The organism is Lysinibacillus sp. BNK-21 (assembly GCF_048684915.1).
Taxonomy (GTDB): Bacteria; Bacillota; Bacilli; order Bacillales_A; family Planococcaceae; genus Lysinibacillus; species Lysinibacillus capsici.
This window is the reverse complement of the sequence record NZ_JBLQTS010000001.1, coordinates 921,659-979,329: the sequence shown is the minus strand read 5'-3', so window position 1 is coordinate 979,329 and position 57,671 is coordinate 921,659. Positions and strand designations below refer to the sequence as shown.

Sequence of the window (57,671 nt, the reverse complement as noted above, 5' to 3'; positions counted from 1 at the left end):
GTCCCACCACCAGTTGATAATAAAGGTGTTTCTGTATCTCCCGTTTGACGTCTATAGATAGCTGCTAATGTCTGGATGAATGGATCATCTTCGCTGACATAATGTGGCTTGGAGTCGTCTTGTATGTCTAGAGAAAACCCTTTTTCTACCGTTAAGCGTTGTGCTGCTGTTATTTTTTCATCGAATGGATAGGAAACTGAATAGCGCATACTAATTACTAAACTGCCGCCTTTATGGACATCATAGCTTACGATCCCTGGATTTAATGTTGTTTGTCCTGACATTGTATCCTCAAACTGCAGATCGAGCTGACTACCATAATGATCCTGATAAAAAACATCTGCAATAAAGTCGACAAATTGTTTACTTGCTTCTGTCGTCAACTCTTGTTGTAAAAATGCTGCAAGATAAACAGCTGCATTGATACCTTTATCTGGTTCCATTGCATGGGCTGCTTTACCTTTGATAGTTATTATATAGCGAGACTCCTCCATTAATAAAGAGCCTTCTAGCTGATTTTTACTTAAAAATGTTTGAAAATTCTGTTCGAATGATGCTGTTACGTGCTGAATTATTGCTTTTGCAAAATCAGGTACCATATTTGGGCGCTTTCCTGCATTAAATAGTAGTAGTTGTTCTTTCGTTGCATCACCCACTTTATTTTGAGAGAACACAAGCTCTGCAATGCCTTTTTCTGCATTGATGAGCGGGAAATCCGCATCTGGTGCAAAACCAATTGTCGGCATTTCCTCCTGTTTAAAATAGTGGTCGACACAGCGGAATCCTGTTTCTTCGTCTGTACCAATAATCATTCGTACTCTTTTTTCTAACGGAATACCTGCATCTTTCACAAGTTTCATGGCCATCCATGCCGCAATCGTAGGCCCTTTATCGTCAATCGCACCACGTGCAAATAATTTACCATCAGCTACTGTGCCGCTGAAAGGAGGGTAAGTCCAATCTGCTTCTTCTCCAATTGGGACAACATCAACATGACATAAAATACCAAGTAAATCTTCACCAGTTCCCATTTCAATATGTCCAGCATAATTATTAACATTTTTCGTGAGCAGGCCTTCACTTTGACCTTTTGCTAGTAACCATTCAAGCGCTTGAAGTGGACCATCTCCAAAAGGTACTTCAGTAGTTATTGTATCCTCATCGAGCACACTATTTATTTGCACAAGCTCCTGTAACTCTTGTATTAATTCGTCTTGCCTTTCTTTTGCAGCTTGTAACCAATCCATACCATGTACCTCCTTCAAAGTATTAACATTATTCTACACCTTACAACATATATGACAATCAGCTTTCTGACAACTATTTTCAGTAACTTCTACTGTCACTACCATATATAGCACGTTTTTCACGTATTCCCACAAAATACAGTATAAATTTTATATATTAATTGTAAATTTCTCTTGCATTCACTAGAAAATTAAGTAGTTTTTCTATATAATAAAGTTATCAGAATAATTGTTCTGACTATAAAATTAGAAAAGGGGATGTCTAAGGCAGCTACTTATTAGCCTAAGTGCACTCCGCACATATTGTCGTCCGCTAGTCTTTGCCAAGAGAATTAAGATGAAGGAGTGGTTCATTTAATGAAACCAACTACTGATCGAATGCTTAATCGTATTAAAGACGTGTACATGTTTATTTTAGACAAAGGAACCGTGTCTACACAGGATTTAGTCGAAGAGTTTAGTATCACTCCTCGCACCGTTCAAAGAGATTTGAACGTGTTAGCCTTTAACGATTTGGTGACGAGTCCAAGTCGAGGCAGATGGACAACGACGAAGAAAAAAGTAAAATTAACGTCTTAGTTTTACGTTTTGTACGTAAAGCATTGTGTATGGAAAAAGAATGACCTTTCGTCGGGGTCATTCTTTTTTGTCGTTAGAAGATTTTTAGATTTTTTCCCACTTTGCTTACTGACTTCTCCAGCTTGCTTTCTGTGTAAAGTAATTATTTTCATCACTTTTTCAGTCATCTATCTATGCAAAGCAATGATTTTTATCTTACTTCCATTCATCTATATAAAACGATTATTTACATTGCTCCTTTACCCTTCAATCTGAGCCTCACATCTTAGCATAGCAACATAAATTTGCGCGCCATTATCTGCTCTGTGCTCTTTCAAGATTATTTTAACTATTTACAGTTGCTTAACAATCCGTTAAACTCGAAACATTCTAAATGTTGAGAGGAGGATTTTATATGACTTTGTCAAAGTTGTTTCATCCATTAGTTTGGATTATTTTAGGTGGAACAATTTTTACACGTATTGCAAGCTTTATGGCAATGCCTTTTTTAGCAATTTATTTACATAATGAAATTCAAGCCTCTCCCTTACAAATTGGATTGACAATTGGCATCGCGCCGCTCATTTCCACAGTAGGTGGATTTTTCGGGGGTTATTTAACAGATCGCTTTGGTAGAAAAAGCGTTATTCTATTAACAATTATCGTTTGGAGTCTTGTGTTCTTTGGCTTTGCAACGGTTCATGCTGTTTGGCTTTTTATCCTATTCAATGCTTTGAATGGACTTTGTCGATCATTTTTTGAACCTTCCACACAGGCATTGATGATTGATTTTACACCTGCCGATAAACGAAAAAGACTATTTTCCTTACGTTATACAGCCATTAATATTGCAGCGGTTATTGGTCCAATTATTGGCGTGTATATCTCACAGCTCTCCAGTCCAAGTATCCCTTTTATGCTGACAGGGATGATGTATATTATTTACGCAGTCTTTTTATTTTTTGTGTTAAATCGCTATCAAATGCAGCAACCCAAAGCGGTTACACAAACAAAAATACTCAGTACATTCACAATTCTTTTGACAAATCGTGTGCTGCTTAGCTTTATATTGGGTGCCATTTTAATCAATATTGGTTACTCGCAATTTGACTCAACGCTACCACAAATTATCGAATTAAAAATTGATGAAGGTGCGAAACTTTATTCGTTATTAATCTCTCTCAATGCAGCAGTTGTGTTATTACTACAATTACCTATTAGTATAGTATCAGAGCGCTTTTCATCTACAGCAACATTATTAGTAGGTGTACTGTTCTTTGCTATTGGATTATGTATGTTTGGATTCTCCAATAATTATACGCTCTATATCATTGCCATGATTATTTTTACCATAGGTGAAATCTTTGCCTTCCCTACAATGAATGTTATGATTGATGAAATTGCGCCAGATACTCAAAAGGCAACCTATTTAGGTGCTGCACAATTTAAAAATTTAGGTGGCTTTATTGGCCCAATAATAGGCGGTTGGCTCTTGACTCATTATATGAACGCTATGTTTCCAGTCATCGCTGTTCTTGTATTATGTAGTTGTATCTTTTATAGAACAAAAATAGCTGCTCATTAATAAACGCCCCATTGCTATCAAAATAGCTAATTATGCTATCGATAGAATGGGGCGTTTTTTAACTAATATAATCCTCGTCAGCAGCGACCTCTGCAAAACTAGAATATTGATCCTTACCAGCATTTTTGGATTGATAAAGCGCTTTATCGGCCCGTTCAAATAAGCTCATTTCTGTATCCTCAGCATGATTATAAATGGCTCCGCCCATGCTCACAGACAACACAGACCATTTCTCGCTAGCTTGGCCATCATATCTAACTGACCTTATTTGAGTCAAAATGTCCTCTGCTATGTGCTGCATCTGTTCCTCTGTTGTATCGTATAAAACAATGGCAAATTCATCCCCACCGAAGCGTACAACAAAGCCACTTTGTTTCACAACATGCTTTAAAATTTTCGCTGTTTCAATGAGGATATGATCTCCTTCTACATGACCAAATTGATCGTTTACTTGTTTAAAGTTATCTAAATCAATTAACAATAAACCTGGCACATTCAATTTTCTTTTTCTTAATAAATTATCAATTTTCCTAATATATGTAGCACGGTTAAAGACACCAGTTAACGGATCGAAGGTAGCTAGGTGTATTGTTTTAGATAAAATTTTATTAATAACTAACAGCATAATAAAGGATGTTAGTAGGGCAATAGACAGTAGAATCCAAAATTGTTTCGTATTTTTTTGGAGAGCTTCCATTTTAGTGAAATTGATAAATTTCACATAGACAATTCTTTTGGATGACTCCCCTCTCACTGTCTCTGCTTCATAGGGCAGAAAACGATGTGTTTCTATATACCCATTGTCTAAAGCCTTTTCATACTCAACTGGCTCCATTGTTTTCTTTGCTAGCTCGAAGTATTCTTGAAATTTCTTAGATTGCTCCTGTACAGTGATTCTCTTTGATCTTGAATCATTAAAGAAAACGCCACCTGCATTAATAGCTTGCACATCCACTAAATCAATATACTTACCTATTAAGTACTGTGCAGTTTTCTCAAAATTAAAGGTTTGGAAGACAGGATCATTTAGTAGGTCTATACCTAACTCGAGCAAATATTTCTTATCATGTGTTGCCAGATAGCCAAATTTCCGATATTCACCTGTTGATGTTGAAATATCGAGTCCATCTGTAAAAAATTCGCCACTAGCGCGCCGTTCATCTAATAAAGCAGAAAAACGTTGACAGCAAAGCGAGAAATTCAAGCCAATATCTTTGGCAAAAGTTGTGTAAACTACTGTATTTGATTGATCCACTATGTAAATATCCATACCATGTTTCTTTTTCATTTGCTGCAAATCCCAAGTAGCTACATTAGGGTTTTCATGGTAATAGTTTTTTAGCTGTCTAAGCTCCTGTTCCATTTTGTCTGAAATATTATTATCAAAATAAAAATGGGCATCATCGACAGTTTGCATATCTGTCAAAATATGATTTTCAATTAATATTTTATTCATGCTCACTTGCTTTTCTATCTCTGTTACCAGTATTTGTCGGTTCACATATGAAATAACAGCAACAAGTATGACTGCAAATGCTATTAGAGATAGTAATAATTTAATACGCAGGTTCTTCATTTAATTGTCCTCTACTTATTTTATACCATCGTCTTTTGGGGAATATTTCAAAATATGATACATTCTATGACTATATCACAATAACTCATTTCATATTATACAGTTACAGTCATATTACTGTATATAAAAATCCCCGATGCTATGTGAGGCATCGAGGAATAATATGTTTAATGATTGTTTTGTAGACCGTTTAGCTCTTCAGCAGTGAGCTCACGATATTCACCTAACGCTAGATTTTCATCTAATTTCAGGCTTCCCATGGAAATACGCTTTAAATATGTTACACGTTTTCCTACAGCCTCAAACATTCGCTTTACCTGATGAAACTTGCCTTCTTGAATCGTTAGCTCTATTTCAGATTGCTGTGCAGACTTTAAGATCACAAGCTTTCCAGGTTTTGTAACATAGCCATCATCTAGCTCAACACCATTTGCAAATTTCTCGGCATCTTCTTCTGTCACAACGCCTTCAATCTGTGCGTAATAAACTTTTGGCACATGCTTTTTGGGAGACAATAAATTATGAGCTAATTGACCATCGTTTGTTAATAAGAGCAACCCTTCTGTGTCTTTATCTAATCGACCAACAGGAAACGGTTGAAAATGCTGGTGTAATGGCTCTAATAAATCAATGACTGTTTCATCTCTTAAATCTTCAGTGGCAGAAATAACACCAGGCGGTTTATTCATTATAAAATAAACAAATTCTGTATAAACAACGCGCTCTCCAAACACTGATACAATTTGCTTTTCTGGGTCTACGTGTAAAGCTGCATCCTTGACATAATCACCGTCTACTGTGACAGCTTTTTGCTTTAATAGCTGCTTCACTTCCTTACGAGAGCCGTACCCCATATTTGCTAGTAATTTATCTAAACGCATCGTTCCACTCCTATTTCAATCCCAGTTTACTCATAATACGGGTTAATCGTTCACCTAATAGCTTTTGGGCTAAACCTAGGCGTAATGATAAAAAGCCATAAACAGCCGCACCAACACCCGCACAAATAATTGAGAATAGTAATGCTGAGAATTTACTATCAACTGGTCCCATTAGTAATTCCAATAATTTATGCACAATCAGCACGCTAATGGCCATCGCCATTGTCAATAAAGCAATTAGCATGACACGACGCACAACCATTTCTGATCGATAATTCAACGTTTTTCGTAAAACAAGCATATTAATGATAATCGAAACACTGTAGCCAATAGCTGTAGCTACTATAGCACCATCAGCCTCTAACCAGCGAATTAAAGGAATATTTAATGCTAGCTTTACGAAAATTCCAGATAATAAGCTGAAAACAATCCACTTTTGAAAATCAATTCCTTGAAGTAAGGCTGCTGTGACTTGAAATAACGCGAATAAAATCGCGACAGGTGCATAATGCGCTAAAATGGTTGCCCCCATTTCGCTTTCTGAATAAAGCATAAAATAAATTTCATTGGCTAATAAAGAAATACCAACCACAGCTGGCAATGTAATAAAGATTAAAATTTGATAGGTCTTATCCATTGCATGGCGGAGCGCTAAATACTCCCCCTGTGTAAAATACTTTGTAATTGTTGGTACAAGCGCCATCGAAAATCCAGTCGCTAGCATAACAGGGATGATAACAACTTTATGTGTCATAAAGTTAATCATTGATAAATAAGTATCTGTTACTTCTGCTAAACCAATGGACGTCATTGCTCCATTAAACGTAAGCATGTCGACTAATTGGAACAATGGATTCGCCACCCCTACAAACACCATTGGGATGGAATAGGTAATCACTTCTTTATAAATATTGGACATTGGTAGCTGTGTGGAAGTCACACTTTGGCTACGTAGTAGATTAAATTCAGGCTGATATTTTTTCCAGTAGTAATAAAGAACACCTAATCCACCGATTGCTCCGATAAATGCAGCAAACACAGCAAAGGAGATGGCTGTCTCTGGTTTTCCTTTAAACACAATCACCACTAGGAAAGATCCACCAAGTAACACAACAATTCGCACAATTTGTTCCACCAATTGTGAAACGGCAGTAGGCTCCATTTTGTCGTAGCCTTGGAAGAAGCCCCGCCATAGACTCATAAATGGCACTACGATTAAGGCAAAACTAACCCATCGTATTACTGAAGCAATTTGTTCAACTGTAAAGACCTGTTCCTCACTCTTAATAACTAGCCCTGCAATTGGCGTAGCAAGTAGAAAGAGGGCAATAAATGCTGCAAAGCCAGTCATCATCATAATAAGAATGCCAGATTTCATCAGCTTGCGACCCGATTGATAATCTCCCATTGCGTTATATTTGGATACAAATTTAGAGACGGCTATTGGCGCACCTGAAATGGCGATTGCCAGCATAATTGAATAGGGAATATATGCATATTGGTAAAGCGCAATGTTCTTCTCGCCAACAATTGCATAAAACGGAAAAATATAAATTAATCCGAGTACCTTCGATAAAAACATCCCCATTGTTAATATCGCAGTACCTTTCATTAAATTGGACATCATACCCATCCATTCATTGTAAAATCAATATTATTATCGTAACACTTCAAAGCATACTTATAAAACTTTTTCGTTTTAAAACAAACGATATGCAAGCGCTGTCACTCTAAAAGCAATAAAGTAAACCAACTGTAATCTTAACATATTTATAGGAAATGAGACGCATAAAAACACCAAAAAGTTCATTCATAAAGAAACTTGATGAAAAAAGGCCTTAAAATAATCGGTGAGGAATTGAACATCCCCACCGATTAGGTATTTCTTATACCATGTCCACAAAGAACTTTTTGTACCATACTAGGAATACATAAACTGTCCAAATATAACGACCGCGATTTGCTTTCCCTTCGTAGTGCTCATCTAGATAGCCAACTAATTGTTTTGTATCAAAAAATTCATTTGCAAAGTCAGTTGTAAACATTTCTTTTACCATACTGTAATACTTTTCTTCACGTAACCAGTGACGAATTGGCACTGGGAATCCAAGCTTCGGACGCTTTGCCCATTCTTCTGGCAATTCCTGATGCGCAGCTTGACGTAGAACATATTTTGTATCGATATCATTCACACGGTATCTTGAAGGAATATTTTTCGCTAACTCCATTACTTCTTTATCTAAAAATGGTACACGTAATTCAATTGAGTGTGCCATACTCATTTTATCTGCCTTTAATAAAATATCACCAGGCATCCAAAGATTTAGATCTAGATACTGCATTTTTGTCACATCATCATCGCCAGGTACTTCATCATAAATACGTTTTGTAATCGATTTTACAGATGGCGCATTTTTATAAGCTGGCTTTAAAACATTAATAGCATCCACTTCATCCCAAACTACCGCTTCCCCAATAAAACGCTCTTCTACTGTTTGAGCACCTTTAATAAGGAAATTCGTGTATTGATTTTTCGGTAGGGCTTCTGCCATTCCACGTAATGTTTTACGAAGACCTAATGGTAATTTTTCGTATTTTTGCATTCTTCCTGAGTTTTGATACCAAGCATACCCACCAAAAATTTCATCAGCACCTTCACCTGATAAGACAACCGTTACATCTTTTGAAGCAAGCTCCGAAAGGAAGTAAAGTGGCACTGAAGATGGATTGGATTGTGGTTCATCCATATGCCATTGAATTTTAGGTAGCGCTTCAAAGCACTCATCTGCGGTAATGTATCTACGTTCATTTTGAATATTCAACGTATCTGATAAATCTTTTGCAAGATTTGTCTCATTGAACATATCTTCATAGTCCGCAAAACCGACTGAGAAGGATTTATCTGGGCGTAATAAAGACGTAATATAACTAGAGTCAATACCACCCGATAAGAATGAACCAACTTTTACATCACTGATTTGATGAGCCTCTACAGATTCTTTAACAGTTGAACGAATTTCTTCAATATATTTTTCGATTGGTGCTTCTTTTGCATGGAATTTTTTATCCCAATATTGCACGATTTGCTTTTGTCCATTTTGAATCAGCATATAGTGAGCTGGTGGTAATTTAAAGACACCTTTAAAGAATGTTTCATCCATAGATGAATACTGGAATGTTAAATAGGGGCGAAGTGCCTGTTTATTTAACTCTTTAATAAATGATGGGTGTGGTAAAAATGATTTAATCTCAGAGCCAAAAATAAACGTACCGTCTGTTGTATGCTCAGAGTAATACAATGGTTTGATTCCAAAGCCATCGCGCGCAATGAACTGTAAATCATTCTTTTTATCCCAAATACAGAAGGCAAACATCCCACGCAGTTTCTTCACAAAATCTACGCCATATTCTACATAGCCATAAATAATAACTTCACTATCTGATTGCGTTTTAAACGTATGACCTTTTTCAATTAAATCTGCACGCAGCTCTTGGAAGTTAAAAATCTCTCCATTAAATACAAGCACGATATTGCCGTCTTCACTATATAATGGTTGATTCGCTACGTCTGATAAGTCAATAATACTTAATCGACGGAAACCTAACGTTACTTTATCGTCACTATGAATACCGCCGCTATCCGGTCCGCGGTGAATAATTGTATTCATCATATTTTCTATCGTCTGATGATGATCAATCACATTTGTTCCATTAATATAACCTATAAATCCGCACATTCTATTTTTCACCTCATAATTTAGTGCATAACCTTTACCATAATAGCACGAAAAGACATTCATTTCATGCTGACAATGCTAATAAAGGAAAACTTTCATTCATCCAATTGTATAACAAAGAATATTGTGTTTCATTCTACTGTATAAGCTCTTCATCCCAAAAGAAGAGATAAAGAATTATAAAACACTTTTCTATTATTTTCAATGTCAAAGAAAGTCCCTCTCTATATAGACTTCATGTATAATAGGAAAGATTCCTAATTTGAACAGAAAGTGAGTTTCTAACTATGTATGATGTAATCGTGATTGGTGGTGGCCCATCTGGTTTAATGGCGGCGATTGCTGCTGGAGAGCGCAAAAAGAAGGTGTTATTGTTAGAAAAAGGCACAAAACTAGGCAAGAAATTGGCCATTTCTGGCGGAGGACGCTGTAATGTTACAAATCGTTTGCCTGTTGAAGAAATTGTGAAACATATACCCGGTAATGGCCGTTTTCTCTATAGTCCATTTACCGTTTATAATAATGAAGATATAATTGCATTTTTTGAAGGGCTTGGTGTCGCCCTAAAGGAAGAGGACCACGGTAGAATGTTCCCTGTATCCAATCGCGCACAAGATGTCGTTGATGCGCTGATTAGACAGCTACAGCGTCTTCATATTGAAGTTCGTTTACACACAGCTGTCAGTAAGCTTCTAATGGATGAAGATAAAATTTTGGGTGTACGTCTTGCTGATGGCACCGAAGTCCGTAGTCAAGCAGTCGTTGTAGCCGTTGGGGGCAAGGCGGTTCCACAAACAGGCTCAACAGGTGATGGCTATCCTTGGGCTGAACGTGCGGGTCATACAATCACTACCTTATTCCCAACAGAAGTCCCTGTTATTTCAAAAGAAGATTTTATTCAAGCACGTGAACTACAAGGACTAGCATTGCGTGATGTTGCTGTCTCCGTGCTAAATAAAAAAGGCAAGACACTCGTCACCCATCAAATGGATATGCTCTTTACCCATTTTGGTTTAAGTGGTCCTGCTATTTTGCGTTGTAGTCAATTCGTTGTGAAAGAATTAATGAAAACAGGCTATGAGCCCGTGACAATGCGTATTCAAACACTGGTACATTATAATGAAGAAACATGTCTACAATATTTAAATAAATTAATAAAAGAAGATCCGAAAAAGGCTGTGAAAAATGTTTGGAAAGGCATAGCACCTGAACGATGGCTCTTGTTCTTATGTGAGCGAGCACATATTGATGTTCAATTGACGGGCGCTGAATTATCCCAAGAGAAAATTCGTCAACTAGCACGTTTACTAGTAAACTTCACGTTAACAGTGAGTGGCACACAGTCACTTGATAAGGCGTTTGTAACAGGTGGCGGTGTATCTGTAAAAGAAATCGAGCCAAAAACAATGGCCTCAAAGAAAAAAGAAGGACTGTTCTTTTGTGGAGAAATTCTTGATATTCATGGCTATACAGGCGGCTATAACATCACTTCAGCCCTCGTAACGGGACGTATTGCAGGAATGCATGCGGCATTATAATAGGAGAAAAAGCGTGTCCGTGGAACAACGGACACGCTTTTTTAGCTTTCACTAGACATATAAACTTCTTCAAATGGTTGGATAATGACAAAGCCCTCACCAGAAAACGCCATCTGGATGGATTCTCCACTGCCTCGGCCGATAAATGTACGGAAGCTAATATCTGTTTTAAATTCAGGTGTTAAGTTGCCTGACCATGCGACAGTAGCATGCGGGTCAGTATATACTGTTTCACCTGGTTTCACTAATAATGTCAGTGGTTCAAAATGAGTTGTAATCGCAACCTTCCCTGTTCCTTGAAGGGTTACATTAAATAAACCACCTGACATGATGCCAGCCATTTTACGCATCAAACGTATATCCCATTCGATGCTAGGCTCAAAGGCAAGTAAATCATTGCCATTGACACAAATACTGTCGTTTTTCAAATCAAAAACAGTTACTTTCTTTCCTTGATCCGCTAAGTAGAGTCTGCCCTTTCCGCTAGCTTTCATCAATTGCGTACCTTCACCCGTTAAAGCCTTTTTAAACATTTTTCCAAAACCATGCTCCAAGACGCGCTCACGTTCAAATTTAATATCACCTGTATAAGAAATCATAGCGCCCATTTTTGACCACACTTCACCGTTTAGATTAACCTCTAATACACGTTCAGTTTCCAATTCAAAATAATCATTCTCATTATCGTCCTGCTGTGTTTTATGAACAAATTCATCTAAAGAAAATTTCCCCATGATTGATCCCTCCCTAATTACTTTATATACGTTGTTCTTTGAGAAAAGATTCAATTTTTAATAGTTTGTTCCTCATCGTGCATTTCGTTACAAAATTTCTCTTTTAATTACGAAATCACTTTATTTCCAGTAATGTTATTGACTTCAGACATGCGCTGTTATACATTAAACAAAGAAATTACAATTGTTATATAACAAGCACTTCAAAAAAATAACTATATAAGTGCCATCCACGAAATGACACCTATATAGTAATTGAAAGTTCATATTATTGTGTAGCAGATACATCTCCAACATTTTGCGCTGCTTTTAAAGCTGTTTGCTTACGTACATCTGCACGTAACGTTAAGGAAATAATCAACGAAGCTGCGATTAAACCTGCGAATACATAGAATACAGGAATGTAGCTTCCATACGCATTTTTGATTGCACTTACTAACAATGGTCCAAAAACTCCACCCAATGACCACGTTGTTAATAAATAACCATGAATCACACCAAGTTGCTTTGTGCCAAATAAATCACTTGCAAATGCAGGTAGATTTGAGAACCCACCACCATAGCAACTAACAACTAAGAAGATAAGTGCTTGGAAAATAATTACGTTAGTTGTATGTGGTAAAACGATAAATGTGATTAGCTGTGCAGTAAAGAAAATAACGAAAACGTTAGAACGACCGATATAATCAGACACAGCGGCCCAGATTAAACGACCACCACCATTAAATAACCCCATAATTCCTACCATTGCGGCAGCACCTGCTACTGATAGACCGACAATTTCCTGTGCCATTGGTGAAGCAACAGAAATCATCATAATCCCTGCTGTTACATTAACTAAATGCATGGACCAAAGCATCCAGAAGTGCTTTGTTTTAACAGCTTCTCGTGCTGACATAACAGCTAAATCTTTCTTAACTACGTCCTTACCATTATTGGCAGCTGCTTTCATATTAGCAGGCATATAACCTGGCTTAGGTGGTGCTATATATGAAGCCCCTAAAATCATTAACGTGAAGTAACTTGCCCCTAGAATAAAGTATGTTGTAGAAATGCCAACTGCCTCCATTAAGTTGGCTGCGACTGGTGCTGTAATAAGTGCACCCGATCCAAAACCAAGTACGGCCATACCTGTTGCTAGACCACGACGGTCTGGGAACCATTTTACAAGTGTTGATACAGGTGCAATATAGCCAATCCCCATTCCTAATCCACTAAGAACACCATATGTTAACCAATACATAACAACAGAATCCATTGAAATGGCTACACCAGCACCAGCTTGTCCTGCTCCAAATAAGACAGCTGCTACCATCGCCGATTTACGTGGTCCCATTTTTTCTACTAAACTACCAAATAATGCAGCTGAGAAACCAGCTAATCCCATCATAATGGTAAAGGCAATCGTTACCTTTGTTTCACTCCATCCCATTTCTGTGACAATCGGTAGCTTGTATACACTGTATGCATAGGCTCCACCGATTGAAAGGTGAATAGCGATTGCAGATAATGCAATTAACCATCTATTTTTATTCATAAATTCTCATTTCTCCCCTCTTTTGCTACCTGTGAAAATTCTATGAACGTCCATGTAAAACAATTTACCACTTAGAATTATTCAAATGCAAGATGTTTTTCTAAAAAATATTATTTCTCCAAAAAGTTTTTCTCTTTTCCATTAATATATTCTGTCTCAAAAACCTTACAGTCTCTAAGTATAACTACGTATTTCTTACAAAAAACATAACACCATTTAGCTAATATTACTTTTCTACTCTATTCTTTAAACACCAATTAATTATATTAATATAATTAAAATTGTGCATATTTTCACATTCGCTAAATGTATACGTCTTATTTTACCAGCAGAATCATTATGAGTATCTCTCATAAAAAGAAGCACACCAAATCAATAGTATGTAGAAATTTATAGAACAAAAGAGCATTTTATAAATGTAATAGACAAAATTTTTATATTTATAAATACCTAGCATTTTTTATAAACTGATTTATGTTTACTTAAATTAATAAAAAAATAATTTTTTCACAATACAGTGAATGCATATTTTATAAAATGCTTTCAATACCTAAAGATTTTTATTATCCAAATATATATTTTCTCTACAAAGAATAAGAGATAAAATTCTATTAACTCAGTATCAATTGCTTCTACATGATGGAAATATTCTAAAAGGAGATTTTTTTGAAGTAATATTATTTTTGCACAAAAACAATACATACAATCTACAAAAAAACAGCATGCCAGAAATCATTTCTAACATACTGTACAGAAAAGTGCTTTTTTTAATTTATTTTTCTTTTTAGCAAGAGCAAAATTTTAATTTCTTTATAATAAATACACAACAAAATTCCTACTAAAATTAATAAAGAGCCATATATTTGAACACTTGTAGGGAATTGTTTTAAAAATACAGCACTCAATAGCATGGCTATAGCTGGCTCAAAGTTTAACAACAACGACGCATTTGTTGAGCCGACCTCCTTCATTTTTTGATTCCACATTAAATTGCTTACCCCATGAATAATAATCGCTGATAAGATGAGCAAAAACCAGTAGGGTACTGCAACTTGCCAATTCGTCTGCGGCAAAATAGTAAATGAAAACGGCACAAGCACCAGTAAACCTATTAAATTTGTATAGAACGTAATCGACTGGGCTGACATTTTTAGACTAAGATGATTGACAATAATGAGGAACAAAGCAAAGCTTAGCATTGTAATTAAGCTCAGCCCCTCACCCTTACCGATTGAAATGGTGATAAGTGCCCCTTTTGTAATGATGAGGCCAACACCAACAAATGATAGTATTGCACCTAGCCAAAATATGCTGTTACGTGATTCATGATAGATCATTTTATTCAGCAGAGATGTGACAATCGGTGCACAGGCTAATATTAAAGCAGCAGTGATAGGAGAAGTGTGCTGGAGACTAGCATAAAAGCTATAGTGATTAATGGAAACGCCCAGTATTCCTGCAAGGATCAATAACAATAAATCATTTCTTGTAAATGTTGTTCGGTAGATTGCTTTCCAACTAATCCCTCCTAAAAAGAGAACAATGACAATCAATCTAAAAATGGCAACCGTTAAAGGATCCCAATGTTCAATTAAAATAGAGCCAATAATGAAGTTACTGGCCCAAAAAAATACACAGCTAAATAAAATCATATAGATTGTTAGTTGTTTCATATTTTATCGCACCCGCAAATAAAGAGATTTCTACATAAGTAATGGCAAATCTACTTCCCTTTCCTTTATTCATCTTTTCTATTAAAACATAAGTATAGCAAACTAGAAAATTTCTAGTTTGCTATGTTATCTAAATAAGGGGGATTTAGATTTATGCTTAATTGATAAACTTTCCTTTAGACATAACCACTCGGTTGGATGGTTTACGTGCAATAACTTCCGCGCTTGATACTGCGTCAAAGAATACAAAACTTGCTTCGTCCTTCACATTCGGCCAAACCTTCTGACCATTTGCATCTAATGGCGTGACACCACTTGTAATATATTTTAATGTTTGTCGAATAGAGCGTTCATCAAGTTTACGAGAAATATCTGCAAAAGTAGTCGCTTTTTCTAAAATATCTCCTGAGCCATTAGGACTCCAAGAATCATAAAAGCCGTCACAACCAAAATGGACATCCACGCCGTGCTCTGTTAGTAATTCAATCGGTGGAATTAATCGTCGCAAATCAAATGGCACCGTTGACATTATTTTTACTTGTTGTTGTGCTAAACGATCTGCAATTTTATGTTGCTCCATGATAGATACATCACCAAGTGAAAAGGCATGACTTATTGCCGTTCTCCCCTGATATTTGGCATCCTCCACGATGTCTATCCATTTATCGATTGTATAATACCCAACATGCCCACCATCATGTAAATGAATATCGACATCAACATTAAATTCCTGTGCAATATCCATCACTTCATAAAGAGAAGGCTCGATCGAGTTATCGATGCCAGCTGGATCTAGGCCGCCAATCATCGTCGCTCCATTGCGTAAAGCTTCACGCAATAATTTAGGGACATCATCTCTTAGTAGACCATGCTGTGGAAAGGCAATGACTTCGGATGTCACGACATCTTTATAATCGTCCAATGCCGCTAGTACACCTTCTAAATTTTTTAATCCAATGTATGGATCGATATTGACATGTGTACGAATATGATTCGCACCATTCTTAAGGATTTTTTCAATCATTGCAGCCGCACGTTGTTTACCTGTTGTAGCAAGAACGGATAACTCTTGTGCTTCACGATCAAGTCGTTCCTTTAAATTCTTTACGGGCACACAAGCCTTCCACGGTAAAGATAAGTATGTTTTATCTAAATGATTATGCATTTCCTTAAAGGCAGGTAATAGCAGCTTCCTTTTCATATCTGTGACTTCGTTTTGAGAATCGATTGCGTCTGTTGCGGGTACAATTTGCGAAATGAAGCCATCTGTAATTTCAAGGTGAAAAAGCTCCACTTTCGTTCCAACTGTATCATTTTCCTTTAGATATTCTCCTGTTTCAAGTAGAACATTTGTAAGCCAGTGCTTCATCTGAATTCTCCTTTCAACTCTCCTACATCCTGTTGGTGAATCATTTTGCCTTGTGAAATGACCGTAGTAATTGGGCATCTTCTTGCTATCGCATGTGCAGTGCTCACGCCATCCACTAACAGCATATTCGCTTTATCACCAGCTTGTGGCCAAACACGTTCTCCTGCATCATTCAATGGTGTGATACCGCCAGAGGCGTATTTCCAAGCTCGACTTAATGAATATTCATCAATAAAACGGAATCTCTCCGCCATGACATTTAATTTCATAATCGTATTACCAGTACCATATGGTGACCAATGATCTGTTAAGCTATCATGTCCCACAGATACCTTTACACCATTGTTATAAAGATAAGGAATTGGTATTGTCGAACGGTTCAAATCGATTGGTACAGTTGTTGTTACATCCATTTGTACCTCAGCCATGGCTTGAACTAAATTTTCTAAACGTGACTGTTCTAAATCAGCAAGTGCCATCGCATGGCTAATTGTGACTTGACCTTCTTTTTTTGCCTGTTTCGTTAACTCAATCAGTTTATAAAATTCAAATTCGCCTAGTGTGTTTGCTGTGTGAATATGAATATCGATCCCTGCATTATAGTCTTGTGCAATACCCATCGTTGTTTGCAATGACTTTTCGATATTGCGATCTACAATTGATGGGTCAACGCCTCCAACAAGCGTTGCTCCCATCGCCATTGCCTCACGGATTAGTCCCTCTACATTGGAGCGTAATAAGCCATGCTGTGGAAAGGCTACAATATCATAGGTGATTTGATCTTGATAGTTTGCTAAAACTTGTTTTGTAATTTCAATATGCTTTGTCCCAATTTGTGGGTCAACATTACAATGTGAACGAATATGTGTGTGTCCTTGGGAAATGAGCCACTTCACCATTTCCTCAGCTCGATAAGCAGCTGTCGGCAATTGTTTAGGTAGTAGTGTTCTTTCTTCTTCAATGCGTGTTAAAATCCCTTTAGTAATGGGTCTTGGTGCCTGCCATTCTCCGCCGAAATACGTTTTATCAATATGAATATGCATTTCTCGGAATGAAGGGACTAATAATTGCTGTTGTGCATCTATTACTTCTACATCTTCATCAGCCACTATATCCTTATCTACTTGTTGAACATGCCCATCTTCGATTAGAACATCATAAATACCTGTACGAGTAGCAACAATGTGTTCATTTTCGCGCTCATATGCTTCTTCTAATCTCACATTTTTCAGCAATAGTTTACTCATAGTTTCCTCCCAATTGGTATTTTTTCGTCTTTCACCAAATTTGATTACTCTACAATTTCAACGCCACTGATCATCGTGTAGTTAGATGCATCTAACCAGAAACCTTTTACAGCATTGCTGTAAACTGCTAAATGCTCATAGTTACGCACTGGAATATACACAGCTTCGTCTAACTCGATTTGCATTGCTTTTTTGTAGATTTCATTACGTGCCTCTTGGTTTGCTTCAGAACGCCCTTGCTCAATTAGCTTGTCTACTTCTGGATTTGAATAGTAGAAATGGTTTCCTGGAGGCCCCATAGATGCAGTGTGGAATAGATTGTATTGGTTATAATCAGCATCACCCGTTGCATTACCCCAACCACTAATAAAGATTTGATGCTGTTCTTTCGTAATTTCAGAAATAAATGCACCATACTCCATTACTTGAATATCAACATCTAATCCGATTCCTTTTAATTGAGATTGAATAACCTCCGCCATGTTGATACGCTCTTTACGGTCACTTGTCAGTAATTTAACTTTTGTTCCCTCTTGAACGCCAGCTTCTTTTAACAATTCTTTAGCCTTCACTACATCATAGTCATACGGTTTCGTTTCACTAGAATATCCAATAATTTTTGGACTCATTGCAGAATTTGCAAGTGTTCCTACATTATCATAAATACCGCTAATAATTGCTTCACGGTCAACAGCATAGCTAATAGCTTGACGTACTTTTACATCAGATAATAACGTATCTTTCACGTTGAATCCGATAAATTCTACTGCTAGTCCTTCTGCACGGAATAAATTCATCGTTGAAGAATTTTCAATACGATCAATCTCTGTTACAGGTACTTGTTCAGCAATATGTGCTTCTCCACTTTCAATCATTGCTAGACGAGTAGAATCCTCTGGTACAACTTTAAATGTTACTTTATCTACTTTCGGTACAGTTCCCCAATAGTCTTTATTCGAAGTTAAAGTAATTTCTTGACCAGATTTCCAAGTTTCAAATACAAATGGGCCTGTCCCTACTGGATGAGTTGCTAATTCGTCCGCTGCTTCAGCAATCGCTTTCGGGCTTATCATGCTACCCTCTTGGCTGGCTAAAATAGATAGAAGCGGAGCATATGGTTCTTTTAATTTCAACGTTACAACATATTCATCATCTACCACTACTTCACTAATCATAGATAATTTATCACGCTGTGGTGATCCAGTTGCAGGATCTAGAATTCTGTCAAATGTCGCTTTTACAGCCTCTGCATTAAAATCTGCTCCATCATGGAATTTAATGCCTTCATTTAATGTAAATGTCCAAGTGACTTCATCTTTTTGCTCCCACTCTTTTGCAAGTAATGGAACAATTTTACGATCTCTATCAAAAGCGACAAGTGTTTCATATACCTTGCCATGAATAATATTTGCTGATGGAATATCTGTAATAAAGTGAGGATCAAGACTTGTTGCATCTGCTGCTCTTAGAACAACTAATTCTCCTCCTACGCTTTTTGATCCCTCTTTGGAACCTTCTGTACTATTATTGCTAGCAGTAGAGCAGGCTTGCAGAATAAGTACAGTTATTAGTGCCATGAATAAAAACAACTTCATTTTCTTCATCAACATTTCCTCCTTGTGTGATTTGTTCCTTACATTTCGAATTATAAAGAAATAAAATTCACTTGTTTTTTAAAATTTTTACGTGTTTTTTAAATTTTCTGACTAATAAGCCATAAAATATTTACATTCTTTACGCTTTTCACTAAATTGAAATCAAATCAAATAGAAAAGGAGTATTCGATATGAATAAAGTAACAACTACAATTGATCATTCTGTTTTAGTGAATGCACGCAAGGCATCTAGAAAAAAGAATCTTGTTTCTTTCCTAAACAAAATCAAAAAGAATAAAGCAGCTGTCGTAGGAGGCATCATCATTCTTCTATATATATTGATGTTTCTTATCGGGCCCATTTTAGCCCCTTACGATCCCTACGACGTACAATTAGATCAAAAATTACAAGGACCAAGCGTTGAACATCTAATGGGAACGGATGACAAAGGGCGAGATATTTTAAGTCGAATTTTATATGGATCACGTTTATCAATTGGTGTTGGTATTTCAGCTGTTTTATTCGGTGGTACAATCGGCACTTTCTTAGGTCTTATTGCTGGCTATTATGGCAGATGGGTTGATTCTATTATTAGTAGAATTTTAGATATCATGCTTGCGTTCCCAGGTATTTTGCTAGCTTTAGCGATTGTTAGTGCATTGGGGCCGAGCCTTATCAATGTCACAATTGCTGTTGGTTTTTTCTCTATTCCTATGTTTGCTCGTATTGTACGTGGCTCAACAATGGAGGTTAAAAAATTAGAATATATCGATGCTGTCAAAACACTTGGAGCAAATGATATGACGATTTTAATTAAGCATATTTTTCCAAATATTTTATCACCTATTATTGTACAAGCATCTATGCGCTTAGCAACCGCTATTCTATCTGCAGCAGGACTATCATTCTTAGGTTTAGGTGCTCAGCCACCATCTCCTGAATGGGGTGCCATGCTTTCTAACGGACGAGATTTCCTATTTACTGCTCCTTATATGGCGCTATTCCCAGGTATTATGATTTCTATACTTGTATTAGGCTTTAACTTATTTGGTGACGGTTTACGCGATGCGCTAGACCCAAGAATGAAAAATTAAAGGAGAGAAGACACATGACATTATTTATCTTAAAACGACTAGCTCAAATTATTCCTGTAACACTTGGTGTAACGCTTGTTGTTTTTCTAATTATGCAGATGATTCCAGGAGACCCAGCGATTATTTTAGCAGGAGAAGGAGCTTCTCAAGAAACGGTTGCAGAATTACGTGAAAATTTAGGGCTCAATAAACCATTAGCAGTTCAATATACAGACTATATTAAAAATCTTCTACAAGGAGATATGGGTAACTCTTTAAAAAATAATCAACCAGTATTCGAGGAAATTACCTCCCGATTACCGATTACCATAGAGCTAGCCTTTTATAGTATTTTAATCACCATTGTTCTGGGGCTTATTGCGGGTATTATCTCCGCTATCCGTCCTTATTCTTTGATGGATGTAGGATTAATGGTTGTCGCTTTATTAGGGATTTCCCTTCCAAGCTTCTGGTTAGGAATTTTATTAATGTATGTATTCTCTGTACAGTTACACTGGCTTCCTGTAGCAGGCTGGGATAGTGCCAAACATATTATTCTACCAGCTGTCACACTTGGTGCTGGTGGAGCTGCCATCGTCGCTCGTATGACTCGCTCTAGTATGTTAGAGGTTGTAAACCAAGACTATATACGAACAGCGAAAGCAAAAGGCTTAAAAGGATACATCATCATTTTAAAGCACGCATTACGCAATGCCTTGATTCCAGTTATTACAGTAGTAGGCTTACAGTTTGGTAGTTTACTTGGCGGAACAGTTTTAGTTGAATCGGTTTTCGCTGTAAACGGATTAGGACGAATGATTGTAGATGCCATTCGAACACGTGATATACCAGTCGTACAAGGTGGCGTTCTTGTTGCCTCATTAATATTTGTTTTCATTAATCTTTTTGTAGACATATTGTACCGATTCTTTAATAAACGAATGGATTTAAACTAGGGAGGGGAAAAACGGATGAAACAAGAAACCGTGTTGGAAGTAAAAAATTTACAAACCTATTTTTATTCGAGTGAAGGGGTTGCCAAAGCTGTCGATGGGGTATCCTTTACTCTTCAAAAAGGAGAAACACTGGGCATTGTTGGTGAATCTGGTTGTGGAAAATCCATGACTTCCCTGTCATTACTTCGTTTAGTACCATCGCCTCCTGGTAAAATCATCAATGGCGAAATTTTATTAAATAATACAGACATTTTGAAGCTCTCAGATGAAGAGCTACGTAAAATACGGGGCAATAAAATCTCGATGATTTTCCAAGAGCCTATGACAAGCTTAAATCCTGTATTATCCGTTGGAGAGCAAATTGCTGAATCCATTCGATTGCACCAAGGCTTATCACGTAAAGAAGCATGGCAAAAGGCTGTCGATATGATTCGCCTAGTTGGGATTCCTGCACCCGAAAAAAGAGCGAAGCAGGAGCCTTATCAGTTAAGTGGTGGGATGCGACAGCGCATTATGATTGCCATGGCACTAGCGTGTACACCAGATGTGTTAATTGCTGACGAACCGACAACTGCCCTTGATGTAACTATTCAAGCTCAAATTATTGATATTATTCAAAACCTGCAAAAACAACTAGGCATGAGCATTATCTTCATTACCCATGACCTTGGTGTTGTAGCAGAAATCTGCGATAAGATTGCTGTTATGTATGCGGGACAGGTTGTAGAAGAAGGCACAACAGAAAGTCTTTTTGAAAAACCGCTACACCCTTATACAAATGGATTAATTCAATCATTACCAAAGCTATATGAAGACCAAGAAGAATTATCTACTATTCACGGAACTGTCCCAAGTCCCTATAATTATCCAATTGGCTGCCGTTATGCAGAACGTTGCCCATTTGCTACAGATTTATGTCGTGAACAACAGCCTGAGCTTTTGACTGTTGAGCAAGGAAAAAAGGTAAGATGCTGGATGTACAGCAATGAATGGCAAGGAGAAACACTTATGAAGGAGCTGACAGTATGACAACAGCGCAACATACACAACCACTATTACAAGTAAATGATTTAAAGCAGCATTTTTTCTTAAAAAAAGAAAAGCTCTTCGGTCCACAGCAGGTTGTAAAAGCTGTGGATGGGGTGTCTTTCGACATCATGCCTGGTGAGACGCTCAGTATTGTAGGAGAATCTGGCTGCGGAAAATCAACAACTGGTCGTTCTATTTTAAGATTAGATGAGCCTACTGCTGGAGAGGTATTATTATTCGGTAAAAATTTAGTGAATATGAACAAAAAAGAGCTTCGTGCTGCACGCAAGGACATTCAAATTATTTTCCAAGATCCCTATGCGTCCCTTAACCCACGAAGAACCATTCGTAAAATGTTAACAGAGGCCATGTCTATTCAAAAAATTGTACCACCTGAGCATCAAGAAGCACGCATGATTGAATTAATGTCTCTTGTCGGGTTACGTCCTGAATACTTAGAGCGTTATCCACATGAATTTTCGGGTGGTCAGCGTCAGCGGATTGGTATTGCCAGAGCCCTTGCTGTTAATCCTAAAATTATTATATGTGATGAGTCTGTTTCTGCCCTAGATGTTTCCATTCAAGCTCAAATACTAAATTTACTAAAACAACTACAAAGAGATTTAGATTTAACCTTTTTATTTATCTCACACGATTTAAGTGTTGTTCGACATATTTCAGACCGTATTATGGTGATGTATCTTGGAAAGGTCGTAGAAATTGCTGATAAGCATTCCCTTTTTACTCAGCCACATCATCCTTATACAAAAGCACTATTTTCTTCTATACCAGTCATTGATAAGCAGCATCGTAAGGAGCGCATTATTTTAAAAGGTGACTTACCATCGCCTCTTTGTCCCCCTACTGGCTGTAGCTTTCACACACGTTGCCCATTCGCAACGGATAAATGTAAAGTAGAAGTGCCAGCACTACGAGCGATCACTGCAACACATAAGGTAGCTTGCCATTTCGCAGAAAATTTAGTTTAATGTATCTTACACTTACAAAATAAACGGAGAGGTCATTATGTTACAACCAGAAACCTTCAACATATATATTCTCCTATGTGTAATTGCTCCAATTATTGGAGCTTTTCTGCTTACTTTTATATTTATTTTCGAAAAGCAAATCGATAGCCTTGAGGAGGAAAAAAGAAATTTAGAGCTTGAGCAGGATTTACAAAGAGCAAATATTCTCCAGTTGAATCAGCAAATACAGCCACATTTCTTTTTTAATGCATTAAATTCATTATTAAGCCTAGCTCGCATCAATCGGAAGGAAGATTTGGTTGCGGGCATTGAGGCTTTGGCAACATTTTTTAAATTTAAATACAATAATCATGAGGTGTTAATTGCGTTAAAGAACGAGATACAATTTGTCGATAGTTATTTAAATATTCAACAATTGCGATTTGGCCATCGTTTGACTGTAAATAAATATGTTGATGATGAAGCACTATCCGTCCAAATACCACCTTTTATTCTGCAGACTATTATTGAAAATGCCTATAAACATAGCTTTGAAAAACATATAGGACCTGCTGAGCTATCCATTACAATCAAAAAAATGGATAATAGCTTATTAATTGAAATTAAAAATACACAGCCTTTAGAAAAAATAGAAATGACTACTGAACAGGTAGTAGACGAAATGCAGCAAGGTTATGGGCTCGAAAATATTAGAAAACGGCTTGAGCTCATTTATGGGCTCGAAAATATTTTATTCTCGATTCAAAACAATGAACAGCATTACACTGTTACCATCCATGTTCCCGCTTAGGCATTCTATCAACTGGAAGGAGAAAGGAGTATCTCGCCATGAATATTTTAATCGCAGATGATGAGCCATTAGAGCTTGAGCAAATGATTTATTTATTAAAGCCACATTTTCCGAATTGGACCTTCCATACTGCCCAAGATGCCTCACAAGCTCTGCAATTAGCTAAGAAGCACCGTATGACTATCGCCTTTTTGGATATTCAAATGCCTGGGAAAGATGGAATCACGTTGAGCAAGGAATTAAAAGCGCTTTATGAGGTAGACATCATCATGGTAACAGCTTATCAAACCTTTGAATATGCACAACAAGCATTGCGTATCGGGGTAAAGGATTATCTTACAAAACCAGTCATTGCAAGTGAATTAGATGCTATTGTGGAGAAATATAAGGTGTGGAGTTCTAACCATGATGCGATTCAAAGCGCACTTTCCTATATTCATGAAAACTATTATGAAAAACTGAGTCTCAATATTATTGCTGAAAAAATTCATTTGAATCCAAGCTATTTAAGTCGTAAATTTTTGGAGGAGCAGTCTATTGGCATTAATGAATATATTAATAATTATCGCCTAGAAATGGCTGTAAAAAAAATCAATGAAAATCTAGACACAAGTATGTCTGCAATTGCTGAGAGCTGTGGTTTTAATAGTCAGCACTATTTTAGTGTTGCGTTTAAGAAAAAATATAATCAATCACCACGTCAATATAAATCCTCTAAAATGAGTAAAGGTCTTTAATAGTATGCTAAGGAAGTTTTCATTGCTCGTTCCATTTGCAAGTTTAAGCACAGCAGCAGGAGTCATTATTCTTTTAGCGAGATGGATTAATGGTAATTTATTATTGTCCTCTCCTTCAGCCCTTATTTCTTTTGGTTTTATGGCGGGCATTTGTTATACATTAGCAACAGCTATTTCATTTATCATACTTGGTTCATTGCTGAATAAGAGCGATTACACACAAAATCAGCATACACAAAGCTTTTTGCTCTTTACCATACAGCGTAAATTGTCTGGAATGAATTTAAAGGTTATACGTCTATTTTACTTGTTAACAGGTATTGAACTTTGGCTTATTCAATTAATAAGCATTAGTGTATTGTCTGAAATTATGTTAAATATTCCAGTCCCTATTACACTTTTTTTCTTTTTAATCGGCATCTTACTTCTTGACCGCATCATGTCAGTGAAAAGTATACTATGGTTGGAAATTTTATTTATTATTGCTCTTTTTTCATTACTTATTTTTATCCCTATTTATTACTTTGTACTAAATGGGGCAAGCACCGTATATGAGGGTATTCGCTTATATCACCCTTATTTATTTTATTTTAAAAATAGCGAAATTCTGCTGTTCTATGTCATTATTCAACTTGCTGTTTTAGGACAAGTATTTTTTGATAAATCAACATGGTATTTAATTGCCTTTATAAAACCTAAAAAAGTACGTAGCAGTCTGTTTTCCTCAGGTGTAATTTTAGCGTTATTAACGCTATCATTTACGGCAATTTTAATGATTGCCCTATACAGCGGATCATTTGGCCAATTCCAAGTACTGATTTTTACATTTTTATATGAAGTACAACCAGGCTTTCTGACATTTGCTTTTCTCGTCATTGTCCTATTAGCCATTGTCACAACCTTGCTTGTAGACATGCGGGCAACGAAACGTTTTTTTGTGACGAAAAGACCCTATTATTTCTATTTGATTGGCCTGATGATTATTTTATTCACCTGTTTCTTATCTATCGATTTAACGATTTTAGGTGTTATTTATTCTTTTGCCTTTCTGCACATTACCATGCTACCGTTTTTGTTAATCCTTTTATTTACGAATCGCCAAATTCATAAGCACAGCTGGCTTGTCATCCTGCTATCCATCATCATTGGAATTGGTGTTGGTTTAAGCTTTAATACGCTTTACGGATTAGCTACCAGCTTTATGATCTCGAGTATTTATCAATTAATGCTTCAGACTGAAACAATGGAAAAAAATACCTGAACTCGAGATTATTCGGGTTCAGGTTTATAAGTTATTTAACTGATATAAAATAAAAATAGGATTAGTGATAGCAAGCCAACAATGGCCGAACTAATGGAAAGATAATGTCTTTTTTCCTCTCGACCATAGTAATAGTCAATAAAAATAGAGCTGAAAAGGCTGACAACTAAATATCCTCCAATGATAACAGTAAATAAAATCCACCCTTTAATTATGATCACCATGAGCATCATGGTATTCAAAATTTTAATAGCCCAAACAGCACGTCTATGATGACTATTGACATACTCCTTTGGTATATTAAACATTTTCCTCATTAGTTTATCGCCAAGCATTTGGATAGCTAGAAAAATAACTAGCATAACGATTAAACCTGACATTCCAAATTTAGCATCATCATTGAGAATAAGATCTAAATAAGCCTTGGCCAAATCTTTATTTTCTACTTTATAAAATGAATTGTTGTCATAATCAACAATTCCGATATCCTCGTCGTTTATGAACATTTTCAGCTTCATAACCTGACCTTTTTCAAATTCTACCCAGACATCACGTTGTAATCTAAAAAAAGTACGCTCATTCATTTGAGTCACTGTAGCTTGCTGTAATAGTTGTTGTAATAACACTTTTTCTGAACTTTGCTCCATTACTCGTTGTCCAATGACCCACCCAGGTCTTCCAGCCTTAAAGATCTCCTCATCCGAATTGTAAATTATTGTATATTTCTTTATTGATTGCTGCTGTGCTAATTGAACAATTGAAGCATGTTGCGTTTGCTCTATCTGCCCTAATGGACCGATTTCTATTATCAATAGAAACATAACTATCGCGCCTATGATAATCAAAGGATATGACCAGCGTCTTGTCTTTTTTGTTTGCCGCACTTGCCGTAAAATATTCTCCTGTAAGGATTTCGTAAATCGTGGTGCTTCGCCAAGTTCTTGATCCAATTTCTCTTTAAAAGTTGTCATTCATTAACACCTCCAACTTATTATTCGCTAATTTTTCCTGTAACATTTTTCTTGCTCGATGCAATCTGGTTTTAACTGTATTTTCTGCACATGTAAGAATATCTGCAATTTCTCTAACCTTTAATTCCTGATAATAATAAAGGATGACGACTTCTCTATAAGTAATAGGTAACTCAAATAAAGCATTTGTTAATGTTGTCCGTTCATCCTGTGCTAATAGCATCGTTTCTGGTGTTCGTTTACTTGCACCAATATGCAATTTTTCCAACAGTTGATGGCGTTTATTTTTCCAGCTTCGCAAATAATCATGACTTTTATGTACAGTTATTTTAACTAAATAGGTCTTTAGAGATGCTCTTTGTTCAAAGCGATCCTGCTGCAGATAATAAGAAAAAAAGACATCCTGGACTATTTCTTCTGCCATCGCCCAATCCTTTACATAAAGATAAGCCACTCGTAAGCAATATTCTCCGTGTTCTTCCATAATGGCCACTAAATGCTCACTCATCCAAACACCTCCTACAAACATTCACCCTATAGTCGTAATCCGAACTTGGTTGGTTTCAAAAAAAATCGAAAAGTTTCGTTAACATGAAGGTCATAAAAAGAAAAAATCCTCACACAATAAGAGGGTATTTTTTATGAATAGTAACTCCTAAAGAAATAACCTACATTTTTAAGAGTGAATTTATTTGTATGCCATGTTGCATACTTTTTTTCTTTTATCTATTGAATAACTAGCAAAAAAACTGTTATAGTGAGATTGTTTGTCTGACGTCTGACTAATTAAGATCTTTAGCTGTTCTTCTGAAATTGGAACATCAGGACAAAATATCACAGATACTTATGGAGGAACTTATGAGATACTTAATATCCTTTTGTGGATTGTTACTAGTTTTTGCCTTAGCTTTATTAATGAGTAAAAACAAAAAAGAAATAAAATATAAATATATAGTGATTATGTTGATCATCCAATTTTTATTGGCAGCTTTACTACTTAATACAACGGTCGGCTATGTGCTAATCAAAGGAATCACCAAAGTGTTTGATCACTTATTGTCCTATGCAAATGCAGGTATATCCTTTGTTTTTGGTGGCTTAGCAAATGAAGGCGAATCACCCTTCTTTTTAACAGTTTTATTACCGATCGTCTTTATATCTGTTCTGATTGGGATCTTGCAGCATTTTAAAATTCTTCCTTTTCTGATGAAATGGGTAGGTTTATTTTTAAGTAAAGTAAGTGGCATGGGGAAATTGGAATCCTATAATGCTGTTGCTTCCGCTATGGTAGGTCAATCCGAAGTGTTCATAACTGTTAAAAAGCAATTAGATAAGATTGCACCACAACGTATGTATACATTATGCGCTTCTGCTATGTCGACTGTTTCGATGTCAGTAGTTGGAGCTTATATGACGATGATTGAGCCAAAGTATGTTGTTACGGCCATTGTATTAAACCTGTTTGGTGGATTTATTATTGTTTCCATCATTAATCCATATACTGTGGATGAAAAAGAAGATATCTTAACAATTGAAGATGAACAGAAGCAAGCGTTCTTTCAAATGATTGGCGAATATATTATGGATGGCTTTAAAGTAGCCATCATTGTTGGGGCAATGCTTATTGGTTTCGTAGCATTAATGGATTTAATCAATTCATTATTCGATATGATTATCGGTATATCTTTCCAAGAAATATTAGGCTATATCTTTGCGCCAATCGCTTTCCTAATGGGTATCCCATGGGCAGATGCTGTGGCTGCTGGCGGTATTATGGCAACCAAATTAGTAACAAACGAATTTGTTGCTATGATTAACCTTGGCGATGTTGCCGAGTCCATGAGTGAACGTACATTAGGTATTATTTCTGTATTCCTCGTATCTTTTGCCAACTTTTCATCAATCGGGATCATTTCGGGAGCTGTAAAAGGTTTGAATGAAAGGCAAGGGAATGTCGTTGCTCGATTTGGACTAAAGTTGTTGTACGGTGCTACACTCGTAAGTATCCTAACAGCTATTATTGTGGGATTGATTATTTAATTGTATCAGGAGCTATTTATTGAACTGCACTCAGTTAGATGGGTGCAGTCCTTATTTTATTGCTTAAGCTCTAAATTAAAAAATGTACATTACTAAAATTGAATTTAGTAATGTACATTTTTACTTTATATCTCTTTATTTTACGACAATATTGACAAGTTTGCCTGGAATAACGATGATTTTCACTAAGCTCTTTCCTGCCATGTATTCTTGAACCTTTTCATCAGCAAGTGCTACTTTTTCAATATCCTCTTTTGAAGCATCTTTTGCTACGACGATCTTAGCACGAACTTTACCAGCAACTTGTACAGCAATTTCTACTTCATCATCCACAAGCTTTGCTTCATCATATGTTGGCCATTGCTCATATGAAAGAGTTGAATCGTGTCCTAATAGTTGCCATAGTTCTTCTGCAATATGTGGAGCGATTGGAGCTAGCATTTTCACAAAGCCTTCAGCATAAGTCGTTGGAATCACATCAGCTTTATAGCAATCATTAATAAAGACCATCATTTGTGAAATAGCTGTGTTAAAGCGGATGCCTTCATAATCCTCTGTCACTTTTTTCACTGTTTGGTGGTATGATTTTTCAAGTGATTGATCGTTAGACACTTGAATTTTTGCTGAAATTGCGCCATCTTCTTCACTGACAAATAGACGCCAGATACGGTCTAAGAAGCGACGTGCTCCATCTAAACCATTTGTAGACCATGCAACAGAAGCCTCTAGTGGGCCCATGAACATTTCATATAAACGTAATGTATCGGCACCATGTGACGTAATGATTTCATCTGGGTTGACAACATTGCCCTTAGATTTAGACATTTTCTCGTTACCTTCACCTAGAATCATTCCCTGGTTAAATAATTTTTGGAATGGCTCTTTTGTATGGACAACGCCTAAATCATAGAGAACTTTATGCCAGAAGCGAGCGTATAGTAAATGTAATACAGCATGCTCCGCACCACCAATATAAATATCAACAGGTAACCAACGTTTTAGTAACTCTGGGTCTGCAATCGCCTCTGTATTTGTAGGGTCGATATAGCGTAGGAAGTACCAGCTCGAACCTGCCCACTGCGGCATTGTATTTGTTTCACGACGTCCTTTTTTACCTGTCTCTGGATCGACAACATTTACCCATTCTTCAATATTTGCTAATGGTGATTCACCAGTACCTGATGGACGGATATTATCTGTTTTTGGTAGCATTAAAGGTAATTCTGATTCTGGAACTGGCGTAATCGTGCCATCTTCCCAATGAATCATTGGAATTGGTTCACCCCAATAACGCTGACGGGAGAATAACCAGTCACGTAGACGATAAGAAATTTTCTTCTCCCCTACACCTTTTTCCGCTAACCATTCAATGGCTTTTGCAATGCCATCTGCTTTATTTAAGCCATTCAGGAATTCAGAGTTAATATGTTGACCATCACCTGTAAATGCTTCTTTGCTAATGTCTCCACCTTCAAGTACAGGAACGATGTCTAAGCCAAATTCAGTTGCGAATTCATAGTCACGTTCATCATGTGCTGGCACCGCCATAATAGCACCTGTACCATAAGACACTAACACATAGTCAGCAATCCAAATCGGCACTTTTTTACCGTTAATCGGATTCACTGCATAAGCACCTGTAAATACACCTGTTTTTTCTTTCGCTAAATCTGTACGCTCTAAGTCAGATTTCATTTTAACTTTCTCTAAATAAGCCTCAACAGCTTGGCGTTGGTCAGCTGTTGTAATTTGTTCCACTAATTTATGCTCTGGTGCAAGCACACAGTATGTAGCACCAAACAATGTATCAGGACGTGTTGTGAAAACTGTGAAGTTTTGATCTGAACCGTCAATGGCAAATGTCACTTCTGCCCCTTCTGAACGGCCAATCCAATTGCGTTGCATATCTTTAATAGATTCAGGCCAATCAACTTCTTCTAAGTCATCGATTAAACGATCAGCATAGGCTGTAATTTTAAGCATCCACTGCTTCATTGGTCTGCGTTCTACTGGATGACCACCACGCTCTGATTTCCCATCAATTACTTCTTCGTTAGCTAATACCGTGCCAAGTGCTGGACACCAGTTAACAGCTACTTCATCTACATAAGCTAAACCTTTCTTATAAAGCTGGATAAAAATCCATTGTGTCCATTTATAATACTCTGGATCAGTTGTGTTAATTTCGCGATCCCAATCATAGCTGAAGCCTAGCTCTTGAATTTGACGTTTAAATGTCGCAATATTTTTAGCTGTAAATTCAGCTGGATCATTCCCTGTATCAAGTGCATATTGCTCAGCTGGTAAACCAAAAGCATCCCAGCCCATTGGATGAAGTACATTATAGCCTTGCATACGTTTAAAGCGTGATAGAATATCAGTTGCCGTATATCCCTCTGGATGGCCTACATGTAGTCCTGCGCCAGATGGATAAGGGAACATATCTAAAGCAAAGAATTTAGGCTTCGCTGTTTCATTTTCAGTTTTAAATGTTTTGTTATCAGCCCAATATTGCTGCCACTTTTTTTCAATTTGTTCATGATTAAAACTCATTTTTTTTCCTCCTTCGATTGATCGTGCTGCTCTCCATCATAATTGACAAAATATTTAAAAAATAAAAAAACTCGCCCCTTTCTTATAGAAGGGACGAGAGAATTTGTACTCCCGCGGTACCACCCAAATTAGTGATTACACTCGGCTCAAGCTTCCTTAACGCGGAAGAAACGACACACGCTGTTTCACGCGGGCAGACTCAGAAGGCGAGTTCAACTTGCATTCTTACTAGCTCCCACCAACCGCTAGCTCTCTAAAAAGAACCACAAATCTACTATTCCTCATCACAGTCTTTACATGATATTGCATTTATTCTAATGGAAAGTATTGAAAAGCACAAGCCTTTGTTTACAGCTTACCCATTACTGAACAATTAAATCCTTTTCTTCCTTAGACTTTGATAAATCCTGACATTCATGAAAAGCAAAGTGCTGACAACCAATACATTGATTGACGTTTAAATAATGGAAAGCTTTTGTAATCGCTTCTCCAGTATGCTGAAAAAAATGCTGCGCGCCTATTTTATCGTAAAGTCCATTGTGCTGAAGAGCATCCTTTAAATCTCCTTGCACACCCGTTACCAAAATAGTACCGCCCTGTGCTGTATAATTTTCAATGATATTACTAAAATATGCTTCTCCAGTAGAATCCATAAAGGGCACTTTCCCCATCCGTAATATCAAAACTCTTGGTTGCTGATGCAAAGTACTTTCAATCGTTTGTTCAAACATTTGTGCAGCACCAAAAAACAACGGCCCTTCAATTGTGTACATACTAATTTGCGGGCAATCATGCTGCTGATGGACTACATGTGGCTGTACCTTTTCACTTTTATTTGAATGATCTGGAAGTACTTTTGTAACAACAAGCTTTTCACTCATGCGTTTCGCAAATAATAGCACAGCCAGCACAAGCCCTACCTCAACTGCTAATGTAAGACTAGTGAATACCGTTAATAAAAAGGTAATCAATAATACCAGTGAGTCGCCTGATTTTAATTTTGCGATATGTGAAAAATGATGTCGCTCACTCATATTCCAAGCTACGACCATCAATACCGGAGCCATGCTTGCTAACGGAATATGAGATGCATATGGAGCTAATAACAATAATGTGATTAAAACAAACACACCATGAATGATACCAGACATAGGAGATACTGCGCCTGTTTTGATATTGGTCGCTGTGCGTGCAATGGCGCCTGTTGCTGGAATACCACCGAATAAAGGCGTCACAATATTAGCAATCCCCTGACCAATTAACTCACGATTACTGTTATGCTTACTATTTGTCATCCCATCCGCCACAACTGCCGATAATAGAGACTCAATACCACCTAGCATTGCAATGACAAACGCTGGGCCAATAAGTTGTTGTAATCGTTCGAGCGTGATGTTCGGTAAGGCGAAATGAGGTAATGTATTAGGAATTTGCCCATAAGCCGTTGCAATGGTAGCAACTTGTCCTGAAAAGAAGAAAGTTGCCAAAAGTGTAGAGACAACGATACCCGCTAATGCTCCTGGAACCTTTGGAAAAAACTTTGGAGTTATCATTATTGTCGCCAAGCATACGACAGCAGTAAGAATACTATACGTATTTGTCGTACCAAGCTGCTTAATGATTTCCTGTATGTTGGCGATAAAATATTCATGCCTTTTAACATTTGTGAGCCCTAGAAAGTTAGCGATTTGACCTGTAAAAATAATCACTGCTATCCCTGCTGTAAAACCAACTGTTACAGGACGTGGAATAAACTTAATTAAAGTCCCTAACTTAAAAAAGCCCATGACACAAAGCAATACCCCTGCCATTAAACCCGCAAGTAATAAATCTTCATAGCCATAGGTAAGAACAATCCCCAATAGAATTGGCACAAACGCCCCCGTAGGCCCACCTATTTGATATTTAGAACCTCCAAAGAGAGAAATAAGAATACCTGCAATGCAAGCCGTATAAATCCCATATTCAGGTTTCACACCCGATGCTATGGCAAAGGACATGGCAAGTGGAATAGCAACGATTCCCACAATAACCCCTGACAATAAATCCTTCTTTACATGTTGAACTGAATATCCTTCAAAGCGTCCTGTAAACAGTGACTTCATAGATAAATCTTCCCTTCGAAATAATAAGCAAAGCCCAATTTTTCATCATCATTGATTTACTTATTCTCTTCGTCACCTTCATTACTTGTCATTTCCTCTAATCTCGAAATGGTATTAACCAAATGGTTATTAAAAATATCCTTTGCCACCCCAAGTAATGCACCAATCATTGGGTCACTTAAAGAATAATAAACTTTTTTTCCTTCCTTCACGCCATAAACAATATTTTTAGCACGCAATACACTTAATTGCTGAGAAACGGCAGAACCCTCTTTCTCTAAGCAATCTTGAATCTCATTGACACTTTTCTGTCCATCTACAAGGAGTTCAAGTATTCTGATGCGTAACGGATGTGCTAATGCTTTGAAAAAATCCGCTTTAAACTGTTGTAAGCCCTCGTCCATAAAAAACCCCTCCATATAACTACATATTCAAATATTTGAATATGTATGATTGTAATCCTGTTACAACATTTTTTCAATATCTACTATTAAAAAAAGAACAAAAACAAGTGCTTAACACTCGTTTTTGCTCTTTTCAGTGCGACATTATTAATCTGCTACTATTTTGTTCTTCTTTAAAGGATAATCGTATGTTAAACATGGAATAATCGCCAATAGTACGATGACCACCAATGTTAAAACGAGAGGAATCATGCCAAATTGATCTACCATAATACCACCAAATAGTGGACCAATCATCCGTCCTCCAGTAGCAGCACTATTGATAATCCCTTGATAGAATCCTTGACGACCTTTTGGTGCCAGTTGATTAGCAATCGTTGGTAATGCAGGCGTATAAAACATTTCACCAAATGTTAAGACAAGCATCGCTGCTCCAAACATTTTAAAATCGTTTGCAAAGGCAATAATACCAAAGGAAAGTGCAATCAGCGTTACACCAAATACTAACTGACGCTTTAAATTGTGTTCCCACCGCTTTACGAGCGGTGCAATGAGTGGTTGCCCAATGACAATTAGAAGACCGTTGATTGTCCAAAGTAAGCTATATTGCTTTAATCCCAATCCTAAATCTTGTGTATAAGATGAAATGGTTGCACTCCATTGTGAATATGCTAGCCAGCATAAAACGGAGGATGCACTAATTATTAACAAAGCATAGAAAGGTGCCTTGTTTACGATTCGCTTACTTTCGCTCAAGACATTTTTAGGTGCAATACTGCCCGCCTCCAAACGCTTAAATGTAAATAAGGCAATGAAAAAGAATAAAATATACATACCTAAATTCACTTTAAACACATAGTCAAATTGATAATCTGCCACTATACCTGCAAGGGCAGGACCTACGGCAACACCGACATTTTGTGCTAAATAGATAGTATTAAAAGCCTTACGTCCACCTTCTGGCCAGGCAGCCCCAGCTAAGGCAAACATACCTGGGAAAACAATGCCCCCACTAAAGCCTAGTATCGTTAAAAACCACACATAATGTGGCCAACCGTGCCAAATTGTTAAGCCAATTAATGAAGCAATCGTTAAAAGGATACCAAGCATAATAGCTTTATAGCCACCAATTCTATCAAATAAGTAACCACCTAATAGATTACCTAATACTCCAGCAGCAGAATTCAGCATTAAGACAAAACCAGCCATAGCTAAAGATTTGCCTAAATAATCATGCATATAAATGGCATTCAAAGGCCATAAAAAAGAGTTGCCTGTTGTGTTCACAAGCATTCCGATAATTAAAAACCAAACACGTTTTGGCATAGGATGACCTCCATTATTTCGCTTCTCTAAATAGTTAGTGTATGCTGAAATACTTAAAAGTACAAGGAAAATAATTTTACCTTTTTTACAAGACTTCTATCCTATTTTCAATCGTATTTAGTTTTGTTCCTTTCCATTTTTCTTTATCCAAATCATGATATTACCCTTACCCCATGACGGAACGAAATGCACATGATAGAATAGAGCGTTAGAGGAGTGAAATAAATGACAGAGACGAATTTTCCTTTTCCTTCAGAGGGGAAAAGATACTATACATGGAATCGCTATTTACGTGACCAATTTGGTCATAAAGTATTTAAAGTGGCATTAGATGCAGGATTTGATTGCCCTAACCGCGACGGCACAGTTGCTTTCGGTGGCTGTACATTTTGCAGTGCTGCAGGTTCTGGTGATTTTGCTGGTAATAAGGTAGATCCAATTGATGTTCAATTTGCTGAAATCCGAGACAAAATGCACCAGAAATGGAAGGATGGCAAATACATGGCCTATTTCCAAGCCTACACAAATACACATGCCCCTTTGCCAGTTTTAAAAGAAAAATTTGAAGCAGCTTTAGCGCAAGAAGGTGTAGTAGGTCTTTCTATTGCTACTCGTCCTGACTGTTTACCCGATGATGTTGTCGAATATTTAGCAGAGCTAAATGAGCGGACGTATTTATGGATTGAGCTCGGTCTACAAACGGTGCATGAGAAAACGGCTAATCTTATTAATCGTGCCCATGATTATGCAACGTATGTGGAAGGCGTTGAAAAATTGCGTAAGCATGGCATTCGTGTTTGCTCACATATCATTAACGGATTGCCTCTCGAAGACTATGACATGATGATGGAAACGGCACGAGCAGTTGCACAATTAGATGTCCAAGGCATTAAAATCCACTTACTTCATCTATTAAAAGGAACGCCTATGGTGAAGCAATATGAAAAAGGTATGCTAGAATTTTTAGATCAAGATGTATATACAAAACTAGTAGCAGACCAATTAGAAATTTTACCACCAGAGATGGTCATTCATCGTATTACAGGTGATGGACCGATTGATTTAATGATTGGACCCATGTGGAGTGTAAATAAATGGGAAGTACTGAATGGCATTGATGCTGAGCTTGAACGTCGTGGTAGTTGGCAAGGGAAGTTGTATAAGGCAGAGGTTATGAAATGATACTACAACGCGTTTTACAATATGCCCAGCAGTTATTAAAAGATAATATAAAAGAGGGAGATACAGTTGTTGATGCAACTGCTGGAAACGGCCATGACACATTGTTTCTGGCACAGCTTGTTGGGGATGAAGGGCAAGTTTATGCCTTTGATGTCCAAAAAGAGGCGGTTGACGCGACACTCCTCCGACTTTTAGATCATGGTTTAGAACATCGAGCACTCGTTTTAAATAAAGGGCATGAAGAAGTTACACAGTTTGTACACAAGCCTGTAACTGCGGCAATCTTCAATCTCGGCTATTTACCTGGTAGCAACCATGATATTATTACAAGACCTAATACAACAATCCAAGCCATTGAGAATATATTAAAGCTCTTAAAAGTGGGCGGTTTGATTGTTCTTGTTATTTATCATGGTCATCCAGGTGGAAAAGAAGAGCGTGATAAGGTCATTGATTATGTAAGCCAACTGCCACAAAAATATGTTCATGTCTTAAAATATGCATTTCTGAATCAACAAAATGATCCACCCTTCGTCATTGCATTAGAGAAAATGAAAGAACATCCTATTCAATAATTACATGCTAAAAGGCGATCAGCTAGTTTCTATCAAACTAGCTGATCGCCCTTGCTCTTTATCTACTTGTTATTGCGTTTTTCATTATAGTCAACCCAGAAATCTGCACCTTTAATTCCTAGTTTACGAGGATCAAAGACTGGGTCTTTTCCTTCTTTTTTCTGTTTCTCGTAATCTTTTAATGCGACAATAGCTGGTTTCATGATAATTAAAATAGCTATAACGTTAATCCAAACCATCAAACCAAGACCTACATCTCCCATTGCCCATGCTAGACCAGACGTACGGATTGTACCATAAAAGGCTGCAACTAAAATGGCAATTTTCGCAATCCAAATGAATACCTTTTCTGTGCTACCTCTAAATAAGTAAGCGACATTTGTCTCTGCAATATAGTAGTAAGCCATGATTGTTGTAAAGGCAAAGAAGAATAACGCAATGGCTACAAATGGAGCACCAAAGCCAGGTAATGATGAGTCAACTGCATATTGTGTATAGGCTGCACCTGCTTCAATACTTTTCGCAAAAGTCATTTGCTCATCGCCTGCTAATCCACCACTATTAAATTCTCCAATATGGATAAATGGATCTGCTCCCTCAGCTGCCTTTTCATCTTGTACATTGTACATGCCTGTAAATAAAATCATAAATGCCGTAGCAGAACAAATTAATAATGTATCAATATAAACAGACGCCGCTTGTACAATTCCTTGCTTAGCAGGATGTGATACTTCCGCAGCTGCCGCAGGGTGAGCACCAGTTCCTTGACCAGCCTCATTAGAGTAAATTCCACGTTTAACACCCCAAGCAATCGCTGAACCAATAATGCCGCCAAAAATTTCTTGAGCCCCAAATGCACTAGAAAAAATTAATCCGATAACCGTTGGTACTTGTGAAATATTCATAAAAATAATGATAATGGCCATAATGATATAGGCTAATGCCATAAACGGTACAATAATCTGGGCAGCATTTGCGATTGATTTAACACCCCCGATGATAATAGCACCTAATAAAACAACAATAATAAGTCCTGTGATCCATGTTTCCAAACCGAAAGCGTTTTCAACAGCACCTGCGATGGCATTCGACTGCACACCAGGCATCAAAATTAACATTGCTATTAAAGCCGCCACAGCAAAAATAACTGCAAACCATTTTTGGCCCATTCCTTTTTCTATGTAAAAGGCCGGTCCACCACGATATTCTGTATCTTTCTCTTCTTTATAGATTTGAGCTAATGTTGACTCTACATACGCGGTAGCCGCACCTATGAAAGCGATTGCCCACATCCAAAAGACAGCACCAGGTCCTCCCATTCCAATCGCTGTCGCAGTACCAGCAATATTACCTGTACCTACACGTCCTGATAATGCGATAGACATTGCTTGGAATGAAGATATTCCCTTTTCTGACTTCTCCCCTTTAAACATTAAAACAAACATATCTTTAATGTGCCTTACTTGTAGGAACCTTGTAATAATTGAGAAAAATAACCCAATTAATAAGATGCCATAAATAAACCATGGTCCCCATAAAATACCATTCAACTTCTCTACAATTACATCCATTTTACCCCTCCAATTTGAATTACCTTACTTTAAGTCATTATAGTATTACACTTTTCTGAAAATTGCAATATTATTTTTAAGTAACAATATTTAAGTAAGTAACCTAGTAAATGGAAGGGTATAAACCTATTTAATTATATAACCAATTCTTCGAAGAGCATTATTAATAAAATCTCGTATATACATAAAAATCTCTTCGCGCTCTCCCTCATGAAATAAATTATGATAACAATTTGCCCATTCTTTAAACTGAAATTCCGTGAATTCCTGTTGATGAAGCCAATTTCGAGTTTGGCGAGTGTCCGTAATTTTATCCTTCTCAGCTGTCATAATTAGCATAGGCATATTAGGCATTTCACCTTTAGGCAGCATCACTAAATTTTTCATCATCTGCTGAAGTTCTCGATACCATTTCACAGAAACTACAGTCATGAGCGGTACATCATCTTTCATTTCTTCTCTGCCTTCAACACTACGCGTTAATTTCTCTAATGTAATATCATGTGTCAATTTAACATTGGCCGTTAACGCACTTAGACTTGTTAAAGCATTTGTTAATTTACCTGGTAATAGCTTTAGTTGCAACCAAGGTGATGTTAAAATAATGCCTGCACATTCATATTGTCTCTTTTGCAGTGTATGGAGGATTAATGTTGCACCTAGTCCATGCCCTATTACAAAGGTTGGTAAATTATATGAAAAAGCATTTTCAATCAGGTTTCTTGTATACTTATTGTACAATTTGAAGTCTTCATCATGGACTCGAGCAAACCTTGCATTACCCCCATGATTCGGTAAATCTCCCATGACTATGTGGAAGCCTTCTAATCTTAATTTCTCTATCAGCCATGCATACCAACGGTGATTTTCATAAGCACCATGAAAAATAGCAATCACAGCTTTTGCTTGTCCATCAGCTTCCCATTTCCACATTACATAGTCCTCCTAAAAAATAATTACACTTTGATTATATCGAAATAAATAGCACATTTTAATTTTATATTTCCATAAAGTTGCGTATTTGATACGATAATACTACATTATAGAAAGAAAAGAGGCGATTTTCATGATTTATCCATTTAAAGATAAAACGCCAAAGATCGATCCGTCTGTTTTCATTGCTGACTACGCAACTGTTACGGGCGACGTAACAATTGGCGCCGAAACAACCATTTGGTTTAATACGGTTATTCGTGGTGATGTTTCCCCAACGATTATTGGTAAACGTGTCAGTATCCAAGATCTTTGCTGTTTACACCAAAGCCCAAAATATCCGCTCATTATTGAAGATGAGGTAACAGTTGGACACCAAGTCACTTTACATAGTTGTACAATTCGCAAAAATGCCTTAATCGGTATGGGATCCATTATTTTAGACGGAGCTGAGATTGGAGAAGGTGCATTTATTGGAGCTGGAAGCCTAGTACCTCCTGGTAAAGTCATTCCTCCAAATAGTTTAGCATTAGGTCGTCCAGCAAAAGTTGTCCGAGAATTAAATGCTGAAGATAAAGAGGATATGGAACGCATCGTACGAGAATACGCAGAAAAAGGTCAATATTATAAATCACTTCAGAAATAAATAACCTACACAAAAAATCAATACTAACGAAAAAATCCCTCGCGTTTTCGTGTACCGAATATGTTCACGAATCCTAGCGAGGTATTTTTGTAAAAAAAACAAAAGGAGCAATGTTGCCCCTTTGCTTATTAATACATCAGAATAATTTTCTAATGACTTCATTACTTTAGTTCAATAGTTTATAAACGTGCTTTTTCTCGTAGCGCGTCTGCTTTATCAATTTGCTCCCATGGTACATTTAAATCTGTACGACCAAAATGTCCATACGCAGCAGTTTGTTTATAAATTGGACGACGAAGATCAAGCATTTTAATGATACCTGCTGGGCGTAAATCGAATAGCTCGCGTACCCATTCAACGATCTCGCTTTCTTTCACTCTACCTGTGCCAAATGTATCGACAGCAATGGAAACAGGCTGAGCAACGCCAATCGCATAGGCAAGTTGCACTTCAGCACGCTCTGCTAAGCCAGCTGCTACGATGTTTTTCGCTACATAACGTGCTGCATATGCCGCCGAACGGTCTACCTTGGTTGCATCCTTACCTGAGAAGGCACCACCACCGTGACGTGCATAACCACCGTATGTATCAACAATGATTTTACGTCCTGTTAATCCAGCATCACCTTTTGGCCCACCAATTACAAAACGGCCAGTTGGATTGATGAAGTATTTCGTATTAGCATCTAATAATTCACTCGGTACAACTGGTGCAATAACAAATTCTTTTAAATCTGCTTGAATTTGTTCAAGTGTTGCTTCTTCATCATGCTGTGTTGAAATAACAATTGTATCCACGCGAACCGGTACATTATTGTCATCATATTCAATCGTTACTTGCGTTTTACCATCAGGACGTAAATAGGCAAGTTCACCTGATTTACGTACTTCTGTTAAACGGCGTGCTAATTTGTGTGCCAAGCTAATTGGTAATGGCATTAGCTCTGGTGTTTCATTACATGCATAGCCAAACATTAAGCCTTGGTCACCAGCACCAATTGCTTCTATATCAGCATCTGTCATAGAGCCTTCACGTGCCTCTAATGCCTGATCAACACCTTGAGCAATATCAGGTGATTGTTCGCCAATTGCCACAAGCACCGCTAAGTTCTCAGCATCAAAGCCATATTTACCTCGTGTATAGCCAATTTCAGCTACAGTGTCACGAACAATACCTTTAATATCCACATAAGTAGAAGTAGTAATTTCTCCTGCTACTAATACTAATCCTGTTGTTACAGTTGTTTCACACGCTACACGTGCATTTGGATCTTCTGCTAAAATAGCATCTAAAATGGCATCCGAGATTTGGTCACAAATCTTATCTGGATGTCCTTCTGTTACACTCTCTGATGTAAACAGTCGACGGTTTGTCATTTGGTTTTCCTCCTAAATACTCTTACAATAAGTAGTTGTGTATGAATACGGTACTCATTACCCATGTCAAGTCCGCTCCTAAGGATTGAACTCTCAAGCCGTTACTGCTGCTTTTAACACGAGGATTTCGAAAGATCCGTCATTATAATAAGGAAAGAACTACATATACTTACCTTTACATTGATTTTTAACAATAAAAAAATCCTTTTCTCACGTTACTTTACATGAGGAAAGGAATAATGACTGCGTAACCTTTCACTCTTATCGTTCAAGGGATGTTCCCTTGCATCAGGTTGGCACCAACGCATGTCGTGAAATAGTTCATGCAGGTTGCCGGGTTTCACAGGGCCTGACCCTCCACCAGCTCGGGATAAGAGTATCCGTTCAATCTCATGTTACTGAAAAGGTCGAACGTTGTCAAATATTTTCTTATGTATTACTGTATAGAAAGGAAAGAACTTATTACACAAAAACTTTTCATACTTGGATGATGATGTAAATAGAAGCAAATTAATCCCTACAACATACCTAGCTACTTGTGGTAACATATGTGTGGCTCAATTTTCGTGCCTAATTACAGTAGGATTGATGGTATTCTACTCGAAAAACATTATTTTTTGTCAGTTTATTGAAAAGTGGTAAAAACTCTAAAATAATTTCTTAATTAGTATAGATTATTTAAGCAATTGTGTTATACTATTTTTGAAATTAAGAAAAAATCCCTCTAAATCAAGGGAATACTATAAAAAAGGATGGTATTTAATCGATGAATTCAGTAGAAATTGCAAACGAACTGAAGGAATTATTAAACGGCGGTAACATTAATGTTCAACTTTCAGTACCACAATTAGCAGAAAAAGCTACATCTCGTGGTGAAGCAATGTTAACAGTAGATGGCGCAGTTCGTGCAGAAACTGGCAAATACACTGGTCGTTCACCTAAAGATAAATATACGGTAGAAGAAGAAAGCACAAAAGATCAAATTGACTGGGGTAAAGTCAACCAACCGATTTCTTCTGAAGTGTTCGATAACCTATATGTAAAAGTAATAAAATATTTAAAAGAACGTGACGAGTTATTCGTATTCAAAGGCTTTGCAGGTGCTGACAAAGACTCACAATTAAGCATTCAAGTTATCAATGAATACGCATGGCACAATCTTTTTGCTCATCAATTATTTATCCGTCCAACAGCAGATGAATTAGCTTCTCATGTTGCCGACTTCACTGTCATCTCAGCTCCTAACTTTAAAGCAGATCCTGCGGTTGATGGTACTGCTTCTGAAACATTCATCATCGTATCACTTGAAAAGAAAATTATTTTAATTGGTGGTACAGAATATGCTGGTGAAATGAAAAAATCTATCTTTGGTATCATGAACTACTTATTACCACAACAAGGTATTCTTTCAATGCACTGCTCAGCAAACGTTGGTGAAGCTGGCGATGTAGCGTTATTCTTCGGTCTATCTGGTACTGGTAAAACGACGTTATCAGCTGATCCTGATCGTAAGCTAATCGGTGACGATGAACACGGTTGGTCTGATAATGGTGTATTCAACATTGAGGGTGGCTGCTATGCAAAAACAATCAACCTTTCTGCTGAAAAAGAACCAGAAATCTACAATGCAATCCGCTTCGGCTCTGTATTAGAAAACGTAGCTGTTGATCCAGAAACTCGTATTTGTGACTATGATGATGGTTCACTAACAGAAAATACACGTGTAGCTTATCCAATCCAATACATCGAAAATATCGTTGATCCTTCTGTTGCAGGTCATCCAAAAACAATCATCTTCCTAACAGCTGATGCATTTGGCGTATTACCTCCAATCAGTAAATTAACAAAAGAACAAGCGATGTATCACTTCCTAAGCGGGTTCACTTCTAAACTTGCTGGAACTGAACGTGGTGTGACTGAGCCAGAACCAGTATTCTCTACTTGCTTCGGGTCTCCATTCCTTCCACTTCCTGCAACAGTATACGCAGAAATGTTAGGACAAAAAATTGACGAGCACGGTGCACAGGTATACTTAGTAAACACTGGTTGGACTGGTGGCGAATATGGCACAGGTAGCCGTATGAAACTATCTTACACACGTACAATGGTCCGTGCAGCAATCGATGGTAAATTAGCAGATGTTGAAACAACACAAGATGCTGTGTTTGGTTTACACATTCCAAAAGCAGTTGAAGGCGTACCTTCAGAAGTGTTAAATCCTCGTGAAGCTTGGGCAGATAAAGCTGCATACGATGCAAAAGCTGCTGAGCTTGCAGGCTTATTCAACGAAAACTTCAAGAAATTCTCAAACGTTTCTGAAGCCATCACTACACTTGGTGGTCCATTAAAATAACGTCTATATAAAAGACAAAGGGAACAATTTATTCGTTCCCTTTGTCTTTTTGTTTTCTCTATGCTTTATTGTTGTTTCATCCACTTGCAAAGAGCACGGACAGTTTCACGATTTTTTGCTGGTGGATATTGATGTGCATAGTTAAGATCATACCAAGTTTCGAATGATTTATTTGCTTCCTCTAAAAAAAATGCCAATTGTCTGGCATGTTCAATATCCACATTTTCATCACGATAGCCATGAATGATAAGAACGGGAGCTGTTATACGCTCTATCTCAAAAAGTGGTGTTCTTGCATCATACGCTTCTGGTACACGATTAGGTGTTCCTCCAATAACACGCTTCATCATTCTGCGCATATCTGTACGTTCCCAATAAGTGGCCGTTGCATCAGAAACACCTGCCCATGTTACAACAGAAGTAATATCCCTTCTTAAAATAGCTGTCCACAGAGCCATAATACCACCTCGTGAAAAACCAAAAACATGGATATTGTCATTGCAGAATTGTTTGAGTACATCTACGGCATAGACCGCATCGTAACGGTCTGCCCCTGCAAACTCGTCACGCCCCTCTCCCCCACGATTCCCACGATAATATGGGGCAAATACGATAAAGCCCTGCGCCGCAAATTGTGCAATACGAGAGGGTCTTACCATCCCAATGCTTTGCATGCCGCCTCTTAAATATAAAAAGCCATCATATGTACCTTCAGTCTTTGGCTCTGCTAATAATCCTTTTATACGTAAGCCCTGTGAAAGATAGGTTATTTCCGTTAAACGGATAGCTGGATTTGGTGAAGGATAGGGGCGTTTTTCGATAATATCACCATTGTGTGTCACGATGTTTCAGCTCCTCCAGCATTTTCTTCATCCCCTCATCCTTCATGTGAAAACTCAAGTTAGGATGCTGAGCAAATTCTTCATCAGTTAACCAAAGCATGCCTGACGTTTCTAAATCAAATTCTATATCCTCTTGCGCCAAAAATTGTGCAGTGAAAACGGATTTACAAAAAACGTTTTCATCATACACTGCATACTCTGCAAACCATTGAAGATTTTTCACATGAACACCCGTCTCTTCAAAAACTTCTCGAATCGCCGCCTCCTCTAAGGTTTCCCCTTCTTCTAATTTCCCTCCTGGCACTTCTACACCACGTCGTTTATGGACAGTACATAACCATTTATTTTCATGCTTTAAAAGGACAAGGACGTGTTTAGGTTCTACTTTAAATTCGCCTCTTGTAAAACTCAAATCTACTTGTAGGCCATGTAAATCTGTAAATGTTAACATCTCTTCAACCTCACGTTCTTTCTTGTTGCAAAACAAAAGTTACTTTCTTTATCATTACTTCTATTTTATGGACGGAATTTAATCATCATTCCTATTCCTATCTATATTAACTATATTGTAAACCTACAATGACAAGCAACCCTAAGCTACAGTCTTGTAAAGCATGAAAAAAAGCGTGCTTCATAGGAAGACACGCTTTTCTTTAGATTACTTGCTGACCGTCAAAATAGACGATAGGACTTTTCACAACACAATCAATATGAACATCTGACGCATTGGCTCCACCAAATGGCGCATTACTGCCAAAAGCGATATGGATGGTCCCATACACCTTCTCATCCTCTAATACATTGCCACATAGGATAGCACTTTTATTGGCTCCGATGCCAAACTCTGCAATGACTCTACCATTGCCTTCACCAAGTAATGCCAGTAGTCGTGGACCATCAGGACCGATTGCTTCTTCTAAGCGACCATTCTTTATTTTTAATAATAATGACTCCTTTAAGACACCAATATTAGCAATAGAGCCATCTACTAATATCTCTCCATTCGCAGATGTTTCTATTGGTGCAATATACGATTCTCCTGAAGGAATATTCCCGTACTCACCAGGTTGACGAATAACCCCTGTGGAACGAATTCCGAAACGGCCGTCTACACTAAACGTCAGCTCATGACCATCCTTGACAATACGAATATCTTTTGTCGTATTAAGTAAAAGGACATATTTTTCTACAGTAGCTTCGATCTCCTGTGCATCTGCATGAAGGGCACCTTGCTCTAGCATCTCCAATGTTACCCCTGGCATTGTTGCTACACGTCCACCCTTTTCACAGGCATGTTTACGAGCCAGTGTATGTGTTAGGGAGTGGGAGGTAATACACAGTGTAACATCGGCATTTGCCATAAGCTCAGAAACTGCATGGATTGGCTCCTGCCCAGATTTCTCTAACAGGGGCATCACCATGAACATTGTATTTGCAGTAATTGACAGTCCAGCTTCATAAAAAATTTTTGCGATGTCTTGTTTGTGGCTATCTGTCAAAATTAATAGTGACTCAGAAGATTGAACATTTAAATTGCCTTTTAAAACATTTAGTGCAATATCATGTAAATGATGCATAATAGGGCTCCTTAATTAAAATTCAAATGATATCTACGAATAATTCCTTCTATTTCATTTCTAGCTTCCGTTAAAGGTCCCAAAAAATCAGGAACACGTTGCTCTGTAAAACGATAAATTGGTCCAGAAACGGTAATAGACGCTACGACCTGTTCCTCACTATTAAATATAGGCATAGCTAGCGCCAATACATCGACCGAATACTCACTGTTACTAAGTGCATAGCCACATGTTCTAATTTTTTCTAGCTCTGCCCTTATTTCTGTGGCATCTGTCATCGTATTATTTGTATAAGCTGTTAATGGTTCATCTATGACCTTTGCAATTTGCTCTTCATTTAAAAAAGCAAGCATTGAACGGTAAGATGCTCCTACATATAGTGGCGATCTACTTCCTCTTGAAACTGTAAACTTCACCTTATTTACAGGCTCTGCTTTCAGTAATGTTAACGCTTCCAGTCCATTCAGTACGGTAAAAATAGCTGTTTCACCAGTGACATCCTTTAATTTCTCAAGAACTGGCATACATAGCTGATCTATGTTTAATGAATCATACATATTCATACCTATTTCCCATAATGCAATACCAAGAGAATATTTTTTTGTTATAGGATCTTTTGTTATAAACCCATTATTTTCGAAGGTTTCAAGAATGCGATATAAATTTGTATGATTCATGTTCATCGCCAGTGCTAACTCTCGACCACCCCATGTGGGCTTTTCCTTTGTAAACATTTTTAAAACCGCAATTGATAAATTTAATGTCTTTAGCATATCTCTCATCCTTCTGAACTATTTATCTGTACAAACGGCTGCAAATCTCTCTCTTAAGGGGGAAATAATCGACAGATTTAGCAGCCGTCAGCACCTGATATCACTTTATCAAAAGTAAGAGAGTAGCTAATCTCTTACTTTTGATATAGGAAATCAACAGCAGCAGTTATATAAACTTTTGCACAGCGTACGATATCCTCAACACGCACTTTTTCATTATAACCATGAATACTTGGTAAATAAGCTGGGCCGTATTGCAATACAGGAATATCATATTGTCTGAAATGACGAGCGTCACTGCTTGCCCATTGCATGACACCATATGCCTCTTGCCCTGTAACATATGATATATTTTCCACTATCGATTGGCATACAGGATTTTCAGCAGGCGTATAATTGGCTACGCTTTTAAAGCCAAAACGTTGGATTGAATAATCGATAGCCAAGCCATCTAGTTTAGTTGTCAAGATTTCTGTTACTTCTTCTTGTGTAATACCAAATGGTAAACGACAATCGACCTGGACCTTACAGTAATCTGGGATTACGTTTGACTTCGTACCTCCCTCAATTGTACCAATATTTACAGTAATTTTCTCTAAAACTTCTTGATATTTCAAGCGATCTTTCTCCACTTCACGCATGTATTTTTTTGATACCTCGATAAGTGGCTGTACCTCTTCAGGAATTGTGATTTCTACATCCCATAGTGTACGAATCTCTTGTATAGCTCGGATTGCATCAACAATGGCATTTCGTCCAGCCAATGGTGATAGGCTTCCATGACCAGGTTCCCCACGCACCTCTAATTCAAACCAGTAAGATCCCTTTTGTCCAATAGTTGGGTTTAAAGGTGAAGAGGGCTCAGCGATTAAACAACCATCTCCCTGCACATAGCCTCGCTCTAACAGCCAAGGAACACCAAATTCACCGCCAGTTTCTTCATCTGGTACGATCGCCAAAGTTAATTTCCCTGGTAGTTCAATGTTCAGTTTCTTTAATAACTTTGTTGCAAAAATAATACCTGCTAAACCGGCTTTCATATCACTCGCCCCACGTCCAAGCATCCAGCCATCCTTCACTTCTCCTGAAAACGGATCAAAATCCCATTTTGATAGATCACCGACAGGAACAACATCGGTATGGCCACAATAAACGAGTTCTTTTCCTTCCCCATTTCCAATAGAAGCTACTAAATTAAACATTTTATCAGCAGCTTCATATTTTTGATAAGTAATGCCTACATCATTTAAATAGTTTTCGATAAAAGCTGTTATTTCAGTCGTATCCCCTGGAGGATTGACACTTGGAATTTGAATGAGCTTTGAACAAAACGCTATCAATTCATCTTGATGATTTTCAACTGCCTCTACTAATTGAGCTTTAAGTGCTTGTAAATCATTCATGTGTGTGTACCTCCTTTCCTTTCGTTTGTAGATGACTCATGCTACCATATAAGCCTTTCATATGTGTAAATTGTGTTTCATCAAAGAAAGAGCATTTATTAGCACCGTAAGTTTTTGCTACCTCTAACACAAATCGCACAACATTTTCTACATCTGTGACATGGGTTGCACCTGTTGCACAGCCTGCCACAACAGATTCAGTTGTAATCGCTACACCTACAACAGGGCTAGATGTTGCAACTGCTGGTTGTAAAATACTATTGATATGGAATAAACCATTACCATAGGGTGTAATGTCTTGCATCGTGATTGGCAGGACAACTGGAGAAATGCCAGCAGATTGTGTATATACGTGCAATAAATCATCACTAATTTTTAATATGTAACCTTCTTTGACAGTTGGCGTTATCGCAAATCCTTTATGGTTACATACTTGATTGCCTTTTGTTGTATCAATTGATAGAATAGCATCCATTGTATCTTCTACTTCATTTTCGTTCATGACACTAATATCCACTGGCGAGTTCATAAATGGCACTGGCTCATGTGGTAAGGTTGGAGCTGTTGGACAAATATGTGTGGAGAATATAACGTCACCCTCTAATTTATCACCCTTTAAGGCCATATCAATAGCTTTTGCTGCTCCTGCCAGACATGCCAGTGCGCCGTCTCCATCTGATACAAAGCCTGTCATTTCAGGGCGTGCTCCGATACCACCTAATCGTCCAATAATTCCTAATGTAGGTGCATTTCCGCCAGAGGATTTGCCATTCTTTCCTTTCACGAGGACGCGAACAAAATCTGTTGAGCCGCTTTCGCCTTGAATAGTTTTTACCTTGACATCTGCTGTGGAATCAATATTGTGTAAATACTTCTTAATCGTGTCTCCGTTTACATAAATACTATCCATTACCTCGTATAATTCAATAACATGCTTCAATGACATAATCAGTCCGCTCCTTTTTCTGCTTCAATAAATTTTATCTTTCGTTAAATTGATGATACTTCTTGCTGTATCGACTTATATAAATGACACGATACTTGATGTGTAGCTGATACTGTATCAAGTGTCGGTTGGACCTCTGCACATTTTTCTGTAGCAAAACGACAACGCTTATGGAATGCACAGCCACTCGGGGGATTAACCGGGCTTGGAACATCGCCAGATAAAATAATACGGTCCTTTTTATCAAAAGGATTTTCCTTAGGTATGGCCGATAACAAGGCTTGTGTGTAAGGATGCTGAGGGTTCTTATAAATTTCCTTGTATGTGCCAATTTCTACTATTTTCCCTAAATACATGACAGCAATACGATCACACATGTAGTTCACCACATTCAAATCATGTGAAATAAAAATATAGGTTAAACCGAATTCTTTCTGTAAATCTTTTAATAGATTGATAACCTGAGCCTGTACAGAGACATCTAATGCTGAAACAGGTTCATCACACACCACAATATCTGGATTCAGTGCAAGAGCCCGAGCAATATTTATACGTTGTCTTTGTCCACCAGAAAATTCATGTGGATGGCGTTTTGCATGGTATGCACTTAATCCGACTGTTTCAAGTAATTCAACCACTCGCTTTTTACGGGATGCCTCATCACCAATCCCATGGATCACTAATGGCTCAGCAATAAGATATTCAATCGTTTTACGAGGATCGAGTGATGCATAAGGATTTTGGAAAACCATTTGGATGGATTTTCGAGCAGAGCGGATATCTTTTGAATTTAAGCTTGCTAAATCCGTTCCCTTAAATTCAACTACTCCCTCTGTTGGTGAAATTAGCTGGTTGATTAAACGGGCAACCGTTGATTTACCACACCCCGACTCTCCCACAATCCCCAGTGTCTCACCTTTATATAACTCAAAACTTACACCATCTACCGCCTTCACAAATTGTGTTGGTTTTTTAAAAGGAATTGAACTTTTAATGGGAAAATGCTTTTTTAAATTACTTACCTTTAAGACAAGTTCATTGTACTGTTGCATTAAAAATTCCCTCCTTCCTAGGGACAATTTGATCTTTTGCTTGTAAATGGCAGGCTACAAAATGGTTATCCTGTACTTCCACTAAATCAGGCACAGTACTACGACAAATATCTGTCGCTAAAGGACATCGTGCTGAGAAGTGACAGCCACTATGTGGCATTGTTAAATCTGGTGGACTACCAGGAATAGCCGGCAGCCTTTGTTGCTCTTGAGTCCCCATTGTAATTTGAGACTCTAATAATCCCCACGTATAGGGATGTAAAGGTTTTTCATAGAGCTGTCTTGTTGTAGTAGACTCTACTGTACGACCTGCATACATAACATTTACTTTGTCACATAGCTCCCAAACTACACCTAAATCGTGCGTAATCATAATGATGGCTGTATCATGTTCTTGTTGTAATTTTTTCATTAAATCAAGAATTTGAGCTTGTACAGTTACATCTAGTGCAGTTGTTGGCTCATCAGCAATGAGTAGTTTCGGGTTACAAGCTAGGGCAATAGCAATCATGACACGCTGACGCATTCCACCTGAAAATTCGTGAGGATACATTTTTAATCGTTTCTCTGACTCAGGAATCCCAACCATTTTTAACATATCGACGGCTTTGATAGCGGCATCTTTCTTCGATATTGTTTCATGTGCTTGGATGACTTCAATAATTTGATTGCCCACTGTTAAGACAGGATTCAAACTTGTAATTGGATCTTGGAAAATCATTGAGATGTCATTGCCTCGCACATTGCGCATTTCCTTTTCAGAAATTTCGATTAAATCGCGGCCATTAAATAGAATTTTTCCATTCGTTATTTTTCCTGGCGGAGATGGAATTAAACGCATGAGAGCAGTGGCTGTAACACTTTTTCCTGATCCTGACTCTCCCACAATACCTAGTGTTTCCTTCTTATTTAATTGTAAATTTACTCCATTAACAGCTTTCATTGTAGAGCCGCCACTTTTAAATTCTACTGTTAAGTTTTCTACATCTAGTAAACGTTCAGTCATGACTCCACCCCCTTCCATTAAACTTTCATTTTCGGATCTAATGCATCTCGTAATCCATCCCCTAATAGGTTAATTCCAAGAACTGTTAATAAAATACAAATGCCTGAAAATGTCGCCATTTGGGGATTTAATACTAAAAAGTCTTTGCCATCTTTTAAAATACTGCCCCATGAAGCTGTCGGTGGTTGAACGCCTAATCCTAAAAAGCTAAGGGCAGCTTCTGAAATAATAGCGCCAGCTGTACTCATCGTTCCATAGACAATTAAAGGGGCTAAACAGTTCGGTAATATATGGCTAAAAATGATCCTCGTATGTGTAGCACCTAAAGAATGCGTTACTTCAACGAATTCTTCCTCTTTTACACTTAACACCTGTCCTCGAACAAGTCGTGCGAAACCTGGAATATTAGCAATACCAATCGCAACAATAACATTGACAAGTCCTTGCCCTAATACCGTCATTAATGTAATAGCTAGTAATATAAATGGGAATGCGAAAAGACCATCCATTGTGCGCATAATAATGGAATCAATGCGTCCACCAAAATACCCTGCCACTAAGCCTAGCAGTGTGCCAAACACAGCACCAAATAGCACCGCCGCAATCCCAACAATCATTGAGATTCGTGTACCGTAAACTAAGCGACTAAACAGATCACGACCATAGTTATCTGTTCCTAATAAATGTCCTTCTGTATTCATCGGTAAAAACGATTTACCGACAATCATTTCATTCGGTGGATGGGTAGCAATCAATGGGGCAAAAATAGCAACAATACCCATTAAAGTGACAATGATTAACCCAATTGTCGCTAATTTATTTTTTAGCAACTTGCGCAATAACGTATTTCTTTTTTTCGTTTCTTGGACGATTGCTTGAGTCATTGTTATTTTTTCCCCCCATCCGATTCTAAATTGACCTTAGGATTGACCACTTTATAAAGTACATCGACTACTAAGTTAACAAGCACAAAGATAAACGCAATGAAAATAACAGTACCTTGGACGACTACAAAGTCACGTTTATCAATGGCATCTACAATTAATCGACCCATCCCAGGCCAACTAAAAATTGTTTCTGTTAAAACCGCTCCGCCCAGTAAATTAGAAATTTGCATTCCTAACACGGTTAAAATCGGTGTTAGCGCATTCTTAAATGCATGTTTACCAATTACTAAATATTCTTTAATACCTTTAGAACGAGCTGTTTTAATATAATCTTGCGAAATAACCTCTAACATACTTGAACGGGTAATCCGTGCAAATGTCGCCATTGGAATCGTTGCTAAAGCAAATGCTGGCAAAATTAAATGCTTCAAATAGGTCCATAGGCCATCGCTGATATTCCCCATCCCAGTTGCTGGGAACCAACCAAGGTTAACACTAAAGAATAAGACAAGCATGATACCCAACCAGAAAATTGGCATAGATACACCAACTAATGACACAAGCATTACAACATAATCAATGATGGTATTTTGCTTTCTCGCTGCAAATATTCCTGCTGGGATGCCAATCACGACTGCTATTAACAGCGCTGCCAATGCCAATATCACTGTATTAGGGAACCTTTCGAGAATAAGTCCGATGACAGACTCACTATAAGAATAGGAATATCCTAAATTTAACTGTGCTAGATCTCCTACATATGAAATAAATTGCGAAGGCATGGATTTATTTAATCCTAGCTCTTCTCTTAAATTCTCTACATCTTCTACACTCGCTTGTGGTCCAAGCATGACTGAAGCCGGGTCACCAGGAATCATTCGCGTAATAATAAAGACGATAATTCCTACTACTAGCAGTGTCGGGATGAGGTTAACTAATCTTTTTAAAATAAATGAGCCCATCTTAGCAAGACCTCCTTTTCATTATTAGAATCAGTGGTTCATATTGTGAATAATCACATAGTACACCACTCAATAATTGTTTGTAAATATATTTTTTTCTGAATCTTTGTAATTTTATATTTACTTTCTATTTACAAGTGTGCTAATTTTAATCTCGAACCTACCATTTTTGAATCAACGGTTCATATTGTGAAACAAAAACTAAGGAGGCTAGTGCATATGAAGAAATTAAACGTAAGAAAGTCTTTACTACTACTCTTTTTAACTTTACTAATTGGTGTTTTAGCTGCTTGTGGTGGAAACACTGAGAAAAGTACTTCAACGGATGAAAAAGAGGGAGAAGCTACTTCTGGAGGCACATTAAATATTGGTCTGTCAGCCAATGCAAAAACATTTGATCCTATCAAATATACAGGGGTTTATGAATCACAGGTAATGCGTCAAATGGGTGATACGTTAGTTGTTTATAACAAAGATCTATCTGATATCATCCCTTCGTTAGCAACTGAATGGAATGTATCAGAGGATATGTTAGTCTACACATTCAAATTACGCGAAGGTGTTAAATTCCAAAAAGGTCAGTATCAGGATGGCCGTGAAATGACAGCTGAAGATGTGAAATACTCTTTAGAACGCTCTGCTAAAGAATCTGCTATGAATCGTTTAAGTGGTGTAACAGAAGTGAAAGTGTTATCGGATTATGAAGTAGAGATTCACTTAGCTACACCAAATGCTGCCCTACTTGCTATGCTAACGGATGCAGGGAATATTATTATTCCAAAAGAAGAAGTTGAAGGATGGGGCGATAATTTTTCTGAACACTTTGTTGGTACAGGTCCATTCCAACTAACAGAATGGAAAAAAGACCAAGAAGTAAAATTAGTTCGTCACGATAATTACTGGGGCGATAAGCCAAATGTCGATAACTTAACAATGAAGTTTATCTCCGATCAAAATATGATGACAAACGCATTACGTTCTGGTGATATTGATATTGCCATGGACGTTAAAGGTCAAAACCGAGAAATCATCAACCAAGATAGTAACCTTGAGCTTTTAACAAATCCAGGTCTATCGATTGTTTATCTTGATCTTAATAACAAAGTAGGTCCAACTGCTGACAAACGCGTTCGTGAAGCGATTTATATGGCAACAAATGTAGAGGAAATTATTTCTGGCGTTAACCAATGGGGTGGCGGCGATGTTTCTTATTTACCATTACCACCTGGTTCATGGGGATATGATCAATCGTTAGTTGATATGGTACCAAAATATAATCCAGAAGAAGCAAAAAAATTACTATCAGAGGCTGGTTACGCTGATGGCTTCAAGACAGAGATTTTCGTATCAGAAGCACGTGTTCCTTACGCAACGATTTTCCAAAGTCAGTTAAAGAAGAACTTAAATATTGATGTGGAAATAAAAGTGCTTGAATGGGGTACTTACAGTGATACTGTGGCAAAGGGTAATGCGCCAATGAATATTGGTGGCTGGACTTGGTACCCAGATCCTTATTTCTTCCTTTATCAATTATTCCACACAAATCAAATTGGTGCGTTAGGAAATGGTAAAGGCTACAGCAATCCAGAAGTGGATAAATTATTAGAACGCGCCGTATCAGAAACAGTAGTGCAAGAAGAACGTGCAAAATTATACCAAGAAGCATTAAAGCTGATTTTAGCAGATGTTCCTCGTATTGAATTAGAGGCAACACAAACGGTTGCAGGTGTAAACAAAAAAGTACAGGGCTTTGAGGTTTCTGCTGATAACTCCGTACAAATTGTGCATCCAAATGGTACAAACGTATCCATTACTAAATAATTAAACTTGAAAAGTGGAGATACCAGTCTCCGCTTTTCTCTTCATAAGGAGAGATTTGACCCGATGACACGCTATATAAATGGACTTGTTTTTAATTCTGAGACTCGTAGCTTTAATAAGCAATCTTTTCAAGTGCAAGGGCAATACTTTGAACCCGCTACTCATTCACCTGAAACAGAGTTGGATTTAGATGGCTACTATATTACACCAGGTTTTATCGATAGCTGCTCACAAATCGGTCTAGCTGAAATAGGGATTCGTTGGGAAGGTGATGATAGCTATGAATTTGACTCACATTTGCAATACTCTGTAGTTGATGGCATATACCCATTTGATACTGCTTTTCAAAAAGCTGTTTCTCATGGGGTGACTGCATCTCATATTGTTCCCTCTCCTAAAAGCTTGATAGGTGCAAAAACGGCTATTATTCACCATACACATACAACGGTTGATGAAATGGTTATTTCAAAAGATGTGGCTTATTCCTTCTCTATTGGACATCAGGCAAAAAGTACTTTTTTCGCTGAAAAGAAAAAACCACTCACTCGTATGGGCATGGCCAAAATTTTAAGAGAAACATTACAACAAATTCAGCAACAGGAGCCGTCCATTACGAAAATCGTTATTCGAGCGCACAAAGCTGTTGATCTTGAATTCATTAGCCGCCTTCAACAAGAATTTGGGTCAATTTTTGATTTTCATATTATCCATGGCACTGAAATTACATTCCTTCATGAAACATCCTTTAATACGGTTATAGCTGGTCCTACATTTCGATATATTGAGCACAATGAGATGATGGCACTATCACCCAAACTGTATCATCAACTGTATAAGAACAATAATATTCCATTCGTTTTTTGTACGGATCATCCTGTTAGTAGCACCTCGCATCTAACATTAGAAGGATGCTTAGCTGTAAGAGAAGGTATGGCACGCCAGGACGTGCTATATGCTCTGACAACCGGGGCTGCAAATTTTCTAGGGATTGCCCATAAAACAGGTGCTATTCGTGATGGTCTTCTTGCTGATTTTGTTATTTGGGATAAGCATCCATTAAATTTAGATGCCCAGGTTGTCGCAACCTATATTAAAGGAACAAAAGTTTATGCACGGGAAGAAGGGTTTACACAATGATTATTTATCATCATGCAAAGTTTCATACAGTCAATGAGCAGAACGATACTTGTGAACAGTTATGGATCGAAGATGGGCGTATTGTTTATATTGGACCAGCCAAAGAATTTCCCCCACAAGCAGAGCTAGTTGATCTACAGGGAGCTTATGTTACACCAGGATTAATTGATATTCATGCACATGTCGGAACATGGGCTGAAGTCACTGAAGACATTAATGATGCCAATGAATATAGCGAACCCTTTACACCTCTTATGCACGCTTTAGACAGTGTAGATATCCGACACTTTTCCTTTCAACATGCGTTAGAAGGGGGCGTAACCACTGTGCAAACTGGGCCAGGTAGTGCCAATGTCATAGGTGGTATTTGGAGCATTCTTAAAACAGCAGGACCTACCCTTTCCTCTCGTGTTTTAGTAGAGCGGAGCGGTTTAAAGGGGGCCCTAGGGGAAAATCCGAAAAACGTCTTTGGCAATCAGTATAAGCGCAAGCCGATGACTCGTATGGCCATTGCACAGCTTTTACGAGATGGTTTCCAACGTGCAAGTCAACTCAATGAACAACAACAAACTGAGCAAATTAAAGAAAATGCTGAGTTACGCCCGTTTATTGAAGTACTTCGAGGCGACATGCCACTTCGCCTTCACTGCCATAGAGCAGATGACATTATGACAGCAATTAGAATTGCCAAAGAATTTAATGTGAAGCTTCATTTAGAGCACTGCACAGAAGGCTATCTCATTGTGGATGCCGTTAAAGAAAGTGGATTCCATGCAACGCTTGGGCCCTATATGTTAACGCCATCTAAATACGAAACGCGTCATTCTACACCAGCAATTGCTGCCGTTTTTAAAGAACATAATATTCCATTTGCTATCATGACAGATCATCCATTTGTACCAATTCAATACTTAAAGTATTGTGCCACAGAAGCGATTCGTTATGGTTTAGATAAAGACACAGCCCTCAAAAGTATTACGATCAATGCAGCTAAGCTTGTACAGCTTGATCACCGCATTGGCAGCCTTGAGGAAGGCAAAGATGCTGATTTTGTTGTTTGGTCGCACCCTATTTTTGAAACAGAAGCAAAGGTTTTACAAACTTATGTAAATGGACAA

48 protein-coding genes, 1 riboswitch and 1 other annotated feature (2 of these 50 running past the window's edge) are annotated in these 57,671 nt (G+C 37.6%); of the genes, 18 read left to right on the top strand and 30 right to left on the bottom strand.

Features of this window, described 5'->3' with window-relative positions; genetic code table 11:
- Nucleotides 1-1,247, bottom strand: the 5' portion of a protein-coding gene (gene pepV, locus ACMGGO_RS04960) for a dipeptidase PepV (RefSeq protein WP_115674511.1). The gene continues 160 nt to the left of window position 1, outside the view; the window shows 1,247 of its 1,407 coding nt (coding positions 1-1,247); its start codon is at nt 1,245-1,247; its stop codon lies beyond the left edge, outside the window.
- A gap of 357 nt (nt 1,248-1,604) precedes the next feature.
- Between pepV and ACMGGO_RS04955 the strand changes: the two genes are divergently transcribed.
- Together ACMGGO_RS04955 and ACMGGO_RS04950 are read left to right on the top strand one after the other, a co-directional pair.
- Nucleotides 1,605-1,826 (top strand): DeoR family transcriptional regulator, encoded by a 222-nt coding sequence (locus ACMGGO_RS04955; RefSeq protein ID WP_004226074.1) that lies wholly within the window; start codon nt 1,605-1,607, stop codon nt 1,824-1,826.
- A gap of 394 nt (nt 1,827-2,220) precedes the next feature.
- On the top strand, nt 2,221-3,390 hold the full coding sequence (locus tag ACMGGO_RS04950) for an MDR family MFS transporter (RefSeq protein WP_004226066.1): 1,170 nt from the start codon (nt 2,221-2,223) through the stop codon (nt 3,388-3,390).
- Between the two features lie 58 nt (nt 3,391-3,448).
- On the opposite strand, the gene ACMGGO_RS04945 is transcribed toward ACMGGO_RS04950, so the two are convergent.
- The 4 genes from ACMGGO_RS04945 to asnB form a co-directional block, all read right to left on the bottom strand.
- Nucleotides 3,449-4,966 carry a GGDEF domain-containing protein gene (locus tag ACMGGO_RS04945; RefSeq protein WP_048393479.1) on the bottom strand — a complete coding sequence of 506 codons (1,518 nt, stop codon included), beginning with the start codon at nt 4,964-4,966 and terminating at the stop codon, nt 3,449-3,451.
- Nucleotides 4,967-5,133: 167 nt separating this feature from the next.
- Nucleotides 5,134-5,847: a pseudouridine synthase gene (locus ACMGGO_RS04940; protein WP_048393477.1), complete on the bottom strand. Its 714-nt coding sequence runs from the start codon at nt 5,845-5,847 to the stop codon at nt 5,134-5,136.
- A 10-nt stretch (nt 5,848-5,857) separates the two neighbouring features.
- Complete coding sequence (locus ACMGGO_RS04935; RefSeq protein WP_081011001.1) at nt 5,858-7,471, bottom strand: putative polysaccharide biosynthesis protein; 1,614 nt, start codon at nt 7,469-7,471, stop codon at nt 5,858-5,860.
- Nucleotides 7,472-7,733: 262 nt separating this feature from the next.
- A complete protein-coding gene (asnB, locus tag ACMGGO_RS04930; RefSeq protein WP_048393475.1) occupies nt 7,734-9,584 on the bottom strand; it encodes an asparagine synthase (glutamine-hydrolyzing) in 1,851 nt (616 codons plus the stop codon).
- A 287-nt stretch (nt 9,585-9,871) separates the two neighbouring features.
- Here asnB and ACMGGO_RS04925 point away from each other — a divergent pair, with 287 nt between their 5' ends.
- A complete protein-coding gene (locus ACMGGO_RS04925; protein WP_048393473.1) occupies nt 9,872-11,122 on the top strand; it encodes an NAD(P)/FAD-dependent oxidoreductase in 1,251 nt (416 codons plus the stop codon).
- A 41-nt stretch (nt 11,123-11,163) separates the two neighbouring features.
- Here ACMGGO_RS04925 and ACMGGO_RS04920 read toward each other — a convergent pair whose 3' ends face one another.
- The 6 genes from ACMGGO_RS04920 to ACMGGO_RS04895 all read right to left on the bottom strand — a co-directional run bounded on the left by ACMGGO_RS04920 (nt 11,164) and on the right by ACMGGO_RS04895 (nt 19,286).
- Nucleotides 11,164-11,856, bottom strand: coding sequence for an AIM24 family protein (locus tag ACMGGO_RS04920; RefSeq protein ID WP_054549925.1), 693 nt, complete (start codon nt 11,854-11,856; stop codon nt 11,164-11,166).
- A 268-nt stretch (nt 11,857-12,124) separates the two neighbouring features.
- Nucleotides 12,125-13,393, bottom strand: coding sequence for an OFA family MFS transporter (locus ACMGGO_RS04915; RefSeq protein ID WP_004226054.1), 1,269 nt, complete (start codon nt 13,391-13,393; stop codon nt 12,125-12,127).
- Between the two features lie 767 nt (nt 13,394-14,160).
- Complete coding sequence (locus ACMGGO_RS04910; protein WP_420281635.1) at nt 14,161-15,066, bottom strand: DMT family transporter; 906 nt, start codon at nt 15,064-15,066, stop codon at nt 14,161-14,163.
- 157 nt (nt 15,067-15,223) lie between these two features.
- On the bottom strand, nt 15,224-16,435 hold the full coding sequence (locus tag ACMGGO_RS04905; RefSeq protein WP_420281634.1) for an amidohydrolase: 1,212 nt from the start codon (nt 16,433-16,435) through the stop codon (nt 15,224-15,226).
- Nucleotides 16,432-17,682: an amidohydrolase family protein gene (locus ACMGGO_RS04900; protein ID WP_420281633.1), complete on the bottom strand. Its 1,251-nt coding sequence runs from the start codon at nt 17,680-17,682 to the stop codon at nt 16,432-16,434. Before ACMGGO_RS04900 ends, ACMGGO_RS04905 begins: the two co-directional genes overlap by 4 nt.
- Before the next feature lie 44 nt (nt 17,683-17,726).
- Nucleotides 17,727-19,286 carry a glutathione ABC transporter substrate-binding protein gene (locus ACMGGO_RS04895; protein ID WP_103118677.1) on the bottom strand — a complete coding sequence of 520 codons (1,560 nt, stop codon included), beginning with the start codon at nt 19,284-19,286 and terminating at the stop codon, nt 17,727-17,729.
- Nucleotides 19,287-19,468: 182 nt separating this feature from the next.
- Between ACMGGO_RS04895 and ACMGGO_RS04890 the strand changes: the two genes are divergently transcribed.
- From ACMGGO_RS04890 to ACMGGO_RS04860, 7 genes are read left to right on the top strand one after another with little or no spacing between them, the layout of a single operon-like run.
- Nucleotides 19,469-20,371, top strand: coding sequence for an ABC transporter permease (locus tag ACMGGO_RS04890; protein WP_048391122.1), 903 nt, complete (start codon nt 19,469-19,471; stop codon nt 20,369-20,371).
- Nucleotides 20,372-20,385: 14 nt separating this feature from the next.
- A complete protein-coding gene (nikB, locus tag ACMGGO_RS04885; protein WP_048391119.1) occupies nt 20,386-21,306 on the top strand; it encodes a nickel ABC transporter permease in 921 nt (306 codons plus the stop codon).
- Between the two features lie 15 nt (nt 21,307-21,321).
- Nucleotides 21,322-22,335, top strand: coding sequence for an ABC transporter ATP-binding protein (locus ACMGGO_RS04880; RefSeq protein WP_054549920.1), 1,014 nt, complete (start codon nt 21,322-21,324; stop codon nt 22,333-22,335).
- On the top strand, nt 22,332-23,324 hold the full coding sequence (locus tag ACMGGO_RS04875; protein WP_420281632.1) for an ABC transporter ATP-binding protein: 993 nt from the start codon (nt 22,332-22,334) through the stop codon (nt 23,322-23,324). Before ACMGGO_RS04880 ends, ACMGGO_RS04875 begins: the two co-directional genes overlap by 4 nt.
- Nucleotides 23,325-23,361: 37 nt before the next feature.
- The gene (locus ACMGGO_RS04870) at nt 23,362-24,114 is read left to right on the top strand and encodes a sensor histidine kinase (RefSeq protein ID WP_420281631.1); all 753 of its coding nucleotides are present in this window, start codon (nt 23,362-23,364) and stop codon (nt 24,112-24,114) included.
- Nucleotides 24,115-24,152: 38 nt separating this feature from the next.
- Nucleotides 24,153-24,851, top strand: a complete 699-nt coding sequence (locus ACMGGO_RS04865; RefSeq protein ID WP_004226027.1) for a response regulator transcription factor — start codon at nt 24,153-24,155, stop codon at nt 24,849-24,851.
- A 22-nt stretch (nt 24,852-24,873) separates the two neighbouring features.
- Nucleotides 24,874-26,112 (top strand): permease, encoded by a 1,239-nt coding sequence (locus ACMGGO_RS04860; protein ID WP_259948538.1) that lies wholly within the window; start codon nt 24,874-24,876, stop codon nt 26,110-26,112.
- A 35-nt stretch (nt 26,113-26,147) separates the two neighbouring features.
- Here the strand turns inward: ACMGGO_RS04860 and ACMGGO_RS04855 are convergent, their stop codons facing one another.
- Both ACMGGO_RS04855 and ACMGGO_RS04850 read right to left on the bottom strand, forming a co-directional pair.
- On the bottom strand, nt 26,148-27,083 hold the full coding sequence (locus ACMGGO_RS04855; protein WP_420281630.1) for a hypothetical protein: 936 nt from the start codon (nt 27,081-27,083) through the stop codon (nt 26,148-26,150).
- Nucleotides 27,070-27,591: a sigma-70 family RNA polymerase sigma factor gene (locus ACMGGO_RS04850; protein ID WP_420281629.1), complete on the bottom strand. Its 522-nt coding sequence runs from the start codon at nt 27,589-27,591 to the stop codon at nt 27,070-27,072. Before ACMGGO_RS04850 ends, ACMGGO_RS04855 begins: the two co-directional genes overlap by 14 nt.
- Nucleotides 27,592-27,941: 350 nt before the next feature.
- Between ACMGGO_RS04850 and ACMGGO_RS04845 the strand changes: the two genes are divergently transcribed.
- Nucleotides 27,942-29,123 carry a NupC/NupG family nucleoside CNT transporter gene (locus ACMGGO_RS04845; protein ID WP_048391105.1) on the top strand — a complete coding sequence of 394 codons (1,182 nt, stop codon included), beginning with the start codon at nt 27,942-27,944 and terminating at the stop codon, nt 29,121-29,123.
- 135 nt (nt 29,124-29,258) lie between these two features.
- Here the strand turns inward: ACMGGO_RS04845 and leuS are convergent, their stop codons facing one another.
- The 4 genes from leuS to ACMGGO_RS04825 form a co-directional block, all read right to left on the bottom strand.
- Nucleotides 29,259-31,676 (bottom strand): leucine--tRNA ligase, encoded by a 2,418-nt coding sequence (gene leuS, locus ACMGGO_RS04840; RefSeq protein ID WP_054549916.1) that lies wholly within the window; start codon nt 31,674-31,676, stop codon nt 29,259-29,261.
- A gap of 86 nt (nt 31,677-31,762) precedes the next feature.
- Nucleotides 31,763-31,973: a binding site (T-box leader), on the bottom strand.
- Between the two features lie 65 nt (nt 31,974-32,038).
- Nucleotides 32,039-33,781, bottom strand: a complete 1,743-nt coding sequence (locus ACMGGO_RS04835; RefSeq protein WP_103118681.1) for a SulP family inorganic anion transporter — start codon at nt 33,779-33,781, stop codon at nt 32,039-32,041.
- A gap of 56 nt (nt 33,782-33,837) precedes the next feature.
- Nucleotides 33,838-34,185: an ArsR/SmtB family transcription factor gene (locus tag ACMGGO_RS04830; RefSeq protein WP_048391099.1), complete on the bottom strand. Its 348-nt coding sequence runs from the start codon at nt 34,183-34,185 to the stop codon at nt 33,838-33,840.
- Between the two features lie 147 nt (nt 34,186-34,332).
- Nucleotides 34,333-35,511, bottom strand: a complete 1,179-nt coding sequence (locus ACMGGO_RS04825) for an MDR family MFS transporter (RefSeq protein WP_048391096.1) — start codon at nt 35,509-35,511, stop codon at nt 34,333-34,335.
- Between the two features lie 225 nt (nt 35,512-35,736).
- Here ACMGGO_RS04825 and ACMGGO_RS04820 point away from each other — a divergent pair, with 225 nt between their 5' ends.
- Together ACMGGO_RS04820 and ACMGGO_RS04815 are read left to right on the top strand one after the other, a co-directional pair.
- Nucleotides 35,737-36,693: a TIGR01212 family radical SAM protein gene (locus ACMGGO_RS04820; protein WP_048391094.1), complete on the top strand. Its 957-nt coding sequence runs from the start codon at nt 35,737-35,739 to the stop codon at nt 36,691-36,693.
- Nucleotides 36,690-37,268 (top strand): tRNA (mnm(5)s(2)U34)-methyltransferase, encoded by a 579-nt coding sequence (locus ACMGGO_RS04815; protein ID WP_048391092.1) that lies wholly within the window; start codon nt 36,690-36,692, stop codon nt 37,266-37,268. The genes ACMGGO_RS04820 and ACMGGO_RS04815 overlap by 4 nt, the downstream gene beginning before the upstream one ends.
- A 62-nt stretch (nt 37,269-37,330) precedes the next feature.
- Here the strand turns inward: ACMGGO_RS04815 and ACMGGO_RS04810 are convergent, their stop codons facing one another.
- Entirely contained in the window at nt 37,331-38,839 is a 1,509-nt protein-coding gene (locus ACMGGO_RS04810; RefSeq protein ID WP_048391090.1) for an alanine/glycine:cation symporter family protein, read from the bottom strand.
- Between the two features lie 126 nt (nt 38,840-38,965).
- A complete protein-coding gene (locus tag ACMGGO_RS04805) occupies nt 38,966-39,772 on the bottom strand; it encodes an alpha/beta hydrolase (RefSeq protein ID WP_279495806.1) in 807 nt (268 codons plus the stop codon).
- Nucleotides 39,773-39,905: 133 nt separating this feature from the next.
- Here ACMGGO_RS04805 and ACMGGO_RS04800 point away from each other — a divergent pair, with 133 nt between their 5' ends.
- The gene (locus ACMGGO_RS04800; protein ID WP_016994472.1) at nt 39,906-40,418 is read left to right on the top strand and encodes a gamma carbonic anhydrase family protein; all 513 of its coding nucleotides are present in this window, start codon (nt 39,906-39,908) and stop codon (nt 40,416-40,418) included.
- 179 nt (nt 40,419-40,597) lie between these two features.
- Here the strand turns inward: ACMGGO_RS04800 and metK are convergent, their stop codons facing one another.
- On the bottom strand, nt 40,598-41,794 hold the full coding sequence (gene metK, locus ACMGGO_RS04795) for a methionine adenosyltransferase (protein ID WP_004225981.1): 1,197 nt from the start codon (nt 41,792-41,794) through the stop codon (nt 40,598-40,600).
- Between the two features lie 258 nt (nt 41,795-42,052).
- Nucleotides 42,053-42,171, bottom strand: a riboswitch (SAM riboswitch).
- Nucleotides 42,172-42,560: 389 nt separating this feature from the next.
- On the opposite strand from metK, the gene pckA reads away from it, so the two are divergent.
- Nucleotides 42,561-44,147 (top strand): phosphoenolpyruvate carboxykinase (ATP), encoded by a 1,587-nt coding sequence (gene pckA / locus ACMGGO_RS04790; protein ID WP_048391084.1) that lies wholly within the window; start codon nt 42,561-42,563, stop codon nt 44,145-44,147.
- 65 nt (nt 44,148-44,212) lie between these two features.
- On the opposite strand, the gene ACMGGO_RS04785 is transcribed toward pckA, so the two are convergent.
- The 10 genes from ACMGGO_RS04785 to ACMGGO_RS04740 all read right to left on the bottom strand — a co-directional run bounded on the left by ACMGGO_RS04785 (nt 44,213) and on the right by ACMGGO_RS04740 (nt 53,595).
- The gene (locus ACMGGO_RS04785; RefSeq protein WP_048391082.1) at nt 44,213-44,989 is read right to left on the bottom strand and encodes an alpha/beta hydrolase family protein; all 777 of its coding nucleotides are present in this window, start codon (nt 44,987-44,989) and stop codon (nt 44,213-44,215) included.
- Nucleotides 44,973-45,440: an NUDIX domain-containing protein gene (locus tag ACMGGO_RS04780; protein WP_048391080.1), complete on the bottom strand. Its 468-nt coding sequence runs from the start codon at nt 45,438-45,440 to the stop codon at nt 44,973-44,975. The genes ACMGGO_RS04785 and ACMGGO_RS04780 overlap by 17 nt, the downstream gene beginning before the upstream one ends.
- A 202-nt stretch (nt 45,441-45,642) precedes the next feature.
- Complete coding sequence (locus ACMGGO_RS04775; RefSeq protein ID WP_374806103.1) at nt 45,643-46,566, bottom strand: aminopeptidase; 924 nt, start codon at nt 46,564-46,566, stop codon at nt 45,643-45,645.
- An 11-nt stretch (nt 46,567-46,577) separates the two neighbouring features.
- Nucleotides 46,578-47,339 carry an IclR family transcriptional regulator gene (locus ACMGGO_RS04770; protein WP_004225962.1) on the bottom strand — a complete coding sequence of 254 codons (762 nt, stop codon included), beginning with the start codon at nt 47,337-47,339 and terminating at the stop codon, nt 46,578-46,580.
- A 134-nt stretch (nt 47,340-47,473) separates the two neighbouring features.
- Nucleotides 47,474-48,742: a M20 family metallopeptidase gene (locus tag ACMGGO_RS04765; protein WP_048391075.1), complete on the bottom strand. Its 1,269-nt coding sequence runs from the start codon at nt 48,740-48,742 to the stop codon at nt 47,474-47,476.
- A complete protein-coding gene (locus ACMGGO_RS04760) occupies nt 48,735-49,688 on the bottom strand; it encodes a DUF1177 domain-containing protein (RefSeq protein WP_420281628.1) in 954 nt (317 codons plus the stop codon). The genes ACMGGO_RS04765 and ACMGGO_RS04760 overlap by 8 nt, the downstream gene beginning before the upstream one ends.
- A gap of 44 nt (nt 49,689-49,732) precedes the next feature.
- Nucleotides 49,733-50,740, bottom strand: coding sequence for an ABC transporter ATP-binding protein (locus tag ACMGGO_RS04755; protein ID WP_048391072.1), 1,008 nt, complete (start codon nt 50,738-50,740; stop codon nt 49,733-49,735).
- Complete coding sequence (locus tag ACMGGO_RS04750; protein WP_312123752.1) at nt 50,724-51,746, bottom strand: ABC transporter ATP-binding protein; 1,023 nt, start codon at nt 51,744-51,746, stop codon at nt 50,724-50,726. The genes ACMGGO_RS04755 and ACMGGO_RS04750 overlap by 17 nt, the downstream gene beginning before the upstream one ends.
- Nucleotides 51,747-51,763: 17 nt before the next feature.
- Nucleotides 51,764-52,630 (bottom strand): ABC transporter permease, encoded by an 867-nt coding sequence (locus tag ACMGGO_RS04745; protein ID WP_004225950.1) that lies wholly within the window; start codon nt 52,628-52,630, stop codon nt 51,764-51,766.
- 2 nt (nt 52,631-52,632) lie between these two features.
- On the bottom strand, nt 52,633-53,595 hold the full coding sequence (locus ACMGGO_RS04740; protein ID WP_004225947.1) for an ABC transporter permease: 963 nt from the start codon (nt 53,593-53,595) through the stop codon (nt 52,633-52,635).
- 219 nt (nt 53,596-53,814) lie between these two features.
- Here ACMGGO_RS04740 and ACMGGO_RS04735 point away from each other — a divergent pair, with 219 nt between their 5' ends.
- The 3 genes from ACMGGO_RS04735 to ACMGGO_RS04725 form a co-directional block, all read left to right on the top strand.
- The gene (locus ACMGGO_RS04735) at nt 53,815-55,416 is read left to right on the top strand and encodes an ABC transporter substrate-binding protein (protein ID WP_279495819.1); all 1,602 of its coding nucleotides are present in this window, start codon (nt 53,815-53,817) and stop codon (nt 55,414-55,416) included.
- Between the two features lie 63 nt (nt 55,417-55,479).
- Nucleotides 55,480-56,553 carry an amidohydrolase family protein gene (locus tag ACMGGO_RS04730; RefSeq protein ID WP_420281627.1) on the top strand — a complete coding sequence of 358 codons (1,074 nt, stop codon included), beginning with the start codon at nt 55,480-55,482 and terminating at the stop codon, nt 56,551-56,553.
- Nucleotides 56,550-57,671, top strand: partial view of an amidohydrolase gene (locus ACMGGO_RS04725; RefSeq protein WP_279495823.1) — the 5' portion only. The gene runs 21 nt beyond the window's last position; only the first 1,122 of its 1,143 coding nucleotides appear in the window; it begins with the start codon at nt 56,550-56,552; the stop codon falls past the right edge of the window. The genes ACMGGO_RS04730 and ACMGGO_RS04725 overlap by 4 nt, the downstream gene beginning before the upstream one ends.

Excerpts from the sequence above, each read along its gene's own strand:
- ACMGGO_RS04955 (WP_004226074.1), top strand. The coding sequence starts at position 1,605 with ATGAAACCAACTACTGATCGAATGCTTAATCGTATTAAAGACGTGTAC.
- ACMGGO_RS04950 (WP_004226066.1), top strand. The coding sequence starts at position 2,221 with ATGACTTTGTCAAAGTTGTTTCATCCATTAGTTTGGATTATTTTAGGT.
- ACMGGO_RS04945 (WP_048393479.1), bottom strand. The coding sequence starts at position 4,966 with ATGAAGAACCTGCGTATTAAATTATTACTATCTCTAATAGCATTTGCA.
- ACMGGO_RS04940 (WP_048393477.1), bottom strand. The coding sequence starts at position 5,847 with ATGCGTTTAGATAAATTACTAGCAAATATGGGGTACGGCTCTCGTAAG.
- ACMGGO_RS04935 (WP_081011001.1), bottom strand. The coding sequence starts at position 7,471 with ATGTCCAATTTAATGAAAGGTACTGCGATATTAACAATGGGGATGTTT.
- asnB (WP_048393475.1), bottom strand. The coding sequence starts at position 9,584 with ATGTGCGGATTTATAGGTTATATTAATGGAACAAATGTGATTGATCAT.
- ACMGGO_RS04925 (WP_048393473.1), top strand. The coding sequence starts at position 9,872 with ATGTATGATGTAATCGTGATTGGTGGTGGCCCATCTGGTTTAATGGCG.
- ACMGGO_RS04920 (WP_054549925.1), bottom strand. The coding sequence starts at position 11,856 with ATGGGGAAATTTTCTTTAGATGAATTTGTTCATAAAACACAGCAGGAC.
- ACMGGO_RS04915 (WP_004226054.1), bottom strand. The coding sequence starts at position 13,393 with ATGAATAAAAATAGATGGTTAATTGCATTATCTGCAATCGCTATTCAC.
- ACMGGO_RS04910 (WP_420281635.1), bottom strand. The coding sequence starts at position 15,066 with ATGAAACAACTAACAATCTATATGATTTTATTTAGCTGTGTATTTTTT.
- ACMGGO_RS04905 (WP_420281634.1), bottom strand. The coding sequence starts at position 16,435 with ATGAAGCACTGGCTTACAAATGTTCTACTTGAAACAGGAGAATATCTA.
- ACMGGO_RS04900 (WP_420281633.1), bottom strand. The coding sequence starts at position 17,682 with ATGAGTAAACTATTGCTGAAAAATGTGAGATTAGAAGAAGCATATGAG.
- ACMGGO_RS04895 (WP_103118677.1), bottom strand. The coding sequence starts at position 19,286 with ATGAAGAAAATGAAGTTGTTTTTATTCATGGCACTAATAACTGTACTT.
- ACMGGO_RS04890 (WP_048391122.1), top strand. The coding sequence starts at position 19,469 with ATGAATAAAGTAACAACTACAATTGATCATTCTGTTTTAGTGAATGCA.
- nikB (WP_048391119.1), top strand. The coding sequence starts at position 20,386 with ATGACATTATTTATCTTAAAACGACTAGCTCAAATTATTCCTGTAACA.
- ACMGGO_RS04880 (WP_054549920.1), top strand. The coding sequence starts at position 21,322 with ATGAAACAAGAAACCGTGTTGGAAGTAAAAAATTTACAAACCTATTTT.
- ACMGGO_RS04875 (WP_420281632.1), top strand. The coding sequence starts at position 22,332 with ATGACAACAGCGCAACATACACAACCACTATTACAAGTAAATGATTTA.
- ACMGGO_RS04870 (WP_420281631.1), top strand. The coding sequence starts at position 23,362 with ATGTTACAACCAGAAACCTTCAACATATATATTCTCCTATGTGTAATT.
- ACMGGO_RS04865 (WP_004226027.1), top strand. The coding sequence starts at position 24,153 with ATGAATATTTTAATCGCAGATGATGAGCCATTAGAGCTTGAGCAAATG.
- ACMGGO_RS04855 (WP_420281630.1), bottom strand. The coding sequence starts at position 27,083 with ATGACAACTTTTAAAGAGAAATTGGATCAAGAACTTGGCGAAGCACCA.
- ACMGGO_RS04850 (WP_420281629.1), bottom strand. The coding sequence starts at position 27,591 with ATGAGTGAGCATTTAGTGGCCATTATGGAAGAACACGGAGAATATTGC.
- ACMGGO_RS04845 (WP_048391105.1), top strand. The coding sequence starts at position 27,942 with ATGAGATACTTAATATCCTTTTGTGGATTGTTACTAGTTTTTGCCTTA.
- leuS (WP_054549916.1), bottom strand. The coding sequence starts at position 31,676 with ATGAGTTTTAATCATGAACAAATTGAAAAAAAGTGGCAGCAATATTGG.
- ACMGGO_RS04835 (WP_103118681.1), bottom strand. The coding sequence starts at position 33,781 with ATGAAGTCACTGTTTACAGGACGCTTTGAAGGATATTCAGTTCAACAT.
- ACMGGO_RS04830 (WP_048391099.1), bottom strand. The coding sequence starts at position 34,185 with ATGGACGAGGGCTTACAACAGTTTAAAGCGGATTTTTTCAAAGCATTA.
- ACMGGO_RS04825 (WP_048391096.1), bottom strand. The coding sequence starts at position 35,511 with ATGCCAAAACGTGTTTGGTTTTTAATTATCGGAATGCTTGTGAACACA.
- ACMGGO_RS04820 (WP_048391094.1), top strand. The coding sequence starts at position 35,737 with ATGACAGAGACGAATTTTCCTTTTCCTTCAGAGGGGAAAAGATACTAT.
- ACMGGO_RS04815 (WP_048391092.1), top strand. The coding sequence starts at position 36,690 with ATGATACTACAACGCGTTTTACAATATGCCCAGCAGTTATTAAAAGAT.
- ACMGGO_RS04810 (WP_048391090.1), bottom strand. The coding sequence starts at position 38,839 with ATGGATGTAATTGTAGAGAAGTTGAATGGTATTTTATGGGGACCATGG.
- ACMGGO_RS04805 (WP_279495806.1), bottom strand. The coding sequence starts at position 39,772 with ATGTGGAAATGGGAAGCTGATGGACAAGCAAAAGCTGTGATTGCTATT.
- ACMGGO_RS04800 (WP_016994472.1), top strand. The coding sequence starts at position 39,906 with ATGATTTATCCATTTAAAGATAAAACGCCAAAGATCGATCCGTCTGTT.
- metK (WP_004225981.1), bottom strand. The coding sequence starts at position 41,794 with ATGACAAACCGTCGACTGTTTACATCAGAGAGTGTAACAGAAGGACAT.
- pckA (WP_048391084.1), top strand. The coding sequence starts at position 42,561 with ATGAATTCAGTAGAAATTGCAAACGAACTGAAGGAATTATTAAACGGC.
- ACMGGO_RS04780 (WP_048391080.1), bottom strand. The coding sequence starts at position 45,440 with ATGTTAACATTTACAGATTTACATGGCCTACAAGTAGATTTGAGTTTT.
- ACMGGO_RS04775 (WP_374806103.1), bottom strand. The coding sequence starts at position 46,566 with ATGCATCATTTACATGATATTGCACTAAATGTTTTAAAAGGCAATTTA.
- ACMGGO_RS04770 (WP_004225962.1), bottom strand. The coding sequence starts at position 47,339 with ATGCTAAAGACATTAAATTTATCAATTGCGGTTTTAAAAATGTTTACA.
- ACMGGO_RS04765 (WP_048391075.1), bottom strand. The coding sequence starts at position 48,742 with ATGAATGATTTACAAGCACTTAAAGCTCAATTAGTAGAGGCAGTTGAA.
- ACMGGO_RS04760 (WP_420281628.1), bottom strand. The coding sequence starts at position 49,688 with ATGTCATTGAAGCATGTTATTGAATTATACGAGGTAATGGATAGTATT.
- ACMGGO_RS04755 (WP_048391072.1), bottom strand. The coding sequence starts at position 50,740 with ATGCAACAGTACAATGAACTTGTCTTAAAGGTAAGTAATTTAAAAAAG.
- ACMGGO_RS04750 (WP_312123752.1), bottom strand. The coding sequence starts at position 51,746 with ATGACTGAACGTTTACTAGATGTAGAAAACTTAACAGTAGAATTTAAA.
- ACMGGO_RS04745 (WP_004225950.1), bottom strand. The coding sequence starts at position 52,630 with ATGACTCAAGCAATCGTCCAAGAAACGAAAAAAAGAAATACGTTATTG.
- ACMGGO_RS04740 (WP_004225947.1), bottom strand. The coding sequence starts at position 53,595 with ATGGGCTCATTTATTTTAAAAAGATTAGTTAACCTCATCCCGACACTG.
- ACMGGO_RS04735 (WP_279495819.1), top strand. The coding sequence starts at position 53,815 with ATGAAGAAATTAAACGTAAGAAAGTCTTTACTACTACTCTTTTTAACT.
- ACMGGO_RS04730 (WP_420281627.1), top strand. The coding sequence starts at position 55,480 with ATGACACGCTATATAAATGGACTTGTTTTTAATTCTGAGACTCGTAGC.